Here is a 55,289-nt window from a genome sequence, read left to right as displayed (position 1 = left end):
CAAACGATTAATAATGTTACTCCACGGACATCGTGTTCGCGCGCGGTCGACCATCGGCTCCGGGTCCCCGCTGCTAAGCCGTCTCCCGGACTGCAACTCTTAACACGCCGACAGGGGAACCGATGGGTATGCAGACACACATCGTCCCGGTCGGGTTCGATTACGACCGGCTGATCGCCCCGCTCATCCGGGACCAGCGGGACGTCGACCGGGTGATCCTGCTGGAGGGGGCGGTCGGCAGCGAGTCGAACGTGGAGTACTCCCGGAACCTCTCGGGGAAGCTGGAACAGGACTTCCGGAACCTGCTGGGTGCCGACACCGAGCGCGTCGTCGTCGCCGACGTCTACGACTACGACGCCGCCTTCGAGCAGGCCTACGAGCTGATCAACGCCGAACTCGACGCCGCCGCCGACTCCGAGGTGTGGGTGAACGTCTCCGCGATGCCCCGACCGGTCTCGTTTGCCTTCGCGACCGCAGCCCACTCGATCATGGTCGAACGCCAGGAGGACAGGGATCGGATCCACACCTACTACACCGCCCCCGAGAAGTACCTCGAAACCGAACTCGCCGAGGAGGTCCGAGCCGCGAAGGAGCTCCTGGCGGACCTGCAATCGAACACGGACGTCGACGACGAGCGGATCCGCGAGCGTCACGACGCCGCAGCGGATCTGATCGCGGAGTTCGACGAGCGCGGCACCACCATCGGCGCAAAGGAGATCGGCGGCAGCCACATCGTCGAGCTCCCGGTGGCGTCGTTCCGGAACGTGAAGCCCTTCGAGGAGGTGATCCTCTTCGAGCTCGGGGAGTACGGCGAGTTCGACTCAGTCTCGGAGCTCGCGGAGACGCTCGCCCGCGACCTGGGCGAGGAGTACACCGACTCCTTCCGGTCGAAGGTCATCTACAACGTCGACCGGCTCGGCCCCGGCGGGAAGGGGTACATCGAACGGGAGGAACACGGGAAGTCCTACCGGACGCGGCTCTCCCGGATCGGACAGTTGTGGGTGCGCGCCCACGCCGAGGACGACTCGCTGGAAGAGCGGGCCTGACCCTTACTCCTCGACGACGTCGAGGTCGAATTGGGCGTTTTCGACGACCGAGTTGAGCACGACGCTGGTGTTCGACTCCCGGATGTCGGCGTCGGTCAGCAGCTTCTTGATCTGGGCGTTCATCCCGTCGGTGTCCCGGAACTTCCCGATCGCGATGACGTCGTAGTCGCCGGTGACCTCGTAGACCGTCGTCATCTGCTTTTGATCGCGGAGCCGTTCGGTGATGTCGGGCAGGGCGCTGCCCTCGACCTTGAGTTGGATGATCGCGGTGACGTCGTACCCGAGCGCGTCGTAGTTCACACGCGGGGTGTACCCCTCGATCACGCCCTCGTCTTCGAGGTCCCGCAGGTGGTTCGAGACGGTTGTGACCGAGACGTCAAGATCCTCCGCGAGGCTGCGGAGGCTCGCGCGACCGTCGCCCAGTAGTGCGTTGATCAGTTTTGCGTCGAGGTTTTCGTACGTCATTACACCGACGAAGGCACTAATAACATTAGAATTTTACGAATATCCAATTAGGTACGGAGCTACGGGCATTTGCACTAAGCGATAAGGTCTTTATACTGGGAGTGTTCGACTTCGACTGTCCAGGATATGACGGACGAAAATACACCCGGGACCCCCGTCACCGACGGCGGTCTCTCAGCCGAAGCACAGGACGTCATCGACGAGATCGACGAGAAGGGCGTCGAGTTCCTCCGCCTCCAGTTCACCGACATCCTCGGAACCGTCAAGAACGTCGCCGTACCCGCGACGCAGGCCGAGAAAGCCTTCACCGACGGCATCTACTTCGACGGATCGAGCATCGAGGGGTTCGTACGGATCCAGGAGTCGGATATGCGTCTCAAGCCCGACCCCGAGACGTTCGCCGTCCTGCCGTGGCGGGACGGCACCTCCGCGCGGCTCATCTGCGACGTCATCAACACGTCGACGGGCGAGCCCTTCGAGGGTGACCCGCGCCGCGTCCTGAAGAACGTTCTCGACCGCGCCGAGGAGATGGGCTACGAGGTCAACGTCGCCCCCGAACCCGAGTTCTTCCTGTTCGAGGAGGACGAGGAGGGACGGGCGACGACGAAGACAAGCGACGCCGGCGGCTACTTCGACCTGGCGCCGAAGGACCTCGCGAGCGACGTCCGCCGGGACATCATCTACGGCCTGGAGGACATGGGCTTCGAGATCGAGGCCAGCCACCACGAGGTAGCCCAGGGCCAACACGAGATCAACTTCGAGTACGACGACGCGCTGACGACAGCCGACAACGTCGCCACTTTCCGGACGGTCGTCCGCGCCATCGCGGCCCAGCACGACCTCCACGCGACCTTTATGCCCAAGCCGATCCCGCGGATCAACGGCTCGGGGATGCACACCCACATCTCGCTGTTCGAGGGCGGCGAGAACGCGTTCCACGACGAGAGCGACCAGTTCGACCTCAGCGACACGGCCCACTCGTTCCTCGCGGGCATCCTCGATCACGCGCCCGCGATCACGGCCGTCACCGACCCGACCGTCAACAGCTACAAGCGGCTGGTGCCCGGGTACGAGGCGCCGGTCTACGTCGCGTGGTCCGACCGCAACCGCTCGGCGCTGATCCGGAAGCCGGCGGCCCGCGTCCCCGCCGCGAGCCGGATCGAGGCTCGCTTCCCCGACCCGTCGTGTAACCCCTATCTCGCCTTCGCCGCCCTGATCTCCGCGGGGCTCGACGGGATCGAACGCGACCTCGACGCCCCGGACCCGATCCGGGAGAACATCTACGAGTTCGACGAACAGAAGCGCCAGGAGTACGGCATCGACACGCTGCCGGCGAACCTGGGCGAGGCCGTCGACGCCCTGGAGGACAACGAGGTCATCGCCGACGCGCTCGGCGACCACGTCTACGACAAGTTCGTCGAGGCCAAATCGCAGGAGTACGACGAGTTCCGCGTCGACGTCTCCCAGTGGGAACTCGACCGGTACCTCGAGACGTACTGAGCGGCATCCCGACTCGGATTTTTTCCCGCCGCGTCACATCGCCCGGGAGCCGAGCGTCCAGCCCCGCCGAATCCCCGGCCCGCACTCCTGGTAGCCTGGAATAGAACCATCGTTACAGCCATTAGAACTAAAACATACTAATCCTACACGATTTGTCAGGGCAGGGAGCCTGGGTCACAAATGACGTGTCCGTTTCACGACAGCGGGAGCACCGACACCGGGGAGCACAACGATACGACTGACGAGCGGGCGACCGAGGAGCCGGAACCCGGCGGGGGGAGCCGCAGTACACCCGACCGCGACCGGGGGGTCGAACGCCGCTCGTTCCTGAAGTCCGCGCTCGCGATCGGGGGCGCGAGCGCGCTTTCGTCGGCGTTGGGAGTCGCCGGCGTACCGTCAGTTGCGGCCGCTGAAGGCGATCACGAGGCCATCGGCGTCGCCGCTCGGGACAACCGCCAGCACGCGTGGGACGGGTACGAGAAGTACTTCCCGGAGCGCGAGCAGACCCTCCCGCCGGAGCACCACCTCGTGCTCCACGTCGACTACACCGGGGACGGCGAGCCGACCCCCGAGGACCGCGCGGAAGCCGCCGGGGCGTTCCGGGAGATCGAGCGAAGCTTCGAGTGGAGCCACGAGGGCGTGTTGTTCACCGTCGGGTACTCCGCGAGCTACTTCGATCGGTTCGGCGAACCGCTACCGAAGGGGATCGATCCAAAGGGTGGGTTCGCGAAGCCGGCGCTTCTGACCCCCGAGCAGTTGATCGAATCGCCGGGGGTGACGTTGGAAAACGAGCGCCCGGTTGCGGGTGACACCTACGACGCCGTCATCCACCTCGCAAGCGACGACATTCGGAAGCTACTGTTGGTCGAGCAACTGCTTTGGGACGGCTACGATCCCGCGGAAGTGTGGGACGAGGACCCGGCCGAGGCGACGATCGGCTTCGACCACACGCTCGACGGCATTTTCACCAAACCGGAGTCGTATCCGGCGCGACGTGTCGGGTTTGCGGGCCACGAGAACGTCGAGGAACGGCTGGCCGAGGACACCGACTTCGACGCCGACCGCGTACCCAACGAGAACGAACTCGAAGACGAGGTCGGCAACGAACACCCCGCGGCGGAACTCTCGATGGGGTTCAACGACCAGTACAAGAACAGTCTCCCGCGGGAGACGAACGTCACGCTCTTGGAGGACCAGCGGCTCGTGGAGCCGAAGTCGCCGGGCGTGTTCGCACAGGGAACGATCCAGCACGTCTCGAAGCTCAACATCGACCTCGATGGGTTCTACGACGACCACGACTTAGAGGGCCGGCGTGACCGGATGTTCTCGCCGGACCACGACGACGACAACACCGGCGCGGTCGGCGAGAACCTCGGGAACTCCAATGCCCCCGGCGACACGCCGATGCGGGACGTGACACAGGCCCCCGACGACCCGACTGGGGGAGACAAGGCTCGCGAGACACAGCCGGACTGGGAGGACGGGGTTGCCGGGCACGCACAGAAGGTCGCCCGTGCGCGGTTCGATATGGAGACCCGGATCACCGAGGAGGGGCAGAAGCGACTCTCGGGCGGCGACCGCGAGGAACTCCTCCCCGCGGAGGAGCGCCCCGACGACCTGCCAGGTCACGACGACGCCCAGGAGACCGAGGGCGTGTTGCTCCGCCGTGACTTCGTCGGAACCGCACCCCTCGCGCCCGGTGAGGACCGCACCCCGGGCAATCATTTCATCGCGCTGATGCGGTTCAACCCGTATATGGCGTATATGCGGCAGGCGATGAACGGCGTCCCCTTCGACTCGGCGGCGTTCGGCCTCGTCGGCGACGGGCGGATCGAACACGACAACACCGGAGCGATACTCAACGACGACGGCACCCTGGTCGACGTCGACGAGGACAGCGGCATTGCGAGCTACCTCGAAACACAGCGCCGCGGCAACTACCTCGTGCCGCCGCTGACACAGCGCGCGCTGCCGCATCCGCAGGGCGAGGAGGTCGACATCACCGTCAAGCGAGCCGGTGAGAACTACAAGGTGACCGTCGACGGCGTTACTGCCGGTGATCTCGAGGACGGGACCGTCCAGTTCGGCTGGTTCTACGACGTGAACCGGGCGCGCGGCGCCGAACCGCGGCAGGTCACCCAGCGCGGCAACCGGACGACCTTCGTGTTCCCCGCCGGCGGGACCGGGATCGACACGGCGCCCGGCGGTCCCGACGGCGACGTTCGCGTTCGGCTGTTGGCCAAACGGAACGACACCGGCCGGCCGGTCAGAGGGACCGCCGAGGTCGATGCGAGTTCCGAGGGCGGAAACAAAGGCGGACGGAAGGACAAGGGCAACGCCGAGACCGCCCGCGCTGACGACTGAAGCGTCGGAGTTTCCGGTCGGATTCAGTCCCCTTCGCGACTCGCAGCCAGCGGCAGCCACAGCAGGACAACCACGCCGAGAGCGCCGGCGCCGACGGTCGGCACCGCAGTCCCGAGGAGTTCCGCCGTCCCACCCATCGCCGCCAGCGCGGCCGCCAGCCCGCCGCCGCCGACCGCGAGCGACCGCGTCGAGACCGCGACCGTTGCCGCGACGGCCCGGTGGCCGAACCGCCACCAGCCCGCGAGCGCCCCCGCGGCGGTCCCGACGCCGAGGAGGAGTTCGCTCTCGCCGGGCGCGACCGCGAGCCCCGCAATCCCCACCGCCAGCGCCAGCGCGAACAGCGCGGCCACGTGGCCGTGGGCGGGGCGGGCGAGCGGCCCGACCGCGTCCTCGACGTCGAAGCCCGGGCCGAGTCCGACAGTGACCGCGAGCAGCGCGACCCCGAGCCCGACGCCCGCAACGACGTCGACGAGGTAGTGGACCCCGATGAGGACCCGCGAGGCCGCGACGACGACGATCACGGCGGCCGCGGCAGCGAGTCGGCGCCGCCACCGACCGCGCTCGGCGAGGATCGCGAAGCCGCCCCAGAACGCCGTCGACCCGAGCGCGTGGCCGCTGGGGAACCCCAGCCCGGCGCGGGACGAGATCGGCGGGCGGGGCAGCCCGAAGAACTGTTTCAGCCCGATCACGAGCCCGATCGCACAGAGCCCGAGCCCCAAGGCGAACGCCGCGCCCGACCGGGGAATCCCCACGCGGTCGCCGAACAGGTACGCGACCGCGACACACGCCAGGAGGAGGTAGGGGTTGCCGAGATGCGTGAGCAGTCCGAAGAGCGCGACCACGGCCTCCGGAAGCGACGCCGCGAACGCGACCTCGCCGACGCCGCGGGTGGCGAGGGGGGTTGCGGGGAGCGTCATCGCCCCGACCGTCGCCGTCGGAGGGACAAATATCGTAGGGTTTGCAACTGGTTGCACATCCGATCGCACGCTGTCGTGCGATCGAGTGAGCGAAGACTTGCAGACGTTACGATAGCTGCGGGGGTCGGTCGGCGGGATCAGGACCGCCGGTCGCGGATCCAGTCGACGAACCGGCCGGGGACCCCGAGGGCGTTGAGTCCCACCCCGAAGACCACGAACAGGGTGTAGAGCCCGAGCGTCGAGAGGTAGATGATCACCATCGCGACCACCGCGAGCAGGTCGTCCTCGAGGAAGTAGAACGCCGAGATCGTCGCCGCGGTGCCGTAGAGGAGAACGAGATACGGTCCCCAGCCGCGGGCCTTCCCGCGGCGGAGTCGGCCGCGGACGTACCGCTCGAGGTCGGCTTTGAGCGTCGGCCGGTCGACCGTCCGGGACTCGACGTCCTCCTCGAACGCCGCGAGGTCCGACCGGAGCTCCTCGACCCGGCGGTCGAGCTGTTCGATGTCGGGCGCGCCGCGGGGGTCGACGTCGGTCGCTCCGTCGTCGGGCGCGTCCGCGGCGGGGTCGCCGGCGTCGTCGTCGGATGCGTCCTCCGCGCTCATCGTCCGGTCGGCACCTCGAACCCGCGGCTGTTGTACCTGCCGGTCTCGATCCCCGTCGGCGGCCGGCGCGAAGCGACGCGTCCCGTGATCCTCCCTGTGGAGCGGCACCCCGACGCGGTCGGCGAGCACCGCGTTGGCCGCGGCGCCAGTCAGCACGAGGATGCCCGACGCGTAGAACCACGTGACGAGGAGGAGCACCCCGCCGAGCGCGCCGGCAACGCCGGTCGAGACCCTGGCGTAGATGCTGAACGCCGCACTCAGCCCGGTCCAGCCGACGGCCGAAAGCAGCGCTCCGGGGAGCGCGCTCCGCAGCGGGACCGGAACGTCCGGGATCACGGCGTACAGCGGCAGGAACGCAACGACCAGGAACGAAAGCAGGACGAGCGGCCCCACGACCCCCACGAACGGGAGGTCGGCCACGGCGATGACCGCCGTCGTGACCGCGACCCCGACTGCCGCGGCGCCCAGCGTCGCCAACACCACGACCCCGTCGGAGAGCTGCTGGAGGATCGGGCTCGTCGGATAGCCGTAGATCCGCGCGAACGCGACGTCGACGCCGCGGAACAGTTTCAGCGCGCCCCACGTGGTCACGGTCAGGCTGACGACCGACAGCGCCCCCTGTCCGGAGCGGTCCGCCAGCGCGCCCGCGACCAGATCCGACCCCGTCGGCAGGAGATACGCGCCGGCGACAGCCTGCACCCGGGTTGCGAGGTCGGCGCCGCCGACGACCGTCGCCACCACGACCCCGAAGGTCAAAAGCGGCACGAGCGACACCAGCACGTAGTAGGAGATCCCGGCGGCCAGGAAGGTCACCTCGCGGTCGCGGACTGTCTCGACGACGGAACGGACGACGGCCAGGCGGGGAGCAGTCGGGGCGCTCACAGAACCGGTTCGTCGGACCGCCACAAGAGTATGCGTGGTCTCCGACGCCCCCGTCACCCGCCCGCGGCGTCGACTCGTCACTCCCCGGTCGCGTCGCGGATCTCCGTCACCGTGGCGTCGGTCTTGAAGGCGGTCCCCGAGTAGTGGGCGCGGGTCGCCGAGAAGCCCGCATCGCGGAGCGAGTCGACGAACTCGTCCATCCCGACGGCCGGCCGGCTCCACTGCTTGCAGAGCCGGTGTTGGTCGTAGTGCGTCGGCGTGTCGAGTTCCGCGGCGACGGTGTCGAGCAGACGGCGGGCACGGGCGGCCTCGCCCATCCCGTCGGTGACGTACTCGCGGACCGACCGCGCGAACGCCGGATCGGCGATCGGGCCGAGGTAGATCGGGCCGGCGGTCAGGAGTCGGTCGCCGCCGCAGGCGTCGCACGCGTCGGGCGGGTGGGCGATCAGGTCGCGCTCGTGGGTCCGGCGGAGACAGTCCTCGCAGTGGTGGACGTAGCCCAAGTCCGCCAGGAGGTCGTCGGCGCTGGTCGCCCGCGCGTCGAGTTGGAGGTACGTCCGGGCGTAGTGGCGGGTGACGTGCGAGAGGATCGGGACCGCGGCGGTGTCGTACCGGGCGGCGGTGCGGATCAGCGCCGACAGCAGGACCCGCAGCCCCATCTCGGGGTGGTACTCGGTGTTCTGCGGGAGCGTGGTGTAGGTCCGGATGCCTGAGCGCTGATGGGCGCCACACAGCGGCGCGGTGTCGGTGGCGGTCACGCACACCAGGCTGCGGGCGTTGGCGAACGCGGCGTCGGCGAACGGGATCGGCGTCCCGAAGGGATCCAGATCGACCACGTCGAAGACGGTCTCCGAGTCGTGGAGGAAAGCGTTGGCGTCGCGTTCGACCGCCGCGCCGTCGAGGCCGTTGCGTTCCAGGTTCTCGCGGGCGAGCGCGACCGCCTCGGGGTCGACGTCGGCACAGGTCACGTCGAACCCCGCGGCCGCCGCCCGGACGCCGCGGATCCCGCTTGCCGCCATCGCGTCGAGGTAGGTGCTCGCCCGCGGCTCCCGCTCGGCGTAGGCGTCCAGCGCCGCCACGGTGACGTCGCGGTTGAGTTCCTGGGTCGGGTTGTAGAAGACGTCGTCGCCGGCGCCCTCGGCGGCGCCGTCGCGGGCGCCGGGGACCGAGATCTCGACGTCGCCCTCGCAAACGTCCATACGCCCGCCGGACGCTCCGCGGCGAAAAGCGATGCGGTGCGGGGGCGGGGCACCGGTGGCGTTTTGTCCGCCCCGGAGCAACCGACGGGCGTGAGTCACGGCGACGGCGACCCCGACGGGGACGGGTCGGGGGAGGGGTCCGAACGGGGGGGCGACGGCAAGCGGGGGTCGCCACCCGCCCCCGACAGCGACGTCGCCGACGGTTCAGACGAACCAGCGGAGGGCGGGGGCGACCCGGACGCAGTGGACGAATTCGACCCGAAACCGACGGACGGACCCGCCCCCGAACCGACGGAGTATGCGGTCCCGACCGAGACCGGAAGCGACGCCGAGACCGCGTGGCGGCGCGACCTCGCGGAAGCCGGCGAGTTGACGCCGACGGCGGTGGAGGCGATGCTCTCGCTGCACGGCGACCGCGGCGGGCGGGCGATCGAGGCCGTCTCCGAGGGGCGCGTGAAGCAGTACCGCGATTTCACGGTCGTGGTCGGCCACGAGGACGAGTACGTCGTCGAAGACGGCGGCTGCACCTGCAAGGACACCGCCTACAACCTCGATCCCGGGGACCCCGAGGACCGGTGCTGGCACGTGCTCGCGGTCGCGATCGCCGAGCGGATCGGCGAGGTCGACCACCACGCGATGTGGTACTCCGAGGTCCGGGAGTTCCTGTGAGGGCGTACGGTTTTTACCCCGCCTCGACGAACGCCGCGTATGCCCACGATCGACGAGAAACGGGTCTACACCGACGAGTCGGGGACCGAGACGGTCTACCTCGCAAGCGGGCTCGGGGTCGTCGCGGTGTCGGTCTCCGACGACCTGATCGGCGAGTTCGGGGTCGCCCACCGGTGTCGCGCCCGTGACGTTGCGACGGCCGGCCCGTACGTGGCGGCGGCGACCGACGAGGACGTGTTCGTCTGTGATCGGCGGGCGGCCGCCGACGGCGGTCCGGATACCGGATCCGCGTTTTCGGCCACCGGGTTCGGCCCCGCGACGGCGGTGGGGTTCCGGGACGGCGCGCTGCTCGCGGGCGACGACGACGGCCGCGTCGGTCGCGCGGAGGTCGACCCCGAGGCGGTCGGCGACGGCACGCCGGCGGACGCCGCGTGGACGGCGCTCGGGACGGTCGGCGCGGTCCGGGCGATCGACGGCGACTTCGTCGCCGCCGCGGACGGGGCCCACCAGGTCGGGGACTCGGGACTGCGGCCCGTCGGACTCGACGACGCCCGCGACGTCGACGGCGAGCCGCTCGTCGCGGCCGCGTCCGGGCTCTACAAGCTCGGCAACGGGTGGATGGACGTCGCTCCCGGACCCGCGGCCGCCGTCGACGCCGCCGACGGTCGGGGGTTGGCGGTCTGCGACGGCGACCTCTACGCTCGGGAGCCGGACGCGGGCGAGTGGGTCGCTGCCGCCCCGCCGTTCGACGCCGACGCGACCGTCGTAGCCGTGACCCACGGCGCTGAGGCCGCCTACGCAGTCACCGCCGCCGGGCGGCTCGCGGTCCGGGTGCCGGGTGCGGGGTGGCGCGACCGCGACCTGGGCGTCCGGGAGGTCGCGGCGGCCGCGGTCTGACGAGCGGACGGACGCGACCGCACCACAGACGGAAAGGGGTATTACGACGCGTCGTGAGGGTCCGGTATGATCGTACCCGGGTCGGCCTCGCAAGCCCTCGCGGCGAGGCTCGCGACGGAGTTGGGCGAACCGCTTGCGGCCGTGGAGTACGACCGCTTCCCCGACGGCGAGACGCTCGCGACGGTCACCGACTTCGACGCCGACCGGGCGGTCGTGGTCGCGACGACCGACACCAACGACGCGTGGGTCGAACTCCTCCAGCTACAGGACGCCGTCCGGGGGGCCGGCGCCGCGGAGGTCGTGACCGTCGTCCCGTATATGGGCTACGCGCGACAGGACCAGTCCTTTGCCGACGGCCAGCCGGTGTCGGCCCGCGCGATGGCGCAGGCGATCTCCACCGGAACCGACCGGGTCGTCCTGGTGAACCCCCACGAAAATGCCGTCGCCGACTTCTTCGACTGTCACGTCACCGTCTGCGACGCCGCCGGCCGCCTCGCGGATCCCCTGCCCGACGGCCTCGCCGACCCGTTGTTCCTGTCGCCCGATTCGGGCGCCGTCGAGCTTGCGGCGGCCGTCCGCGACGCCTACGGCCGGGGCGAGGTGGACTTCTTCGAGAAGACCCGCCACTCCGGGACCGAGGTGGAGATCTCCCCGAGCGACGCCGACGCCGCCGGTCGCGACGTCACCATCGTCGACGACATCATCGCCACGGGGTCGACGATGAGCGAGGCGGTCGCCCACCTGTCCGCCGGCGGGGCCGACCGGGTGTTCGCGGCGTGTATCCACCCGCTGCTCGCCGGAAACGCCCGGCTCAAGCTCGAACGCGCGAACATCGAGCGGATCGTGGGGACCGACACCGTCGAGCGCGACGTGAGCAGGGTGTCCGTCGCGCCGATCGTCGCCGCCGCGGTCAACGCCGTCGAGGCCGAGTAACCCGTCCGTGGAGCCACATCCCGAATGAGCGACCCGCCGTTTCCCGACCGCAGCCACGTGCTCGAACCCGGGTGCTCGCGGTGTCCAGACCTCGTCGCCTGTCGCGAGCGGATCTCGTGGGGCACCGGCGACCGCGACGCTGACGTGCTGGCGGTCGGTGAAGCCCCGGGGGCGGGGAACCCCGACGCCGACCGGTGGCGCGGCGGCAACTGGACCGGGAAGGCCTACACCGCGCGCCACTCCGGCCGGCGGATCCGCGACCTGCTCGCGGCGGCGGGCCACCCCGACGCGTACGTCACGAACGCGGTGAAGTGTTTCCCCTGCGACGGCGAGGGATCGAACCGCGAGCCCACGCCCGGGGAGCGAGCGAACTGCCGGACGCACCTCCGGACCGAACTGGAGACCGTCGAACCCGCGGCGGTCGTCGCGACCGGGCGACACGCCACGGTCTCGCTGCTCGCGCTCGACGGCCGGGACCTCGAGGGGTTCCTCGATCGGGTGCTGGAACCGATCGGGATGGACGTTGTCGACGCCACGCTCCTGCCAGTGCTTCACCCCTCGTATCAGGACGTGTGGCGGTCACGCCTCGGGTACACCGCCGCCGAGTACCGCGGGGCCGTATGCGACGCGATCGAAGCGGCTGTCGACGAGCAATCGGTATGAGGAGCGACCCGAACTTACTTGCGCGATTCGTCCCTTCCTTCGCGTATGAGCGAGGACCCGACCATCTTCGAGCAGATCATCGCCGGCGACATCCCGGCCCGCATCGTCCACGAGACCGAGACGGTCGCGGCGTTCCTCGACGCCAACCCGCTCGCGCCCGGCCACACCCTCGTCGTCCCGAAGGAACCCCACGAGCGGTTGGGCGACATCCCCGCCGACGAGGCCGCAGACGTGTGGGCTGCGGTCCAGGAGCTCGTCCCGCGGATCGAAGCGGCGGTCGACGCCGACGCGACCACGGTCGGCGTCAACGACGGGTCGGCGGCCGGCCAGGAGGTGCCGCACGCCCACGTCCACATCGTCCCGCGGTTCGAGGGCGACGGCGGCGGCCCGATCCACGCCGTCGCCGGCAGTCGGCCGGACCTCTCCGAGGACGAACTCGACGACATCGCGGCCGCGATCGGCGGGGAGTGACGGCCCGACGACGACCCTGCCGCGATCGCGCTTTTTAAATCCGAGGACGCGGCCACCTCGCGTATGTCGGAGACGCCGAACCAGTCGGGAACGGGGCGATCGACCGTCGCGGCGTTCGTGGGCGCGACCGGCGGCGCGGGGACGACGCGAACGGTCGTGGAAACGGCGGCGGCGCTCGCGGCCGACGGGCGATCGGTCGCCGTTCTCGACGCCGCGTTCGCGACGCAAGGGCTCGCGGACTACGTTGCGGGCCGGATCGATCCGGACGTCACCCAACTCCTCGTCGACACCGGAGGCAGCAACGGCGGACGCGCCGCCGACCTCGCCGCGGCGCTCTACGAGTTCGACGCCGGCGACGTCGCCGGCGAGGTCGCCGTCTGTCCGGCCCACGCGCCCTTTACGCGGCTGGCACGGGCGAAGTCACCCGCCGCCGCCGAGCGCTTCGAGTCGCTCGTCGGAACCGCAGCCGGGCGGTTCGACCACGTGCTCGTGGACGTGCCGCCGATCGCCGCGAACCAGGCGGTCGCGGCGGTGAACGCCGCCGACACCGTGGCCGTGGTCGCGCCCGCGACCCCCAGGGGTACAGAGGGCGTCCAGCAGTGCCACGAGCGTCTCGCCGACGTGGGGAGCGGGGCGTCGCTCGTGGTGTCGACACGGGGGGAGTTGGAGACCGCCGACATCGCGGTCCCCGCGACCGACGCCGACGACGTGGCGTCGGCGCCGGCGTGTCTCGGCGGCGGTTCGTTCGGGGCCGCCATCGAGCGGGTCGCCGCCGCAGTGACGGGGCAGGAACTCCGGAAACCGGACGACGACGGGGGACTGCTCGGGGCGGTCGGGGAGTACGTGGGCCGGTAAAACAAGGGACGCGGGGGGATCGAGCGGCTACAGGTCTCCGATCCCGTTCATCGTCTCGGCGAGGGCGTCTCGCTTCGAGACGGCCGCGTCGCCGGCGATGGGTTCGGTGGCCTCGCGGCGGACCGCCGCCTCGAGTTCGGGGATCGGATCGTGGGTTTCGACGTACGCCGCCAGTGCGAACTCCGCGTCGGTGGCACCCGTCAGCTCCAGGGCCTCGGTTCGGGCGATCCGGCCGTCGAGCCAGTCGCGGAGCACGCGCCGCGCGGTCGGCGACAGCGGCGTGAGCCCCTCGAATCCACATCGATGCAGGAGCTTCGCGGCCGTCACCGGCGCGAGCGCCGCGGATTCGCCGGCCGCTCCCGCGTCGGCCCCCGACCGGAACTCCTCGATCACCGTCGACGCCGCGGCGGCCGTACACGGGAGGTCCGCCTCGTGCTCCCGGAGGCGGCGATCGAGGTCGACCCCGGTGTCGTCGACGGTAGCGACCCCCCGCTCGACCTGTTCTGTCGTCGACTCGACGCCCGCAGCGATCTCCGATAACCCCATCGGGCGAGTATGACCGGGCGACGGTACATCAATTTTCGGTTCTGATACTGGGAAGTGCAGCAACCTACCGGTTACCGGTAGGTTTTACTCGGTTGGAGAGCGGATCTGACGCCGTTTTCTCCCGTCTTTAAATATTCCATCGCGACCAATTCTCGAATGTGATGAGCGAAGCACCCACTGCCGAGGCGCACACCGCGACGAACGCCTGCCCCGAGTGCGGGGGCCGCCCCGAAAGCGGGAGCGGCGAAACCGTCTGCGGCGACTGCGGGCTGGTCATCTCTTCGGACCACATCGACCACGGCCCGGAGTGGCGCTCCTTTGCGGACGACGACACGGACCCGAAACGCACGGGCGCGCCGCTGACGCGCTCCCGACACGACAAGGGACTCTCCACGGAGATCGGCCGTTCGACGCGAGTGAAAGGGCGAAAGCGGAAGCGACTCGCCCGGATGCGCCGCCAGCATAATCGTGCGCGGATCGCCACCAAACGCGACCGCAACCAGGTGTACGCGTTCACCGAGATCCGGCGACTCACGGGTGCGCTGTCGCTGCCGGACCGGATTCGCGACCACGCGTGTTCGCTGTTCGACTCCGCGCAGTCGGAGGACCTGCTCCGCGGCCGTTCGCTCGAAGGCTTCGCTGCGGCCTGCGTGTACGCGGCTTGCCGGGTCGCGGGCGTCTCCCGGACGGTCGGCGAGGTCGCCGACGCCGCGAAGGCGACCCGCGACGAACAGACCGCCGCCTACGACGCGATCAACCGCGACCTCGGGCTGCCGGTCGGCCCGATCGATCCCGCGGAGTACCTGCCCCGGTTCGCCTCCCGGCTCGGTCTCACTGAGGAGGTCGAACGCCGGGCCCGCGAGTACGTCGCGGAGGCCGCCGACCGCGGGATTTCGGCGGGCCGGAACCCCAGCGGCGTCGCCGCGGCGTGTCTGTACACCGCCGGCCGCGACGTCGACTGCGGGGTGACCCAGCGCGAGGCCGCCGACGTCGCGGACGTGACGCCGGTGACGTTGCGGTCGACGTACCAGGCGCTCCGCGACGGGGAGTGACGGAACCGAGAGCGGATGCAGCCGGGTCGCCGTCGCTAACGTGACGGCCCCGTGTCGGTAGCGTTTTGCCCCGCCTCCGGTAAGGAAACGGTATGAGTATGCAGTCGTACCCGCCGATCGGGGAGCAGCTCGACGACGCCGCGGCCGCCCGGGAGGAGGGCCGCCGCAAGATGGACTGGGCGCTGCAGCACATGCCGATCCTCCGGGAGCTCCGCGAACAGTTCGCCGAGACGGAACCACTCGCCGGCCAGACGATCGGGATGGCGATGCACGTCGAGGCCAAGACCGCGAACCTGGTCGAACTGCTCGCGCTCGGCGGCGCGGAGGTCGCGATCACCGGCTGTAACCCGCTTTCGACCCACGACGACGTGAGCGCCGCCTTAGACGCCCACGAGTCGATCACCTCCTACGCGAAGCGCGGGGTCGGCGAGGACGACTACTACGCCGCGATCGAGGCGGTCGTGAGCCACGAGCCGACGATCACCGTCGACGACGGGATGGACATGGTGTACGCGATCCACGAGGACCACCCCGACCTGATCGACACCATCGTCGGCGGCGCCGAGGAGACGACCACCGGGGTCCACCGCCTGCGGGCGATGGACGACGACGGCGAGCTGAACTATCCCGTCTTTGCGGTCAACGACACCCCGATGAAGCGGCTGTTCGACAACGTCCACGGCACCGGCGAGTCCGCCCTGGCCACGATCGCGATGACGACGAACCTCTCGTATGCCGGCAAGAACGTCGTCGTCGCGGGCTACGGCAACTGCGGGAAGGGCGTCGCGAAGAAGGCCGCCGGTCAGAACGCGAACGTGATCGTCACCGAGGTCGAACCCCGCCGCGCCCTGGAGGCGCACATGGAGGGCTACGACGTGCTGCCGATGGCGGAGGCCGCCGAGGTCGGCGACGTGTTCGTCACGACGACGGGCAACCGCGACGTCATCACCCGCGAGGACTTCGAGGCGATGCAGGACGGGGTCCTACTCGCGAACGCGGGGCACTTCGACGTCGAGATCGACCTCGACGCGCTCTCGGAGCTCGCAGTCGACGAGTACGAGGCCCGCGACGGCGTCCGCGCCTACGAGATGGCGGACGGCCGCCGGCTGAACGTCCTCGCGGAAGGTCGGCTCGTCAACCTCGCGTCGCCGATCGCGCTGGGTCACCCCGCGGAGGTGATGGACCAGTCGTTCGGGATCCAGGCGGTCTGCGTCCGCGAACTCGTCAAGCGCGGCGAGGAGTACGAGGCCGGCGTCCACGACGTCCCCGACGACCTCGACCGCGAGGTCGCCGAGATCAAACTCGACGCCGAGGGCGTCGAGATCGACGCCCTGACCGACGAACAGGCGGAGTACCTGGACAGTTGGAGCCACGGAACGTAAGCCGAATCAGGTCGGATCGTGCGCTGGCGTTCCGGCCCCGGACGTAAGCGACAACCGAGTTTCGGCGAGCGAGTGCTGACCGAAGAACCGTCGGCGGGTGGGACTGGAAGGGGCCGCGCTCTCGACGAACCCGGACGACGCAAGCACTGAGGAGCGAACGTAGTGAGCGACGAAGCGCGCAGCGAGTCCCGGAAGTCGAGAGCGCGGGGGCTTCCGGGATCGTCTCTGCCTCACTCCCGCTTGTCGTGCCTATACGCAAGTAACACTCGTCTTACTGTCCCCACGTCCACTTCGCGTCGAGCACGTACCGGTAGATCCCGCTCACTACGATCGCAACGGCGTTCGCCAGCAACGGCTCGATCGGGCCGACGCTCGCCACCAACGGCTTGATCACCCCGAACGCCGACAGCTCGACCGCCTCGGCGCCCGCCGCCAGCGGGTCGAACGCCCCGGACTCCACGAGGGCGTAGAGGATCCCGAGTTGGATCGGGATCGCGGTCCCGCGGACCACGTTCGTCTTGAGGAGCCCCACGAGGTACTCGACGGTGCCGGTGTTCCGCGTCACCTGAAACGTCCAGGCGTTGTTGAGGACGTACGACAGGATGATCGTGATCTCGATCGCGAAAAGCGCCGCGAGGAGGTAAAACAGCCCCAGGATGTTGATGAAGACCCACAGCAGCACCTGCTGGATCCCCGCGGTGAACGCGCCGACGATGACGAACCGGCGAAGCTGGAGCGCCAGCGGCCCGGAGTGGAGGTTACGCAGGAAGCGCCGCAGCATCTACCGGTAGCCGAGCGCCTCGAGGCGAGCGCCGAGGTCGTCGTCGACCTCGGGAGAGGGGTCCGCCGCCGAAGCGCCCGCCTGAAGCAGCTCCGCGTGGGCGTCGACGATCGGGCGGTACCGGTCGACGACGCCGTCGGCCGCCGCGTCGGGCTCGACCGACCGGTCCGTCGTCTGCCCCGGGTCGGTGGGGCGGTGGTACAGCTCCTGGGTCCCCGTCTCGGTGTTCCGGATGTAGGTCCACTCGCGGTCGCGGACGCTCACGAGCAGGTCGCCGTCGTCGAGCGAGCGGGGGATCGGCTGTGTCGTGACCTCCTCGCCGCGGACCGTCACCGAGACGACCGGGTCGCCGGCGGGCGCCGTGCCGTCGACCGCAGCGGGGACGAGCGACGACCCCTGCCACGCCTCGGGGGCGTCGACGTCCAGGAGATCGGTCACCGTCGGGGGGATCGCGTCCAGGCTGACCTGGCCGTCTACCCGGCCGCCGTCGACGCCCGGGACGTCGACGATCAGCGGAACCCGGATCAGCTCGTCGTAGAGCTTCGGGTAGTGGGCGAGGTGGCCGTGATCCTGGAACTCCTCGCCGTGGTCGCCCGCGAGGATGACCGCGGTCTCGTCGTCGTGGCCGTTCGCAGCGAGGGACTCGAGCACCCGACCGATGCTGTCGTCGACCTGGCGGGTCGCGGCCTGGTAGAGCGTCCGGAGCTCCCGGAGGGTGCGGTCGTCGACCTCCCACCCCAGCCCGGTCCGGGTGTGGGCGTGGAGCATCCGGTGGGTGCCGAGAAACCCGTCCGAAACCTCCCGGATGTACCGCGGGGCCGGAACGTACGGCGTGTGGGTGTCCATATAGTGGAGCCACAGGAAAAACGGCTCCTCGGCGTCGGCGAGGAAGTCGGTGGCGGCGTTCTCGACGTCGAACATTCGGGAGGTATCCAGGAAGGGCCGGTCGTCGGCGTTGCCCGCGAGCCGCGAGCGGATCCGGCGGATCGGCGACGCGGCGAGTTGGAGCCACGCCTCGACGGTCGGGTGGGTGGCGAGGTATCGGCTGTAGATGCTGGATCCCACGCTGGCGACGAACGGCTCGAACTCGTCGAACCCCTCGTCGTAGCCCCAATGCGAGGTCAGAAATCCGTTTGCGGCGTTGAAGCCGGCCGTCGAGACGCCGTCGTCGGAGAGCGTCCCGGCGAGCGTGGGAACGTCCCCAACGCCGATCTCCCCGGTGTCGGCGAACACCGGCCGCGAGGCGAGGATCGACGGAAACGAGAAGGGGGTCCAGTTGCCGGTGGCGAAGGCCTGCTCGAAGACGGTGCCCTCGGCCGCGAGGTCGTCCATCACCGGGGTGTGTCGGTCCCCGTCGTACACGCCGATCGCGTCGGCCCTGAGCGAGTCGACCGTCACGAGGACGACGTTCGAGACCGGTGAGTTCGTGTGCATGGGTGGGGTCCGGCTGCCAGCCCGGCGTCGCCGGGCCGTCATACCGCGTTACCCTTTGTGTGACCCCCGACGGTATATATTTCCTGGATTGCCGGTACGGCCGGGAATCGCCGCTTGAACCCACTCGCTCGCCGGATCAGCTCACCCGGCGCCGGCCGAGCGCGAACAGCCCACCGAGCGTCGCCCCCCACAGGGCGTGGCCGGCAAGTCCGGCCGCGGTGAGGTTCGGCACCGGCGTGGGGACCCCGAGGGCACGCAGCCACACCGGCATCACGATCCCCGCGGCGACGACCCAGACGGCGACGCCGTACCCCACACCCAACCCTGCCGTCGCGAGCGACCGCGACCGGTACCGGATCAACCGCGACCCCGAGAGCAGCGCCACGAACCCCAGCCCGAACACCAGGCTGTGGAACAGGTGGACCGTCCACCCGACGACCGGCGACGGCGACCCGTAGAGCACGCCGATGACCGGGATCGACCCCTGGAGCGTCGTCAGCGGGATCCCCATCACGACCGCCGCGACCGCCGCCGCGGCCGCTCCGATCTTGATCGGACCGGTCGGGACGCCGGTGTCGAGCGATCCCGCCCGGATCCCGTCGGGCGCCCGGTGGCGCCGGAACGTGAGTTCGATCCCGACGCCGTCGCCGTCGACGCCGGCCGTGACGTCGAGGTCGGCGTTCGATTCCCGCGCCAGCAGGCGGACGATGGTCAGCCCGAAGCCGGAACCGGGGTCGTCGTACTCCGGAAGCGTGCCGTCAAGGAGGATTTGGCGCTGCCGGTCGGGCAGCCCCCCGCCGTCGTCGGCGACGGTCACCGAAACCTCGTCCCAGTCGCAGTCGACAGTGACCTCGACCCGCGGCGTCGCCGCGTCGTTGTGTTCGACGGCGTTCGCGAGAAGGTGTTCGACGAGGTGTTCGACCCGGCGGGTTGCGACCACCTCGGGGCCGCCGGTGTCGTCGACGAGCCGGATCTCCGCGTCCGGATACCGCGCTCTCGCGTCGGCCACGCACGCTTCGAGGACCGCAGCGATGTCGACGGGTTCCGTGCCACTCGGCCGCGACAGCCGGGTCAGTTCGTCGGCCGCGTCGTTGATCCGGTCGGCGCTGCGTTCGATCGCCCGGGCGGCGTCGGCGGTGGCCGTGGCCCCGCCGTCGGCCGCCGGGCCGTCGTCGGACCCCGTTTCGTCCGGCCGGCCGACGAACTCGGCGTAGCCGCGGACGACGTTGAGGCCGTTGAGCACCTCGTGTCGGAGGATCCGGTTCAGGAGCGTGAGCCGGTTGTTCCGCTCCGCGAGTTCCTGACCGCTTGCGCGGCGACGGGAGGCCTGCACCCCGGTGATGGTGCCGCCGACCGCTCCGGTGAGGACGAGATCCAGCGCGAGTCCGAGGGTCGTTCCACCGGCGAGCATCATCGGGACGCCGGCGCCCGCGAGCGAGACGGCCACCGCGGCGCCCGTGGCGGCCGTGCCGAACAGACACCACCGTGCGACCGTGGTGCCGTGGTCCCGTCCCCACTCGCTCACCGCGATCCCGACGCCGAACGCCGACAGGGAGAGCCCGACGATCAGGAACGGGAAGTCGCCGAGGAGGAACGTCGCCGACGCCGCCGTGGTCGAGGCGGCCGTCGCCGAGCGGGTCAGCAGGAACCCGACGGTGGCGACCGCGAGGCCGCTGGCGACGGCCCGTGTCCGCCCGGTAACTCGTGTCACGGTTTCGACAACGTCGCGTACCCGTGTTAACCTTATTCGTCCTGGCGTTCGCTCCACATAGCCGCAGTGCCGCTCCGACCGGTTTATGTTCGGCCGGCGAGTGGCTCCCGGTATGTCCTCGAACCGGAAGGGCGACCGTCGGGAGCGGGAGCTCGTCAACCGGCTCGACGAGGCGGGCTTCGCGGTGATGCGTGCCCCCGCGTCGGGGTCGGCGACCGACCGCGAACTCCCGGACGTGCTCGCGGGCGACGGTGGGACGTTCTACGCCATCGAGGCGAAATCCAGCTCCGGCCGCCCGATCTACCTCTCCGGGGAGGAGATCGAGGCGCTGATCTACTTCGCGCGGAACTTCGGCGCGAAGGCCCGGGTCGGCGTCCGCTTCGACCGCGAGGACTGGTTCTTCTTCCATCCGGGGGACCTCCACACCACCGACGGCGGCAACTACCGGGTGAAAAAGGAGACCGCCCTCGCGGAGGGCGAGGACTTCGAGTCGTTCGTCGGTGGGCCCGCCCAGGCGCGGCTGACCGAGGTCGACGGGACGGGCGTCGACGGCGACGCGGACGAATAATCAGGAACAGATCGGCCACTGTGTGCGGCCGAACTGCGTGTAGCGAGGAACGGATCGACCGCTTCCGGGGCCGTTGCAGCCGGCGTTATCCCGCCCGTGCCGCCGACGTACACCGTTCCCGACCGGGGTCCGTCGACCGGTCGGTCGCCGCCGAGTCGACCTCGACCGGGCGGAGCCGCGACGCCGGAAACAGGTACGTGCGGCCGGGGGCGGCAGCGCGGCGGCCCGGGAGCGCGTCGACGTACCGCGCGGCGAACACCGGTTCGTGGCGGCCGTACGCCGCGTTGGTGTCGTAGTCGGCGACGAGCCGGTTCTCGTCGGTGCGGACGTCGTCGGCGCGGCGCCCGGTGGCCGACGCGACCACCAGCAGGTTCCCCGTCTCCCGGTCGGCTACGAGGTCGCCGGGCGCGTGGTCGTGGCGGGCACACAGCGCCGGCCCGTCGGCGTCGGCGGCGACGAACGCCGGCCCGCCACAGACCGCACAGGGCCGCTCGCGCTCGTCGGGGGCGGGGACGGTCCCCGCGTCGATCTCGATCGCCACCCGGCGGACGTGTTTGCAACGGGCGCCGCGGATGGTGCTATCGGGGCAGGTACACGTCGCCCGCTCGGCGTCGACGACGTAGGTACGACCCTCCCGGGCGACGAGGTAGCGGCCGTCCCGCAGCGGCCACACCGTCATCGGTTCCGCGCGGGCGCGATACGCTCGGCCCTCGTACCCCTCGGCGGGAAACGTCCGGGGGCCGGGGCCGTCGGGGTCGAACCGCCGCCGTCGCGATCCGTCGAGGCGGCCGGCATCCGAGTCGGGGCGGTCGGTCGTGTCCGGACAGTCGGTCTCCGGGTCGGAGCGATCGGGGGCCGCCGTGCGGTCCGGATCGGTCGACGCGGATTGGTGTGCTGGGTGCGTCATCTCCGGGAATCCTCCTCATATGGGATACGGGCTGGAGACGGCTAAGCCTTCCCGTCGTGGGGCTTCGCCGGCGGGACCGCATCCGAAGCCCTTTTGAGACGGCCAAGGGAACGCGGTGGTATGGATATCGACGCGGAGATGCGCCGCAAGATCGCCGTCTCCATCGTCTCCGTCGGTGCGTTCTTCGCGCTCTTCATCGGCATCGGCGCCACCTACGGGCCCGACCTCGGCGAGACCGGCGGGCTCGTCCTCGTCGGGGCGATCGTGCTGTTTATCGTCGTAATGGCTGCGGTCGGTGTGTTTTTAGACGAGTGAGCGGCCGGCCCCCGTCCCCGCTTTACCCTTCACCCGCCGCTTCGCGCCAGTCGCGGACGTCGCCGGCGTCCCGCACCGCGTCGGTGTAGTACGACAGCGGGTGTGAGATGGTCTCACACCGCTCGTCGGGGTCGACGCAATCGCCGTAGGCTTTCATTGTCGTACACGACGGCGGGGGGTACTGGGTGCCGTCGCGCTCCGCGAGGTACTCGACGCGGGTTGCGATCCGGTCGGCGTCCTCGCCGTCGGCGTCGAGCAGGGTGGCCACCTCGTCGCCGTCCATTCCCAAGGCGACCAGAAACGAGGTGAGCGAGAACTCCGCGGTCGTCGGGAGGTCGCCGTCGTCGCGGGCCCGCTGGACGAGGGTGCGCATACACGGCGGGAACAGCGCGGGGACGACCGTCTCCACCGACGTCCGGCCCGCGGCGTCGTGGTCGTTCAGAAGCGCCCGGAGGTCCGACACCGCCCCCGAAAGCGCCGCCGCGATGGCGTCGCCGCCCTCGCTACCGCGGACCTCGAAGGGCAGTCCCGAGGCGACGCGGCGCTCGACGGCGGCCTCGAGCAGCCGCGAGAGGTCGTCGGCGGTCACCCGGACTTCGCCGCCAGCCACCTCGCGGTTGACCAGCCGCCACCGCTGGCCCCATCCGGCCTCCGCGAGCTCCAGATACGCCCCGAGGCCGACGCGGTAGTGGGTCGGCCGGCGGCGGCCGCCGGATCGGCGGCCCGACCCCGACGGGGCCTCGCGTTCGGGGCGGACCGCGTCGGACAGGTCGAACTCCCGGAGAACGTCGTCGAGCGACGCCCGCTCGCGGCCGGGGTCGTCGGCGGCCGCGAAGTCGGCGTCGAACCGCTCGCGGGCGGTCGCCGCCTCCGCGACGGCGTACTTCTCGACGGCGGCGGGCGTGTCGATCAGCGACACCAGGATCCGGGCGATGGGGTACGACACCACCTCGGTGTCAACGTCCCACCGGCGGGGCGCCTCGCTCGCGACCGTTCCCTCCATCAGCGCGCGTTCGACCCGCTCGCGACCCCGTTCGACCGCGGGGGCGTCCGCCCGGACCAAGACGGCCGGCGAGAGGTCCGCCTCCCGGACGGCCTCGCGGGCCGCCTCGAAGAACGGGTAGCGGGCGTGAAGCGGGTCCATCGGTCCGTGATTGCGAGCGGCGGCGAATAAACACGGCGGTCGGGGCGCCCGCCCCGTCGGGGCGAGCCGGGGAGTCGGGGACCGCAGGCCCCCCCGCTTCCCCGGACGGAAACTTCTTCGCGTCCGATGACATATCCACGGTATGGAGTACTTCGTAACCGGCGCGACCGGTCTCATCGGAACGCACACGGTGAGACAGCTGGTGGACGAAGGCCACGACGTCACCGCCCTGACGCGCTCGCGGCCGAACGCGAGCCACCTGCCGGACGAGGTGCGGGTGGTCGAGGGGGACATCACGGACAAGGAGAGCATGCGCGAACCGATGGACGGGGCCGACGGCGTGTTCCACATAGCGGCCTGGTTCTACGTCGGTCCCGGCCCGCGCGAGGAGGAGACAGCCGAGCGTATCAACGTCGAGGGGACGCGCAACGTGCTGGAGCTGATGGACGAACTCGACGTCCCGAAGGGGGTGTACACCAGCACCGTCGGCGTCTACCCGGCAACCGGTGACCGGACGGTGGACGAGTCCGTCGACCCCGACTGTCCGACGTTCGGCGTCTACTTCCGGACCAAGTGGGAGGCGCATTTCGACGTCGCAAAGCCGATGATGGCGGACGGCCTCCCGCTGGTGATCGTGCAACCGGGGACGGTCTACGGGCCGCACGACAAACTAACCGGGTCAGCACGGAGTGCGTTCCGGGACTACCTGCAGGGGGAGTTGCCGATGGTTCCGCGGAAGATGCGGATATCGTACGACTACGCGCCGGACGCGGCACGAGCGCACGTTTCAGCGATGGAGAACGGTCGCCCGGGCGAGGAGTACATCGTCGCGAGCGAGCCGAGAACGATGGGCGAACTGTTCGGGTGCGCCGAGGAGATCACGGGCATCTCCGCGCCGCCGACCGCTCCCGACTGGCTGTTCAGCGGGTTAGCGACGGTGATGCGGGGCGTCGAGCGGATCACGACGCCGCCCGAGGGGCTCGAAGCGGAACTGCTGGAGTTCTTCGCGGGGCGGCAGTACCTCGTGGATAACTCGAAGGCGAAACGCGAACTCGGGATCGAACACCGCCCGCTGAAGGAGGGACTCCGGGAGTACCTCGCGTGGGAGATCGACCAACTCGGGATGGAGACGGAGGTGGAGCGGCCGGAAGCGCACCGACCGGATGCCGACGGGATGAAACCGCAGTCGAGCGGGTAACGACCCGGCGTGGGACGGCAGCCGTCCGTATCGAGCGATTCGGGAGGATGCGCCGGGGACGGAGCCCGTTACCCGACTCCCCCGGCGCTCGGTCGGGGGAACGTGGCGGTCGACCCCGACGACCCGCCACCGCATCACCTAAGCCGCGGCGCGTCCTGACTCAGTCTGTGCCGCAGTTCGACTACCCGTGTCCCGACTGTCGGGCCACGAGCAGCCTCCACGACGCCGACTGCGAGTTCGAGGGGCGGGCGTGGCCGGAGATCGAGCGGGCCTACACCGACATCGTCGCGGAGTTGACCGCCGGGGCGACCGAGGAGCGGGCGCTCTACGACGCGGTCGACGGCGAGTGGGGGCCGCTCCACCGCGCGGCCTTGGAGCGGCTGCAACGCGACGAGCGGGTCACCGAGCGCAACGACGTGCTCCGGATCCGCACCCCAGCGGAGTTCCGCGAGCAGGTGTCGGAGCCGACCCGCGAGCCGATGCGGACCATCTACCGGCGGGGGAGCGTCCCCGGGTGTCACGACAACGCCGTCTTCGCGATGATCGCGTGGTACGAGATGGTCGGCCTCTCCTGGGAGGAGACCCGCGAGAACGTGATCGAGTGGCTCCACGACAGCGGCGCGTGGGCCCGCGGCGGGTTCGAGGAGTCGACGCCGGGGGAGCTGGTCGACGCCAAGCGCCACGTCTACGAGTCCGGATACGGGTGGAAGGAGAAGGCCGAGGCCGCAAAGCGTGTGATCGAGCGCCACCACGGGTGAGAGATCGTGTTCGGATAAGCGGGTGAAACTGAGATCACCTCGAAAGGGGCGACTCGTCATCGGGCGGCGGAGCCGCCCGATTGCCCGAGGGAGCTTCGCTCCCTCGCTGCTGGAGGAAGGCGGCCGATGTAAGCACGCGAGCAGCGCGGGACCTTCGGTCCCGCGGGCAGCCGGCGCGAAGCGCCGGCAACGAAGCGAGCGCGCGCAACGAGGGTCGCGCACGGCAAGCCGTGCGCGTCTCCGAGGCGACGGAGTCGCCTCGCCACCCCCGACTCCAGCGAGTCGGGGCTTTCGAGGTATCGCCATTCAGATTGGTCTTATCTGAACAGTAATGGGTAAGACGGCGGTCAATTTAATTGAGACCAGAATCATATACACGGCCGATGCGCCCTCCACCCCCCGACTCGTCGTCGACAGGGAGGCTCGCGCGGTACACGCCCGACAGCCGACGGTGGCGCTACACCTTCGCCGGCGTCAGCGCCGTCGCCGCCCCGATCCTGTTCTACTACACGGTGCGGCTCATCTCGAGCACGTGGAGCGGAACGCTCCCGAGCCTGCTGGTGCTCGTCGGCTCGGTGCTGACGCTCGTGGCTGCGGCGCTGCCGCCGACGCTGCTGCTCGCTGCCGACGGCGGCTCCGTGTCGGCGGACTCCGGCGGCGAGGACGACGCGATCGCCGAACTCAAACGCCGGTACGCGTCCGGGGACGTCTCCGAGGCGGAGTTCGAGCGCCGGCTGGAGACGCTGATCGAGACGCCCTTCGAGGACCGACGGCAGCCATCCGAGCCCGGCAGCCGAGAAACCGGCCGGGCGGCGACCGGGGTCGAATCCGAACTGAACTGACGGGCGATCGGGGTCGAGACGGTGCGGGCGAAACGCGACCGGGGCGAGTCAGTCGCTCTGGATCCGCGGGGCGAGCATATACGTCACGTTGCCCTGTCCCTCGGCGACCGCGTAGTGGATCTTCACCGGGAACTCCTCGCCGAGTTCGATCGTGACCTCGGCGTCCTTCGGGATCGCCTTGTTCATATCCTTCAGGTAATCCAAGGAGAACAGCGAGTCGGCCGCGCCGGGGGTGAGCGCGATCAGGTCGTCGGCGTCGAGGTGGAAGTCCACGTCGTCGGTGTCGCCTTCGGCCTCGATGTGGAACGCCTCGGCGTCGGCGTCGACCCGGAGCCGGACGTGGTCCGAAACCATGTCCGCGGCCTTGATCCCGCGGTCGAGCTGGGCGCCTTCGAGGACGATCTCCGCCGACAGGTCGAGGTCGGGGATGTCGGGTTCCTGGCGGATGGAGTCGGGGTCGATGAGCGCGAGCGTCGAGGAGAGGCCGTCCATCCGGATGTTGAGCTTCCGGGTCTCCTCGTCGAGTTCGAGCTCGACGAGCTGGTCGCCGCTGGCCATCCCGACGAAGTCCTCGAGCTTCGCGAGGTTGACGCCGATGACGCCCCCGTCGGCCTCGTAGGACTCGAAGGCGGCGGCGTCGAGCGTGAGATCAACCATCCCGACGTTCGCGGGGTCGACGGCGCGGATCGAGAGGTCCTCCTCGTTGAGCCGGATCTTGCACTCGTCCACCAGCACGCTCACCGAGTCAAGCGCGTCCTGCAGCGTCGACGCGCCCACGATGGCCTTGAACATACGGAGAATGGTACGGTATCGGCATTAAAAATACCCCTGATATCCACGGCCGAGCATACGCACGGACGGCACCGACCGCACCACGGCGGCGGCTGGCCTGCGGGTGAGTCGGCGACCCCACAGCGACGTCGCCGGCGACGGTCCCTGGTTCCGACGGGGCGGAGGTGACGGGACCGGCCGGACAGTTGGCCCCGTTGGAACGCGAACAGCGAAACCGCGCCGACACCGCTCGATGGACCGGCGTTCCGTTCCGGATCGGCGGCGCTCCAGCCGGTGTGAACGCGGATTCGCCGGTGGAGCCACGCGAAATCGACCCGACGGGTGCGGAGTCACCCGCTCCGGATCACTCTACCAGCGTTTGGCCCGCTCGTGATCGGTCGACCGGCGAGGTATCCGTGTAACGGGATGCTATGCGTCGGGTGTGATCGACGACGCTCCGGTTTCGGAAGCGTACCTCGGGAGCACGATACCCGAGTATCTGCCGTGTTTTGTGTTGCGTCCCGGCGCTCTCCTCGGGCGGTCGCTGATACTGTCGGCTATAACTACGTGAAGATTTTCCACACCCCGGGGTGTCGAAATCCGTCACGCGACTATAGCCGACAGTATGAGTTTCTTCTATCAGCGACGGGGCGGCAGCGGGTCGAGACCACCGAGACTGATGATCAGTACTCTCACTATTTACCGCCGAGCGCGGTCAACGTGGGTGGCGCTCGGCGGTAAGAGACGAGAGTAATCATTATGAGAACAACGACAGGGTGGCATACGCCGAAGACGTCGGGGGAGATTCGTGACGGCGGAGTCCCCCCAGGACCGCGGGAGGCCGTCGGTCTGCCGGTGGATCCGGGAGGCCCGCCGCTGCTCCGGGGCGTCGGCCGTCCGAGGACAGTCGGTTCGTGTTGCGTTCTCTCCGGCGACGGAAACACGGACGGCGGCGAACGACGGGTGGAAGTGCGCGTGGGGGATAGCGACTGGACGGGGAGTCGCTACGCGCGACCGTTCAGCGGGCAGACGAAGTAGTTTGGCGGGCCGAAGCCGGGGCGGCCGAGAGTGATCTCGATGTAGTCCTTGTTTAGCACATCGCCGTCGTTGGTCAGCGGTGCGTCGTCGTTGAACGTCTCGATGTCGGTCACCTCTGCGGAGAAGTGCGTCCATTGACCGCCGTTCCAGTCCCGGTCGCCGGGTGCCGACTCGGAGACGAACGGCGAGCGCTGGTCGCCGTTGGCCACGATCGACTCGCTTCCATCGTGCAGGAAGTAGATCCTGTCCTCGGGGTCGGGACGTTCGTCGAGTACTTTCACGACGTTCGTCCGCCACAGCACGTCGTTCGCGTACACGCGTCCGAACTCCGTGCCCTCACCCTTCTCGTCCCCGTTACCGGGGTTCGCTGCAACGGTTCCGGTTACGGACAGCCCGGCACCTACAACGCCGAGGGCTGCTCCTGTCGCGAGGACGTGTCGTCGTGTCGGGTTTTCGCGCTCGGTCATTGGTTCTCGGAGGCGTTGATCGCCTCCGGATTTCACGAGAGAGAGGGATCATAAGACGATTTTTCGAGGGTCGCCCGAACTCGTTGCAAACTGTCTTCGGACTCCATACGGTGTTTGCGATGGCTACGCACGAGGCCGCCGAATGGACGCTCCGAGTCGGTGACGCTGTTACTGACACGGTCCAGGTGAGCGCCGGAGGGAGCGACGGTCCGACACAGGGGGTGACGTCCGCTGCAAAACGGTTGTACGGGCGCCTTTCTCGTGTTCAATGAGCCGACGGAAATCGGAGGAGATCCGGCTGTGACGTATGAACGATGAACCGGAGTTCGATGAGGTGAGCGAGGGGTTTCTCGGACGGGAAGACGGCTTGTTCGTCGTCGGTCCCGTCTTTCGACGGGGGTCGTCGTTGGAGTGTCGCGTATCTCGCTCGCCGCGGCTCCGGGACCCCCGATTCCGAGCAACGGCGCATAGCCGAACTCGAACGACGCGTCGCAGAACTGGAGCGGAAACTCGGCAGTGGGGACGATTCGGGCGATTGGCGTCCTCTGCCGGATCGGGCCGGAGGAATCCCGGGCGTTGGAACGGCAGGGTTCGCAGTCTCCCGTTTTCGGGGTTTCAATGACCCACTCTCGCGGTGGAACAGGAGGACCCCGGGCCGTGCCGCACAGCCGTTACTCGTAGCCCCCGGTGGCGGATTCCGAGTCGTCCTTCGGCGGACGTTCACTACCCGCTTCATCGTCGTTCGGCACCGGCAGAGGTATCAAACGGTCGTGGACGTCACTGACACGGGTTACTCCGGAGCGTAGTCGTCGTGAATCCGATCCATACGCGCCGCCATCACGAAGTCGGTCTTGTGCAGTCCGTCGATCTTGTGCGTCCACATTTCGACTCGAACCTCGCCCCACTGAAGCTGGATGTCCGGGTGGTGCCACTCCTCTTCGGCAAGTTCCCCGATCTCGTAGGTGAATTCGAGTGCATCGCGGAAGTCCTCGAACGGATACACCCCTTCGAGGTGATGATCGTTGACGACGTCCCAGACGTCACCGTCGATTTCGGCCAGGTACTCGGCGTACTCCGTTCCGGTGAGCGGTTCGTCGTCTGACGTACAGGCCTCGCACGCTTCGTCGGCAAGTGATGGTGCCATACCCGTACGGTCGACGGTCTCGATACTTGTGTGTTTGTTCGGATCAGCACTCGCCCCAGCGAAGTTCGTCTACGGCATCGAATGCGGGGACCGACGTCGGGGTGTGCCCCGCTGCCGAGCTGTAGTAGCGGTTGCAACTGGATGCACGTCCGATCGCACGACGGCATTCGATCGAGCATCCCACGTCTTGGATGAATCTGCTCTACCCCTCCGTTTCCCGTGGAACTGTAGGTTCCCGCCTGTGACGACCGGTGAGAGCCGTGACATTGGTATGGCTCCTACCGGGATGGGTAGAACGCCGTCACGATCGAAGAGGCGTCGAGCGCATCCCCGGCACCGGCAAACACGTAGGTGTTTTGTGATTAGAGACAGGCCCCGCTAGTATGCCGGATACCCCGGTATCGTCTTCTACACGGGCAGAGGGTGAGGAGGAGCAAGCCGTAACCGAAGATCTCAACCCCGAGATCGGGCTGCTCGGCGCACTCGCCATCGGCGTCGGGACGATGATCGCGGCCGGCATCTTCGTTCTGTCCGGGCTCGCTGTCGAGAAAGTCGGCGCAGTCGCAATCCTCTCGTTCGTCATCGCAGCCTTCGTCGCTGCCTTTACCGCCGCGGCGTACGCCGAATTCTCATCGATCTATCAGGAGAGCGGCGGCGGGTACATGTACACCGCCAACACCTTCGACAGCAATCTCACCTACATTATGGGCTGGACGATGATTCTCGGCTACCCCGCGAGCGCTGCGTTCTACCTCGCCGCCTTCTCCGATTGGTTCTTTCGATTCATCTACCCGCCGTTGAGCATCCCCAAGGCCCTCCCGTTCTGGATTCCGGGCCTCGCCATTCTCGCCTTGCTCGTGTTCGTCAATATGCGTGGTACCGAGGAGTCGAATCAGTTCCAGATCGTCGTCACCGGGCTGAAGGTCGCCCTGTTGCTGCTTTTCCTCTACGGTGGCCTCCAGGCACTCGACGTCTCGGTCGTCCAACAGTCGATCGCCGAGAACATCGGTGACGTCGCCAACATCGGGCTGACGAGTGCGCTGGTGTTCATCACCTTTTTCGGGTTCTCCGCGATCGCGACCAACGCCGAGGAGATCAAGGACCCCGGAGACACGATCCCGAAGGCGATCTATCTCAGTATGGGGATCGTATCGGTCATTTACGCGCTGGTCGTGCTGGTCATCGTCATCGCGGTCAACAGCGATGCCTTCGTCCAGTTCCTGGCCGCGAACGTCGACCTCGGTGGGGTCGATGCGGCCGAGTACATCGCCACCCACGGCGAGGTGTCGATGGGATACGCCGCCCGGTACTTCCTCGGCCTTCCCTACAACGCCGGGTTCTACGTCATCATCGTCGGGGCGCTGTTTTCGATGCTGTCGGCGGCTAACGCGACGATTATGGCCGGATCGCGGGTGAAGCTCGCGATGGCGCGCCGTGATCATCTGCCGCGGAACTTCGAGCAGATCCACCCGAGCTGGAACACGCCCTACAAGACGGTGCTCCTGACCGGAGGACTCATTTCCCTCTACATCTTCGTGTTCGCGGTGCTGTTCGGCGAGACCGGCGGGTCGGAGCCGCTTTTCGGCGTCCACCTCGGAATCGAGGGACTCGCACAGTTCGCCAACTTCCTGTTGATCACGGGCCTCTCCGTGGTCAACGTCGCTTTGGTGGTCAACCGGCGCAAATACCCCGACATCGACCGCGGGTTCCGGGTGCCCCTCGTCCCGATCGTTCCGGCGCTTGCCGTCCTCGCAAACGTTGCGCTCATCGGGACGATCGTCACCGATACGATCGGGCAGTACGCGGTCGCACTCGGAATCCTGGCGGAGGTGATCGGTGTGGGCGTCTGGTTCGCCTGGAAGAGTCGCACGCCGCCCGTCGAGCAGCTCGAAGAGGAGACCCCGACAGCGGTCGCCGAGTACACGAGTCCCGGCGGCAGCGGGTATCAGATCGTCGTCCCGATCGCCAATCCGCGGAACGCACCACAGTTGATGCGGACGGCCACGACGCTCGCAGCCGAGAACGACGGTGAAGTCCTCGTAATGAGTGCGGTCACCGTACCCGAGCAGACGCCGCTGTCGCGGGGCCGCGATCGAACCGAGGAAAAGCGGGACGTCCTCAACCAGGCGATGTCGATCGCCGAGGACGCGGACGTCCCTGTCAGCGGGACGATCCGGATCGGTCACCACGCCGCCAACGCCATCATCAACACGGTCGCACAACACGACAGCGACGCCGTCATCGTGGGCTGGGGCGGCGATCGATCGAAGGACAGCGAAGCCGTCCTCGGCTCCGTCGTCGATCGCGTCGTCACGAAGGCCGACTGTGACGTCTACGTCGAGCGGATCGGGATGGACGCCGACGGCACCCTCGATTCGATCCTGCTGCCGACGGCGGGGGGCCCACACGCCGAACTGGCGGCTGAAAGCGCCGCGGCGCTCGCTCGTGGCACCGGCGCGACAGTCACGGCCGCGTACGTCATCAACCCGGACGCGTCCGAGGGAGCGTACGACCAGGCACGGTCGTTACTGGCGACCGCGGGCGAGACCTTCGAGGGCGGCGGCGCGTTCGAGACGAAACTGCTCGAAAGCGACGACATCGTGGCGGCACTCGTCGAGGAGAGTGCGAATCACGACCTCACGGTCGTGGGGGCGACGCGGGAGGGCGTGTTCCAGCGGTTCCTGTTCGGGACGATCCCGGAGATGGTCGCCACGCGGGCGGCGAACACGGTCATAATGACCAAGCGCAACCTGGACGTGCGATCGCGGCTCCAGCAGTCCGTCGACAAGTTCCGCGAACGGGCGACGGGCCGTTCGAGGACGATGGAACGAGCCGAGAAGGAACGGGAAGCCTGATACTGTTGGCTGTAACTACGTGAAGATTTTCGACACCCGGGGTGTCGAAACCCGTCACGGGACTATAGCCGACAGTATGACCTAAACGAGAGGAACTGTGCGAGCAGTCGTATACGGGAAACGGTAGCGCGGAGTTTACCCGTCGTCGTGAACTAGCACCCGTGTCCATTCGTGGACTGTTTGAGCCGTGAATCAACAGCTCAGTGAAGCGGGAACCGCCGACGATGAATCAGTAGCCGAGAGGGGTGACGAATCCGAACATACCCCCGTATCGCAGGAAAACGCGTTGCGGGCTCAGCTGGAGATCGGTCAAGAAGAGCTTTCACGGCCGGCGCGGGGACTTACCCTCTCCGGTCTCTCGGCCGGGCTCGATATCGGGTTTGGCCCCCTGTTCGCGACAGCACTCATAACTGCTGCCGCCGGAGTCTGGAGCGAGCCGTCCTTGCGGGTAGCTACTGGACTCGTCTATTCCCTCGGGTTCGTATTCGTCGTTCTCAGTGGCGCGGAACTGTTCACCGAACACACTACCCTCGCCGTCCTGCCGGTGTTGAACGGAGATGCGGCGGTCTCCGACCTCGCTCGACTGTGGGGCGTGGTCTACTGTACCAACCTCCTCGGCGGAGCCGTTTTCGCTGCCGGAATGGTCTCATTCGGCACGGAATACGGACTAGTGGCTCCGACAGCGGTCGTTCGTCTGGCCGAGTCGCTCCTCTCGCACTCTGCCCCATCGACACTCTTTGCTGCGGTCTTGGCCGGGTGGCTGATGGGATTGCTCTCGTGGATGGTCACGTCGGTGAAAGGCTCGACTGCCCGAATCATACTGGTCGTCGCCATTACGACTATCATTGGCTTTGGACACCTACCTCACTCGATCGCCGGTAACGTCGAAGTCGTCGCCGGCTTACTGGTGTCGCCCTCTATCACGCTCTCTGAGTACGCTCGTTTTCTACTGATCGCGACGGGCGGGAACGTTATCGGCGGCACCATCTTCGTTTCGTTGCTGAAATACGGCTACGTTACCGGTGGCATCGAGCAGTGATACGGATTATTGTAACGAATTACCGGTCATCGCCGGAGACGGTGTCGGGATGACCGGTAATTGACTACAATAATCCGTATGAGGGCAGCAAGTAGTGGTGCGAAAGGAGGCGGGTGATCGGCGAGTGATATGCGCTATCCATTCACCAAACCGTTATCACGGGACGGCTGACCCGCAGACAGGAGTATCTCGGGGACTATCCGATGTGCCTTTCGGGGTCGGCCGCGTCCCGTTCGGTATGAGAGTGCATTCGTCGGCGAATACCGGCCCGAAGGTGTCAGAGGATCTGGTGAGGTACGTATGACAGGTCGAGACGAGTACTACAACTACTCGGCCCGATCTGTTGTGACTACTAATTTCTAACAGCAGCAGTGTCGGTGACCACTATTGAGGAGGCAGGGATGATTGATCAGATGGAACTATCGGTTTTCCGGAGCCCCGGGCAGTATTTTATGCTCGCTGAGAGAAGAGTTAGCATATGTCTTCAAATGAGCAGCTCCTCCGAGTCCTCCTCATCATCGTCGCTGTCGTTCTCCTCGTGCCGTTCCTCTTGATGGCCATCATGATGCCCGCTATGGGGATGTGGGGATGGGGACACATGGGTGACGTGGGAATGTGGGGCGGGGCCGGATGGATGTGGCTCCTGATGTGGCTGATCGTCTTGGCCGTCGTTCTCGGACTCGGATACCTCCTGTACCGAGGGATTCGCCGAACGGACGGTCGAAGTGAGGATGTTGCGCTCGAAGAACTGCGGGTCGCCTACGCCCGAGGCGAACTTTCTGACGAGGAGTTCGAAACGCGGCGCGAGCGACTACAACGGGAGGACTGACCGATATGTCCGACCATCACGGTCACCACGACGAACACGCGCCCCATCAGAAGCCGACCGACCGCGAGTGCCCGTGTTGTCGCGTCTGCGAGTGTTATCGAGATGAATCCGACGAGGAGGCGTCGTCTCACGAAGGCCACCACGGGGGCGGTGGGCACGACCACGGCGGGATAGTCGACCACTCCGGCCACGAGCAGATGTTCAAGCGGCGGTTCGTCGTCTGCTTCCTGCTCGCGTTGCCCGTCCTCTATTACAGTTCGATGCTGCAGGAGTGGTTCGGCTACACCGCCGTCCAGTTCGCCGGCAGCGCGTTCGTCGGCCCCGTGCTCGGCGTGATCATCTTCGCGTACGGCGGCGTCCCATTCCTCCGGATGGGTGCGGTCGAAGCCAGAAACCGCGAGCCCGGAATGATGCTGCTAATCTCGCTGGCGATCACCGTCGCCTTCGTCTACAGTCTCGCCGCAGTCGCCTTCGAGATCGGCGAACCGTTCTTCTGGGAGCTGGTCACGCTGGTCGTCATTTTCCTGCTGGGTCACTGGATCGAGATGCGGAGCGTCCGCCGGGCCTCGGGGGCGCTAGACGAACTCGCCGACCTGATGCCCGCCACTGCAGAGCGGATCGACGAATCCGGGGATACCGAGGAAGTCTCCGTCGACGATCTCTCCGAGGGCGATCTAGTACTCGTCCGACCCGGGGCAAACGTCCCGGCCGACGGCGTCGTCGAGGAGGGCGAATCGAACGTCAACGAGGCGATGGTCACCGGCGAATCGAAACCTGTCGAGAAGACGCCCGGTGACGAGGTGATCGGTGGCACGACCAATCAGAGTGGCAGCCTCCGCGTGCGCGTCACCGCGACCGGCGAGGAGACGACACTGTCGGGGATTATGCGGTTAGTCGACGAAGCCCAACAGAGCAAGTCGCGAACGCAGGTACTCGCCGACCGTGCCGCGGGCTGGCTCTTCTACGCGGCGCTCGGCGCCGCAGTGGTGACCGCGATCGCGTGGGGCCTCGCCGAGGGGTTCGGCCTGTCTGTGGTCGAACGGGTCGTCACCGTGCTGGTGATCGCGTGCCCGCATGCGCTCGGACTCGCAGTCCCGCTGGTCGTCGCGATCAACACCTCGCTGGCCGCCCGCAACGGGATGCTCGTCCGCGACCGGATCGCGATGGAGGAGGCCCGCAACCTCGACACCATCGTCTTCGACAAAACGGGAACCCTCACAAAAGGTGAACAGGGCATCGTCGACATCGCGACGACGGACGGCTGGAACGAGGACGACGTGCTCACGCTCATGGCCGCCGCGGAGGGCGATTCAGAACACATGATCGCCACGGCGATTCGAGAGGAGGCACACGCCCGTGGCTTGTCCGTCCCATCCACGCGAGAGTTCGAGGCCCTCGAGGGACGGGGTGTCCGTGCCACTGTCGAAACCGACATCTCAGTGGGTACTGGCGAGTCCAGCGCCGTCCAGCAGGGAACGACGGTCTACGTCGGCGGGCCGAATCTCTTGCGGCATCTCGATATCGATCCCGGCGACAGTCTGACCGCCTTCGCAGACGAGGCCGGTTCCCGGGGGCAGGGAGTCGTCTACCTGCTGCGTGACGACGAGGCTGTCGGTGCAGTCGCACTCGCGGACGTGATCCGCGACGAAAGCCGCGAGGCAATCGACGCCCTCCACGAGATGGGGATCGAAGTGGCGATGTTGACCGGCGACTCCGAAGATGTCGCTCGTGCCGTGTCCGAGGAACTCGGCATCGACACCTACTTCGCCGAAGTTCTCCCGGAGGACAAAGACGAGAAAATCGTCGAGTTACAGGAGCAGGAGCAACTGGTTGCGATGGTCGGTGACGGCGTGAACGACGCCCCCGCGCTGACGCGTGCGGATGTCGGCATCGCAATCGGGTCGGGAACCGACGTGGCTGTCGAGTCAGCGGACGTCGTCCTCGTCGAGAACGACCCCCGGGATGTCGTGAGTCTCGTCCGCCTCAGCCGGAAGAGCTACCGGAAGATGCAGGAGAATCTCGTGTGGGCCGCCGGCTACAACGTCTTCGCCCTCCCGCTCGCTGCTGGTATCCTCGCCCCGATCGGCATCTTGCTCTCGCCCGCAGTGGGGGCCGTCCTTATGTCGGCGAGTACGGTCATCGTCGCGGTCAACGCACAACTCCTGCGTCGGGCCGATATCACGGCGTAGGTCGTGTTGCCCCTTCGAGAGCCCACATTAGTGGGAATGGACGGCTATTCGCTGTTATGCTCGCCAAGCCGATCACGAACCGCCGATTCGAGATCACGCTCAGCTTCGATTGCCGCGAGGAGCGCCCGGAGGAGCCGATTGTACGCAGCCGGCCGTTCGATCATCGCGACGTGACCGGTGCGCTCCATCCGGCAGAACACGCTCTCGGGGAGCCGACGCGCAGTCCCGCGTGCCGCATCGACCGGGACGATCCCATCGGCAGGGCCGTGGATGACGAGCGCGGGCACGTCGACCCGCTCGGTATCGGAGCGTCCATCGTAGCCCCAGAACGCCTCGGTCACGGTCGTCCACGCCGAGCGGCGGCGCGGCAAGGGATTTGATTGCAGGAAATCCTCGACGACGGCCTCGGCCGTCTCCTCATGAAAGCCGACGCTGTAGGCCAGTTGACGGATGAGCGCGTCGTTCGCAGGCAGGTGATACAGTCGAAGCGCGAGGAACAGCCGTAACAGCGGTTTCTCCCACGCCGGTGTGAGGTCGTGATCACCCCCTGCGTGGAGCACGAGGCCAGCCGTCGGATGGCGTTTGGCGTATTCGAGCGCGATGGCGGTGCCGTAACTGTGGCCGTGGACGATCGGTCGGTCGACATCAAGTGCGTCGAGCAGATTCCGGAGGTCGGTGACGTGCCCGGTGAGTGACTGCTCGGTACGCGTCGTGGAGTTGCCGTTTCCGGCCAGCGAATACGTCACCAGCTCTCGCTCGCCCTCGAACGCGTCCAGTTGCGGATACGGGTTCCACAGCGAGCCGAGGCCACCGTGGACGAACACGATTGCTGGATCCGACCCGTCCATATGTATCGTCTCTAATGCGACTGATTTGGAGACCTGCACTCGGCGTGGCTCCGGCATCGAGCTGTGGACATCATCGAACCGGACGTACCCGGGAGGGAACGGTGACGTGGACATGGTCGATCAGAAGGGGAACTTGTCACGTGCCGATTGGAGGGCGAGACGAGAGAGCAGGCGGGCGGGCCCACGCTTTGGGAGGTCTCGAATCGTCTCGACCGACCCCGGCGGTTCACCGCCTCCAATGTCCAGTTCCCACCCCGTCTCGTCGGCAAAGCGCTCGACTGCCTCCTCCACGCGTTGCTGTACTGTGTCGGAATCCATCGTCTTCGGTGCCCCACCTTGCATCACGATGTCTCCGTCGACGATAACCGTCTCCACGTCCGCCGGCGCGGCGTTGTTCACGACGTGGGCAGGTACGTTGGTCAGCGGCGTGAACTTCGGCTTGTCCACGTTGAGGAGGATGATGTCCGCCCGCTTACCCGGTTCGATGCTCCCGATCTCGTCGCCGATACCCAGCGCCCGAGCACCGTCGATCGTCAGCATCCGCACCAGCTCCATCGAGGAGAACTGGCCGGTCGTCCGCTTGACGTTGGCCGCGAGGCGAGCCTGCCGGGCCTCACCGAACATACTGTAGGAGTCGTGCCAATAGTGGTCGTCGATGCCCAGTCCGACGTCGACATTCGCCTCTCGCAGTTCCGGAACGGGCGTCCACTGCATCTCGGCGTCCGGGTTCCAGTAGCAGAACACCGACGGACAGTGTGCCACAGACGCATCTGCCTCGGCAGTCCGCTCGATGTCCGCCTCATCGGCGACGCGGAAGTGCGCCGCAACCAGTCGGTCGTCGAGCAATCCGACGTCAGCGAGCAGATCGAGCGAATCCTCGCCGCCATTTGCTCGCGCCATCGTGTTGCTCTCTTCGAGTTCCAGTAAGTGGGTGTGGACGAGCAGGTCGGGATACTCGGCCGCGAGATCGGCCGTGCGCTCCCAGAGGTCGCGCGTACACGACCAGTCATCGTGCGGGCAGATCGTCGCCCGGATCCGGCCGTCGTAGGTATCGTGGTACTCGTCGATGAACGTTCGAGCGCGGTCAAACTGCTCGTCGACGGGGACGTCCCAGAACAGATCCGTGATTGTCGGGCCGAAGAAGCCGCGGAGGCCCGCTTCGCCGAACGTCTCCGCGCCCGAACTCGGCCGGACATCCATCGAGTTGATCGTCGTGACGCCCCCGAGGAGGAAATTCAGAGCGGCAAGTTCGTACCCTGCCTCGACCAGATAGTCGAAGTCGCCCTCGCCAAGACGGCCGTAGATGGCCGTCATACTGCCCATCATCTCCAGCAGGTCGAGATCGCTGAACGCACCGATTAGCGGCGTCAGTTCGAGGTGGGTGTGGGCGTTGACCAATCCGGGCATCACCAATTTTCCGTCGCCATCGATCGTGTGCGTTGCTTCGATCTCCCCATCGCCGTCCTCGGACTTGCGCACCTCCGTGATTCGACCGTCGTCGACGAGCACCGTCCCACGTTCGTACAGACGGTTGCGCTCGTCGACGGTGAGAACAAGCGCATCAGAGATAGCGATGTCAACAGGCATATGTCCTCCCTGAAGCGGCAGCCGCGTCAAAGTTGTCGGTACTATCCCGAAAAGACAGTGCCTGAATCGGTAGCGAGCAGACTCCCTCCATTCAGGATTCGCCGATGGATTCATTAGCTATCATCTCGTTCGAGATAACTAGATAGACGATGACGACGACCGAATTCATGAATCCCACCGCTGCGAAGATCGTCTTGGCGGCACAGCGTGGGGATTCAATCAACCGAATCTCGAATAAGATCGGTACGTCGTATTCGTGGGTCTACGACTGGATCGGTCGCTTAGACGACGCAGAAATCATCTCAAATACAGATAGCGGAATTCGAGTTCGGGACTACGAGATGCGACGGCGCTACGAGGAGATGATGGGGACGTTGTACAGCCGCGATGATGTTTCACAGGAGGACGCGTACGTGATCCCCCACTTCACCGGGATGGAGTTCGCCTATACGGAGATCGATGCCGCCTACGTCTGGACGCACGGCGGATTCCAGATCGCCAGAGGCCACGACGACTACCCCGTGTTTATCGAGGTTCACGAGCGCGACGTCGATCGGTGGATCGAGTTCTTCGAGCGGTTCGGGATCGACACGACCGTGGGTGAGCGCCCGGACGCGGCCGATGTTGACGGGAGCGTCCACTACGTCTTGTTCCCGCAAGCAGAGGGCATCGACGTTGAGTGGGTCGACGGCAATCCCGTGATTCCGATGGACGATGCGGTCAGTCAGATGATGGAGGCCCGGCCGGCGTACGAACCGGCATTGGAGATGATCGCCGACGAGCACGACGTGGAGATCGACGTGAGTCACCACGACCAGATGACTGCTGACTGAACGAGCCACCAATGAGCCTCCAAGAGCGTCAGGCCGAACTCATCGACACACACCGCGCCGTACAGGACGAAGAACTACCGTACGTCCTCGTCGGAGGATGGGCAATCTCGGCGTTTCAGACCCGATTCACTACTGATGTCGATATGGTGATCCCTGAAACAGAACTCGATGCGTACGACGCCCTCCTCGACGAGTTGGGGTACAGCAAAGCGTTCGATAACGACGTGGCAAACGTGTACGAGGGACGAATCGTCCGGTACGAAAAACCAGTTGGCGACAACGCGGTCGAATTTGACGCACTCGTCGGCGCACTTCGCTGTCGCCAGACCGATGCGGAATGGTCGTACCGCTATCTCCACGAACACAGCATCGTTGAGTCACTCGAAGTAGCGGAGGGTCTGACAGCTCGGATTCCCGAGCCGGCACTGCTGTTCGCGCTCAAGCTCCACAGCGGTCGGCTCGCGGATGCACGGGATCTGGTGATCGTCGGTGCCGAGGCAGATCTCGACAGCATCGAACAACACATCCATCGCGGGAATCCGAACCAGTTGGCCGAGCAAACCGAACGCGTGCTGGCGGAACTCGAAAGTGACGAGTTCGCGGACTCGTTTAAGGGTGTGTTCCAACAGAAGGAACTCCCAGAAGACGACATCAACGAACTAATCCAGTTCTTGCGAACCCAACTCGACAGACTCTGATAGAAAGAAGGAACGCATTTCGCCCGGATACCTGTAGATACCTCGCTGGTGCGGGGATCACGGATCTGCTCGGTGGAGCTGTTCATCTTCGATGGCGCCGCTGGCCGTACCCACGTCCTATGTCTGTACTGCTGGCTCTTCACTCGACAGCCGGTCGCGGTCGTGCGGCGCGTCGAAGTCGATATCCGGGCCGATGGGCGTGATCTCCCCCTGATAGTAGCCCTGATCCTTGATGTGCTCCATTCGCACCGTCTCTGCGACACCCGGCGTCTGGTAGAGGTCGCGCAGGTATGGCCAGAGGTGCTCGTACTGGTGGAGGTACTGCCGATCACAGTTGAAGGCCGTATGGTAGCAGTGGTCGAAGCGGACGAGCGTCGGGAACATCCGCACGTCTGCGAGAGTCAGCCGGTCGCCCGCAAGGTACCGCTGGTCGGCCAGCACCTCGTCCCAGTAATCGAGCGCATCGAACACGTCGGTGACAGCCTCGTCGTAGGCTTCCTGCGACTCCGCGAAGCCGGCACGGTAGACACCGTTGTTGATGGAGTCGTAGATGGCGTCGATGATGCGGTCAATCTCCTCGCGGTAGCCCTCGGGATACAGGTCGAGACCCTCGTCACCGACACCGTCGAACGCGGTGGCGAACATCCGCATGATCTCGATCGACTCGTTGTTGACGATGGTGTCTTCCTGCGTGTCCCACAGCACGGGCACGGTCACGCGTCCCGTGTACTCGGGATCGGCCGCGACGTACACCTCGCGCAGATAGTCGGCGCCGTTGACGGTGTCGGGCGTGCAGCCCTCCTTTTCGGGCGTGAACTCCCAGCCCTCATCCTCGCGGACGGGATCGACGATGTCCATCGTGATGGCGTCGGTGAGTCCGGCCAGCTGGCGCGTGAGCGCAGCCCCGTGTGCCCACGGACAGTTCCGCGCGACGTAGAGGTGGTAGCGGCCGGCCTCGGGTTCCGGCCCGTCTGTGACGATGTCGTCCGCGCTTCGGTACGTACCGCGAATCCAGTCGCGGAACGAGGTTTCGACCCGGTCGAACGCACCATCCTCGTCGGTGTACGGTTCGAGGTCTGTCTTCCACTCGCCGTCGACGAGCATATTCCGTCCCATACACTCCGGTTCGTGCTCAAGACCTACAATTGTGCGGACGAGATGGGTTCCGCCACGGCGACACGAGAACCAACGCGATATGACTCATCGAGTCGCCTGTCTCGACGACGAGGCGACAGTCGGCGAAACGATCCGGCTCTTCGGTGGGGATACTCCAACCGAGCAAGCCATTTACCCCGGTGACTGACTGACTCTCCCGCCGCTCTCGCTCAAACCAGTTGGTATGTGATCGGTTCTTCTTCGTGCTTGCTCAGGAAACAGCTGACGTCAAACAACCGTCCGCCGTCACTTTCTGGAAGGAACGAGTGTTGGCCGCCTGAGTCGCGGAATCAGAACGCGGTGACGACATCCGCGACCGAGAACAGGCGGAGGTCGTCACGTTCCTCTTCGGCCTCAATCAGGCTCCGGTTGAAGCCACTCCGGGAGAACAAGCAGAACTCGTGAGTGACGTCTCCCCCGCCCTGCGGCGTCCAACGGATGTCCTCCACGTCGCTTTCGAGGTCGTGCAGTACGTCGTACCCCACCGGCTGGCTGGTGAACTTACACTCGCCGGCGACCATCGTCTCGCCGGTTGTCAGTCCGACCACGTCGACCTCCTGCTCTTGATACCACCAGCGGCCGACGCGATCGAAGGTGTACCCGTCGTAGAGGTCATACGCGGCGTTCCGACACAGTTCTTCGAACTTCGGACTGACCGCGTCCGCGAGGTGTGGTTCGATCAACTCCTCGTAGGCATCGGTGCCTGCCCGGTCGTACTTGTCACCCTGCCCGTAGACGAATCGGAACCAGAATCGGAACAGTGCATCCTTCAACACGTACTGCCCGCGTCGCGATTGCGCGGGGTTTTCGGTCACCGGCACCTCCCGGTCGACGATCTCCAAGTCCTGCAGGTTCTTCAGGTAGTGGCTGATCTGGTCAGAATCGATGCCAGCTGCTTGTGCGATCTCGTTCGGGGTCTCGTTCCCGGCGGCGATCGTCTTCAGGATCGAGAAGTAACGGTTCGGGTTCTCCAGCTCGGTGCGCAGCACGTACTCGGGTTCGTCGTGGAGGAATCCACGCTTCGAGAGCACGGCATCCCGGATGTTCTCCCGCAGTGGTCGGTCGTCGTCAACGGCCTGCAGGTAGTGCGGCGTCCCGCCGAAGACGCCCCACGCCAGCACTGTCTCCTCGGGGTCGTAGTCGGGGAAGAACTCCGTGGCAGCGTCGAACGACAGTTCCTCCAGCTGGAGACGCATGTCGAACCGGCCGTGAAGCGGGCTTCCGCCGCTCATCACCTTCTCCTTCATCATGCTGATCGACGAGCCGACGAGCACCAGCGTGGCACTCGTGCCCTCGACCTCGTGATCCCACAGCCGCTGGATGACCGAGGGAAGGCTCTCGTCGCTCTCGATCAGGAACGGAAACTCGTCGAGGACGATCAGCGCGTCTTGCTCGATCAGGTAGCCGAGGACATCCTCCCACTCGCGGCGGATGCGCTCGATACCCGGAAAGGTTCGTGTGGCCTCTGCCACGAAATCGTCGAGTTGCACCTGCTTCGTCGTCTCCGTGGCTTGGTAGTAGACGACATCGTCCCTGTCGCGGATGGAGTGTTCGACCAGCTCCGTCTTCCCGACACGCCGGCGGCCCCAGACGGTGATCAGCGAGGGCTCGTCGGTGTCGTACCGCTCTTGGAGGGCCGCAATGTCCGCATCGCGGTCGACGAACGCGTCCATATGCTCACAGTCTGGGGCCATCGCAATAACAGCGTCGAATAAGGTAGATTGAAATAGGGTATTTCAGAATACCTAATTCTGAATTACCTTATGTGGGCTCCCAGTGACCGGGCCGGCATTTATCCGAAGTCAGTGACGTCGGCGCCATATGCGAGGGCCCAAGTTCGACTCCAGCGAGGACGGCAAAGACGCGCTGGCCACAGTTCATGGAATCAGTCGTGCGCTGATCGACAAACTGTTCGACAAAACCGACGAGGTCGCTCCCAAGCTCGTCCAAGAGTACGGTGTTGAAGGCGAGGTCGACATCGATGTTGTGAGGGAGTACCTGAAGATTGCGTTCTGTGAGGACATCGCGTGGATGGCGGATCAGGGAGTGTGGGATGGAGACGAGGACGTGGAGCGGATCGTCACCGAGATGGACGAGTACGCAGAGGCGAACACGAAAATGATGGTGGGTCGGGTCGCCTCCCGTCACCGAGATATGATGCGACTCAGCGGTGCCATCATACAGGAGACGTTCAGCAGCAAGTAGGTCACGGTCACTCGAGCATATTTCCCGACTTGTCGGTCGACTGGGTGACAGCGCATTCCCGGCCAGACTACCAGATCTGGCCCCGATCGTCCAGCTTCTCGGTCAGCTCCTCGACCTCCTCGAAGTAGACGTGATACCGGTTCCGCCTGACTCCCTCGCCGGAGACCTCAACTTCACCCTCTGAGAGGTGCTCTCGGACAACGCTTTGCGCCTGCTCAATGTCGGTGTCGGCGGCAGCGGCGATCCACTCCATCCCTCGCCACCGCGGGTACTCGTTCGTGAGGACGTGATCGACTCGCTCTTCTGGAGTCATATCGGCGGGATAGTCTGGCTCCAGCTCGTCGGGATCGGAAGGTGGCTCGAATGCCTCTTTTGCATCGTTGAGCGCGTCTCGGACGGAGTCAGGGAGATCATCGGTCATGAATCCGAATCCGCCGTGCGATAACTTAGTTGCCGGCGTCGGGATCAGAAGATCGCTCAGTGCCACGCCTGATGTTCTCGCGATGATGCTCTGCCTCACCCATCCTGCCGTTGATGGCTTTCTGGAGATCATCCAGCGTGTCGAATTCTCCCTCGGGCAATTCCTCTGGAGACACTACCCACTCTGAGTCGTATCGTTGGCGATGCCACTCTCCGATGGCCTCGAGCGCCTCGTAATAGTCTACACCGGCCTCCTCGGCAACTTGCCGAATCGTCAGCTCGCCCTCGGCCTGTCGTTCGACCAGCTCGCGTAGCGATGAATCGCCGTCACTCATGGTTTGATTGTCCCCACACCGCCTGCGTGGGGCGGGAACATCCCCGACCCTGCCTCGCTGGCAGGGGCTTGGCATTACCCAGCAATTACGGGGATTCTCCCGACCACTCAGCTGTTCTGATTCGATCTGGATAAATCACCGGGAGCCCCCCTCACAACGAATCATAGCTCTTCAGTCGGGGTTGACGCTACCGAGGGTAAACACCGAATCACTCCTACCTCGAAATCCGCTTCAACTATTCGGCCCGGGCTGTCGTGATTACAACTTGACGCCGCCGATACGGTGAGGAGCGGCGTCTGGTGAACCGACTGCGCGAAGTACCAGTTTTCGCTTCCACTACGAGTTGTTCTTAGTGAAGATGGAAAATTAGGCCGACGGGATGGTGTGCCCAACATCCGAGACAAGTATATTGCTCCCAAGACTAATATACTCACGTCTGCAAGACTACGTATGACCGACGACCGCCCCGTCGACGTGAACGAACGCGTCACTGAGGAGTGGAAAGCGGATACCACGCCCGGCGAACGCGTCCGCACGGTGATGAAGCGGACATATGACTCCCAGCCAGTCGCCACGATCGCCGAGCGGGCGCTGACCTCAGAAACGACCGCACGCAAGCACCTCGATATTCTCGCCGCTGACGGGTTCGTCGAGTCCGTCTCCCGGCCGGACGAGCGGGGGACGTGGTACAGGCGAGCACCCCGCTCGGTCGTTCTCGAACGCGCCCAGCAATTGCTCGACTCGGTCGATGTCGAAACGTTGTCGACGCGTATCGCGGAGCTTCGCGAGACCGTCCGCGAGTTCGAGGAGCAGACGGGGGCCGAGTCCCCCCGTGCCGCGGCAGTCGACGACATCGGACTGGAACCGGCGGCGATGACGGAGTGGCAGACTGCCCAACGAAATCTGAAACTCGCACGGGCCGCCCTCGCGCTTGCGGATGCGACGGATGCCGTCGAGGATGGCACCGGATCGGGCGAGCAGGGCGAACCAGCAGGCATCAGTAGTTGACACGATGGAGGACTCCGAGTCGCACTCGTTGCGAGGGCCCGTCGACGCAGGCGCACTCTATGATTTTCGTTCCGAATTTGAACGCCTCGAACCCCTTGCGAGTGGGTCACTGGATGTCCCGGTGAATCCCGACGAACTGCGTCTCCAGCTCGATGACGGCATCGGCGAGGCGACATCTGCGAACCTCACCGTTCGGTGGTCGGTACAAAACGACTACAATGTTCACTACAGCGACGATACGGGTCGAAACCTTCGATGGGACGTGCATCCCCACGAGTACACCGAACCTGATGGCGACGGGCATTACCACCCACCGCCGAACGCATCGAGCGATGACGATGACGTTTCGGAGTCCTGTATCCGAGTCACGGAGATAGTGCTCGTCGCGCGTGCCGTCCACCAGCTGTGGCGGGCTGGGTACGAGAGTGGGACTGCCGAACCGCTCAACGATGCGACCAACCCACCCTAGCGCACTACATACGTCGGCAATACAACGACTTAGTCACTTTATGCGGATCTGACCATCGCAACGGGCTTCATAGTGTTCCGCGGCCGGAACACTCTCGGCGACATAGCACCAAATATTATCCCAACTGTATTACAACCAGTCCACAAAGCGAGGGACAGCCATTATGGGATTCAACTCGGAATCGGCATTGAAGGAAACAGCAACGCCGGTACTGAAATGTAAACTAGCGAGAAACGAAGCCGAGGTCGTGGAAGAGTTCTCCTATAGCGCCGGACGGACAGACCTCGTGTTCACCTACAAATCCGATGCGTATCTCCGTCGGCGGGTTGAAGAGCTAGGCGTGGGGATACCGATCACAGACAAATCGCATTTGAAGGCCTTCCTCCGCCTGCATAAGCGTGGTGAGATCACCGAGGAGTACTTCTGCCAACTCGGAGCGAACAGCCGCCGGGAGAGCGAAAAGGCGCTTGAATGGCTCCTCGACAACGGCTTCGCAGAACGGACACCAGACGGCAAGGTTCGTACCGTCCCTTACCTCCGGCGGCACATCACAACCGCAATCGCTGTCGAATTAAAACTGGAAAAGTGGAGAGATGCATTCAGACAAGCTCTCCGAGGAAGGTCGTTCTCTGAGTACCAGTACGTCGTACTCGATGCTGATCACGTCTCGCCTGCCCTCAAAAACATAGATATGTTCGAGAATCAGGGAATTGGGTTGGCCTCGGTCGACACCGAGGGCACGTTCGTCGAGCATCACGCTCCAGACAAGCAGCGACCATTCTCGGAGTTGAATACGTGGAGACTGAACGAGAAGACCCTCCGACAGTCAAGCGAAGCCTAAGTGTAGTCTCACGTTCACCACAGAGTCTTTACGGGACGCCTGCGCAATCGCCAATATGGGCGGTTCGATTACGCTTAGTCAAGTTCAGGACAAATATCCCCGACACAACCTCAAAACAAAACTCGACAGCGGTGGGCAGAAAGAGGTTTTCAAGGGAGAGTTCGACGGTGAGGACATCGTTCTGAAGACAATCATCGCAGAGGACTGGGAGGCCACCAAGCGGGCCGAGTTGGAGATTCGGGCTATGAAGGAGATCGACTCCGATATTATGGTCGGTCTCCGGCAGGATTTCCAAGATGTCATCGACGACCACGAGGTGTTCGTGATGGTTGAGGAGTTCGTTCCGGGAGGAACTCTACAAGACCAGCTACAGGAGGAGGGGCCGAGTGTCGAGCTGGCGGCTCGGGTCGGACGCGATGTCCTGACCGTACTGCAGGAGTTCAACGAACAGGATTTCGTCCATCGAGACATCAAGCCGAAGAACATTATGATCCAGCCTGATGGTCAGGTCAGACTCCTTGACGTCGGAATCGTCCGCTCTATCGGGGAGGCAGACACTGACTTGACGCCGACCGACCGGCCAGCGGCCCCCGGTACCCCCGGATTCCGAGCCCCAGAACAGATGATGAACGACAAGGAGCGTCAGGACACGCGGACGGACATCTTCTCGCTTGGCATCACGATGTTTGCCACGATGACTGGGGTTCACCCGTTCGATGTCGACGGGATGGATTTACAGGAGGCCATTCAGGCAGGCACCCACCGAAATCTCAGCGATCACTTCCCCAATCCAGACGCAGACGGCTTGCAGGAGCTGGAGTGGTATGTCCACAAGATGATCGAGACCAAGATGCACCGCCGGTTCCTGACACCGGAGATGGCACTCGACGAGCTAGAGAGAGTTATGGAGGAGATAGCATGATGTTCGACGAGCCCACCTTCCTGATCCAGTTCGGATACAACGGACAAACGCTCGTGGAGCGAGCCTTTGAGGGTGACCACGCTGATGGAGTGATTCTGAGCCCGACCGACTACGAGTACGACAAGAACCAGAATCTCGCTCGTAAAGTAAACCGGTGGGGAGGAACCGTCCTTTTCGATCCACAGTTCTACATCCCACGAACCCAACGACCCGCCGCTGAGACCTATCCTTACTTCGAAGAGAAAGGCGGCGACAACTTCGAAACGGTTGTCGTGTCCGAAAAGAAGAGCAGGCAGGAACTGTGCCGGCAGATCATCAACGTGCAGGACACGATAGACGTTGATGCGTACATCACCCCGGCACGGTACTTGGACACCTTCTCCGACCGGAAAATCGAGGGATGGGTGCGTCTGACCAAGACGTTCCTCGAGGTCGCCGAAGAGGAAGGCAGGGATATCCCAGTATTTGCATCTCTTCCGATCTCGGGCGCCAGCCTGAACGAGCAGGATCCACGGGACAAGCTTCTCGACCGCATTACGTCAGTCACGCCCGATGGTTTCTACGTGTCAGTCGAGTATGACAGATACCGTCAGCATCCCCTGTTCGGCGCCTCGGAGGTCTACTCCTATCTCGACCTCCTGAAGAATCTCCGATACAACCACTTCGACATCGTCCTCGGCCACACTCATCAGATCGCACACTTGGCCCTCGGGCTTGGGATCAACGCCTTTGCGTCGGGTCACTACAAGAATACGAGGGCATTTGACACCGACCGCTGGATTCCTGAGGACAGCGGGTTCGGAGGCGGCAGCGTATTCTACTACTACACGGATGAACTTCTCGCCGATCTCCGCGTCGAGCAAGATCTTCAGGTGCTGTATGCATCCCCCGGATTCGACATTGACCGCATCCGTATGTATTCCCCGTACGAGAACGATCTGTTCGGCTCAACCTCTCCCGAAGAGGCCGAATGGAAGGCGGCCGGGGCCGAGTGGGATCACTGGATTTGGTCGTGCTACCAGATGTCTCGTAAGTACAGGGATAAGTCTCTCCGCGAGCGAATCGAAACAACGGAGTCGGTTCTGGAGAACGCTAGCAACTTGTATGACGAGATCAAGACGGATGTCTCCCCGCTCGATTCCGTTGAAGAAGACATCTACGCGGACTGGGAGACGGCATTCGATAGTGTACGCTCAGAAGCAGACATCAGAGAGATCGAGAGAGTGCTAGCGAGGATATGAAGATTGGCGTCCTTTCGGACATCCACTCGAATGCAGTGGCGCTAGAAGCGGTTCTGTCACGGTTAGAAGATGCCAATGTTGAGGAGTACATTTGCGCAGGCGATGTCGTTGGATACTACTCACGTCCGAACGAAACTATCTCGCTTCTTAAGGAGGTCAACCCCCTGATTGTACGGGGGAACCATGATGAGGGAGTGACGACTGAGACACCCACCTCGTTCAATTATTACGCTAAGAGATCGCTGGACTGGAATCGACGGGAGTTAACCGAAGAGGGTATGCGGTTTCTTCGACGACTTCCACCGACGATTCGAACAGAGATAGGTGGTCGGGAGGTATTTATCGCCCACGGATCGCCGAGGAATCCGATCAGCGAGTACATTCACGAGGAGGACATTTCAGAAGAATTTCTAGATTACAGCTTCGAGAATCCACCCGAAGTGGTCGTTTTAGGACACACCCATAAGCCGTACGTAAAGAAGGTCGGAGATACTCTTGTTCTCAATCCGGGAAGCGTCGGTCAGCCTCGTGACCGTGATCCTCGGGCATCATTTGCTGTCCTTGAAACAGAAAAACCGTCCGCTGAAATCAGGAAGGCATGGTACAACGTCGATGAGATCGCTGAGCACACCAAAGAGTACCTGCCTCGGAAGCTCGCTGACCGTCTCTACGAAGGCAAATGATCGGTGAAGACCTCGACACTCCTACGTTTTGACTTTCGGGGTCTCACGTCCGATACGCAATAATGCAGCAGATAGCTGTATGAACTACCAACTGACTCCACCTTAGAGGGCCGTCTTTCGCTGATCCACAACCCTCCTCGGTTCTAATATATAGAATGCAATTGGGCAAACATTCCTCTCTCAATGCGCCTATCGCAGTTCCTCGTCCAAGACCGGCGTCAACTGTTCGTGGAATTCCGCCAACCTATCGACGGCCCACTCCTTGAGTTCCTCGTCCTCTAGCGCGTCGTCCAGTCGGCCAACCTCGCGTCTGACATAGAGCCGCGTGTACCCGCTGCTCCCGTACTCTTCGGAGTGGATCTCCTCGGGGATATCCAGCGATCGGTCTTCGATCGCCGCCAGCATCGTCTCAAGCATTTCCTCGTTCCGTGCGGACTCGTCGAACTGGAAGTTCATCACGACGTGGAACTCCTTGTCGCCGGGGTCGCCTTTGAAGTGCCACACGAATTCGACATCCGAGTGGCCAGCCGGGATCGTGAGCCAGCTGTCGCTGCTGGCACTTCTGCTCGTGACGCCGGGAAGTTCCTCTTTGAAGCGTTCGAGTACATCACCGAAGAACCGACGGTACTTCTTCTGCTTCGGCGACGCCTCCCGTTCCTTGATCTCCTGCGTCTCGTCGGCGCCGATGATTGTTGGGACGAACATCTCGGCGTCGTTCCGCTCGTAGTAATCGAACTCGACGCAGTTGATCTTCAAGTCGTGGGCGTCCCGCAGCCAGCGCGTCATCCGCCGGACGTCGTCGGTGATGGTGTACGCGACCAGCATCAGCTGGGGCGACTCCAGTCCCTCGGCGAACTCCCGCTCGAAGTCGTCGATGTCGAACTCCGTATCCTCCTCGTGGTCAAAGGCCTCGTAGAGTTCCTCCAGCGACTCGTAGGTGGTGAGGTCGAAGAACTCGTCCTGATCCAGCCGGGCCAGCGATGACGCGTAGTCGAAGAGTTGCGTCACGGCCGAGCGCGGCGAGCGGTCGCGCTTGAACTCGATCGTCGTGAGCGTCCCTCGCTTGTCGCACACGAGCAAATCGGGCTCTTTGCCGGTCGGCAACTGAATTTTACTCCCGAGAACGACGTTCTCGCGGGTCGTCAGCGTCCCCATCACCAACCGCGGGTCGCTGTGGATCACCTCGTGGAGGTCGTCCTCCAGATGCTCCTCGCTGTACTCCACCTCCTCAAGATATTCAATTTCGCCGTCCTCACGACGAAAGCCGATCAGTGACATTATCGATAACTGTGAGCGGCCGCTCAAAGACTCTTCCCTGACGATTAGACGAGTTAGAACGGAGAATACCGAGTGAAGTTTGATCGGTAAGGAGAAATCATCGATAGAGGGTCGAATGCCCTTATGCGCATACAATCCGTTGTCACGACAATATTGGCATCGACTAAGGTGATTCAAAATACGGTATTTCAAAATACCCTATTTCGAATTACCTTATCTTGCTGAGGCATTCCACAGAGGGATCAGCTCACAGAGCGATTCGACGGCAAACGACACACCTGAAGGGGCTCGATTTGCGATGGGGATTCTCCGTCAGTCAGATGATGCCTGCACTGACGAGACCGAATATGGGTGCAAGAAGTAGCGACACCAGTACACCGGCGACCAACGGCGGATTTTCGCGTGCCTTCTCGTGAAGCGGCATTTCCTCATACTCGGCACGGAATGTCTCCAAATTCCCCTCGTCGTAGAAGTACTTCGTCTTGAACGCGAATCGCTCGGTGACGGCACAGCCCGTGCAGACGGGCGCCTGTTCCAGCCGCTCCGTCTTGGTGTGGTCTGGACAGTTGATGCTCCCGCAGTTGGTACAGAACGTGTAGTCGGTATCCTGTCCGGCCGTCTCGCAGTGGACGCACCGATGGATGCCATCTTCAACCGTCACGCGTGACGGCCCAGCGGCGTAGTACTCGTAGGGGTACTCGTACTGCTGGAGACGTGTTGTCTGGCGGATCTCCGGGAGATAGATCGGTGTGATCGACTGCACTGAGATGTCCGACTGATTCGGCTCGCAGGTCTTGGTGTAGGTGACGTTGTTGTCTCCGGTGTAGGAGACCGTCGTGGTGTGACGCTCCCGCAGTCGGTCGACAGCCCAGTCTTTGTACTCGGTCTCCGTCTGGCCGAACCGGTGAACGTCGATGGTATCGAACACATCGGCGAATTCCTCTTCGTCCAGCTCGGTCGTCTGGCGTCTGTTCTCCTGAATGAGCCTACGAACCGCCCCTTCCATTATGTCGGGTCGTCCCCGCCGAGCGTGGACGACGAACCGATCGGTCTCGTCGATGCGGTGGATAACGCCGACCGACGTTTCGAACACAGCACCGACATCTGCCGTGATCAGGACGACCGGCTGGAATTCCGCCCGTGCTTGGGGCGTCGATATCCCACCCGCGTCGATGTTGTCGATGTCTCGGAAGGCCTCGCGTATGGGAGCATCGACACCGCTGGTGGGATCGAACGGGCGCAGGGTCTCGTCACAGATGATCTCGATGCGGCCGTTGTAGAGATCAAGCCCGATCTCGTCGGCGATCTCTCGCAGGTCGGTGCCGTCGATGAGTTCGATGGGATGGGGATCGCCAGCCTCGCGGAGGTTGGTCGCGTACTCCCGCGCCGGAGCAGTGAATCGCCCCGTCGTCACGACCATGCCGCGCTTGGGGCCGTCGAAGTCGAACGTCGACACCGCCGAGTGGAGTTTCTGAACCACGGGTCGGCCAACCGAACCGGTGTGCTTGCACTCGACGACGATCGCCCGACGCGTTCCGTCGACGACCTCTTCCATAAGGATATCCCGTCCCTTGTCGGCTGTACGCTCGGCCTGTCGAACGTTCTCGTAGCCGAGATTGCGGAAAACATCCTCCATCAGATCCTCAAACTCGAAGCCGGAGAGGTCGTCTAATAGTTCCGCGTCGCTCATCATTTGCAATCGTAGTACGTATTAGGTATATGGATTTGCTTATAGCAGGGAGTCACATAGAGCGTTCCCACACCCAAGCAGGATTCTTCAATACAAGGGATGCAGTCATCGACGATGGACTTCCAGCAGATTCAGTCGTCTGTATACTTGTCTAACGTTTCCTGTATTGACTCCTCATCAACTTCTACTTGTTCTCCCCCAATTTCGAGAAATTCTACATCTCTATCCTTGAGACGGTCATAAATCCAGTTTCCTATGACACTGGCAGATACGCCAGCCCCAACCTGCAGAACCCACTCAGAAATTTCTGGCCCGCCAACTCCCTTCCGGATTTTCGTCCCCTCATAAACGATTCTCGTATCATCTTCGATTGTATTCGACATCCCCTGAGCCACCCGCTTATCATCCGGTTCCAGAAGATCGTAGTTTACCATCCTGTCACGGTATGATATCCTAAGTTTCGTAGAGCCGACCATACTGAGTGTTCCCCTCTATGATAGTTAACCGTTTGGAGAGTATCCAAAATACATCTACGTGGGCGTTTGCTTCGACTACGATGCTCCTCAATAAGCAAGAGTTCTATAACACTCTCGATAGCCAAATATACTAATTGTACTGCAAATACCGATGCGCGATCACTCACTCTGATGATAGCAATCAAATACTGTGCTGGGGAATCTTAGTCAATGTGCTCCCTGACGACCTTCCTGTTGACCCCGATCAGTTGCTGACGTGGCACACGGAGTGTTGGCAGTGTGGCGAGGACACTCCTGTCGTTTGGCCGCGGCACGATCATCTCGATACACCAATCGGCGATGTCCTTGCGAATTACGATACCCCCGTCGAGCGTGTCTACAGCAACACTCTCGAAAAAGAGGTGTGGGGAAACGTCTGCCAGCACTGCGATTCCTATCAAGGCAACCACTACATTCGCAGAGAAGCGATCGAGATCGATCCACCCGTGGTCGAGTGTCCCAACTGTGGCGAGAAACACGAGTGGCGACCTGACGAGGGGCTCGGCGGTGCCTTTGGACAGGGCTGGGTCTCCTGTCCGGAATACGGTGATGTTCCAGTTGGCGACCCGCGCGAGGACTAACTATCGAAGTCACCCACACGCGCCACGTCTTGAATGTAAGCTCGGGAGTACAGATCATCGACACCCCAGTTGAATTGAGCACCCACACACCCCACGTCTTGAATGAAAACTCAAGAATACAGTTCACCAGTCCCGGAGTCCAGTTGGGTACCCACACACCCCACGTCTTGAATGAAACCGCGGTAATTCTCACTCACCGCTTACCCTGTGCGCGGTACCCACACACCCCACGTCTTGAATGAAATCTACTCCAACCCCCTCTGTTTCTCTTGGAACTGTAAAATCTCGCTTGTGACGTACTGACTAAACCCGTGGAGTTGGTATGGTACCTACGGGGATAATCTAGAACGCCATCACAGTCAAAGAGACGTCAGAGCAGCTGCAGGCCGGCATTCATTAGGGTCGAGTCATCGGATCCGGATATGCCCGATGACCTTGGCACGACATTGGAGATCCTGAGGAGGAACTACGAGGATCTGGACAGCAGCAAGTCAGATGAGCAGCTACGACACAATATGCAGAACTTTCTGGCAAGCGTGAACTCGCTCGTCGCCCATTCCTATCGAATCGCTGGAGAACACGAGGAGACGGAGGAGTGGGAAGTTGAGCAGAAAATGCGGGAGCTACAGGAGCTATTGGACGGTATCTGAGCCACTGTTACTGGTCTCCTCACGGATCCGCTGCCACTCCTGTTCTCGGTACTCACGCAGTATCTCGAATTCTCTCTCGTATTCGTCGTGGAACTCGAGAGCCTGCCCGACAGCTTCCCGCATTTCTTTCTCCACCTCTGGGGAACAGAGATTGGGCGCGAACATATCCACATAGGCGTCGACATCTCCGTCATACACTTCCCGAACGAAATCGACGGCGTGCGTCACCCAAATCCGATGGACATACCCACCATAGACGAGGTTCGGTTTCACGCCACAACACCCGATCCGGTTCTCGATGCGGTCGAACCGTTCTGGCGGCTCAAGGATTGGATCCGGGAAGTCATCCAATTCATAGTGTGAAGGAAGGTCGTCACTCATACTCCACCCAGTCCGATGTCGCAACAAACCGTTCGATCAGTTCATCTTCGTCGTACTCGTCCCGAGCTGCTCGTCGTATCGCTTCCTCTATCTCGCGGTCAACACGAATCCACTCAGCTGCCTCAAGTGCCTCCTCCTCGTCGACCGGCGCTTCTACAGCCACGGAGACCAAACCAAACCAAACCAAACCATCGGATCATCTGATTCTGGAAGTTCCGAGAAATCGCCCTCCGCCCTCTCAAAGTCGGGAAACCCCACGATGGGCGTAGCAGCAGCCGCTACGAAGGAATCGCGGCGTTCCATACTCGGGACAATGCACTGTATGATAGAATATGTTGCCTTTCCGATAACAGAAAGTATCGAGTGAGGACTCCTCTCTCGTGGATCGTGATTGGTCGCGTTAAATTTGGCGTGAATTGTGCCGGACAGCGAGAGCTTGGAGCCACGATTCTGCTGTCGGTGGGTCGATATGACTGAAACTCGTTGCAAACGAAGACGTTCGTCGTTCTATTTCCC

Annotated in this window: 55 protein-coding genes and 1 pseudogene; 31 read left to right on the top strand and 25 right to left on the bottom strand. The window is 64.6% G+C overall.

Going from position 1 to position 55,289, the window contains the following annotated elements:
* Window positions 1-128 precede the first annotated feature (128 nt).
* Window positions 129-1,046, top strand: coding sequence for an HFX_2341 family transcriptional regulator (locus H5V44_RS11795; RefSeq protein ID WP_185193336.1), 918 nt, complete (start codon window positions 129-131; stop codon window positions 1,044-1,046).
* Between the two features lie 3 nt (window positions 1,047-1,049).
* On the opposite strand, the gene lrp is transcribed toward H5V44_RS11795, so the two are convergent.
* A complete protein-coding gene (lrp, locus tag H5V44_RS11790; RefSeq protein ID WP_185193335.1) occupies window positions 1,050-1,511 on the bottom strand; it encodes an HTH-type transcriptional regulator Lrp in 462 nt (153 codons plus the stop codon).
* A gap of 126 nt (window positions 1,512-1,637) precedes the next feature.
* Between lrp and glnA the strand changes: the two genes are divergently transcribed.
* On the top strand, window positions 1,638-3,011 hold the full coding sequence (gene glnA, locus H5V44_RS11785) for a type I glutamate--ammonia ligase (RefSeq protein WP_185193334.1): 1,374 nt from the start codon (window positions 1,638-1,640) through the stop codon (window positions 3,009-3,011).
* 180 nt (window positions 3,012-3,191) lie between these two features.
* Window positions 3,192-5,375 carry a DUF7405 family protein gene (locus tag H5V44_RS11780; RefSeq protein ID WP_185193333.1) on the top strand — a complete coding sequence of 728 codons (2,184 nt, stop codon included), beginning with the start codon at window positions 3,192-3,194 and terminating at the stop codon, window positions 5,373-5,375.
* Between the two features lie 23 nt (window positions 5,376-5,398).
* On the opposite strand, the gene H5V44_RS11775 is transcribed toward H5V44_RS11780, so the two are convergent.
* From H5V44_RS11775 to H5V44_RS11765, 3 genes are all read right to left on the bottom strand, one after another.
* Complete coding sequence (locus H5V44_RS11775) at window positions 5,399-6,292, bottom strand: phosphatase PAP2 family protein (protein WP_185193332.1); 894 nt, start codon at window positions 6,290-6,292, stop codon at window positions 5,399-5,401.
* Window positions 6,293-6,429: 137 nt separating this feature from the next.
* Complete coding sequence (locus H5V44_RS11770) at window positions 6,430-7,776, bottom strand: YhjD/YihY/BrkB family envelope integrity protein (protein WP_185193331.1); 1,347 nt, start codon at window positions 7,774-7,776, stop codon at window positions 6,430-6,432.
* A 77-nt stretch (window positions 7,777-7,853) separates the two neighbouring features.
* Complete coding sequence (locus tag H5V44_RS11765; RefSeq protein WP_185193330.1) at window positions 7,854-8,975, bottom strand: tRNA (guanine(26)-N(2))-dimethyltransferase; 1,122 nt, start codon at window positions 8,973-8,975, stop codon at window positions 7,854-7,856.
* Between the two features lie 369 nt (window positions 8,976-9,344).
* Here H5V44_RS11765 and H5V44_RS18195 point away from each other — a divergent pair, with 369 nt between their 5' ends.
* From H5V44_RS18195 to H5V44_RS11735, 6 genes are all read left to right on the top strand, one after another.
* The gene (locus tag H5V44_RS18195; protein ID WP_185193594.1) at window positions 9,345-9,644 is read left to right on the top strand and encodes a hypothetical protein; all 300 of its coding nucleotides are present in this window, start codon (window positions 9,345-9,347) and stop codon (window positions 9,642-9,644) included.
* 39 nt (window positions 9,645-9,683) lie between these two features.
* Window positions 9,684-10,541 carry an HVO_0234 family beta-propeller protein gene (locus H5V44_RS11755; RefSeq protein ID WP_185193329.1) on the top strand — a complete coding sequence of 286 codons (858 nt, stop codon included), beginning with the start codon at window positions 9,684-9,686 and terminating at the stop codon, window positions 10,539-10,541.
* A gap of 66 nt (window positions 10,542-10,607) precedes the next feature.
* Window positions 10,608-11,474, top strand: a complete 867-nt coding sequence (locus H5V44_RS11750) for a ribose-phosphate diphosphokinase (RefSeq protein WP_185193328.1) — start codon at window positions 10,608-10,610, stop codon at window positions 11,472-11,474.
* Window positions 11,475-11,498: 24 nt separating this feature from the next.
* Entirely contained in the window at window positions 11,499-12,137 is a 639-nt protein-coding gene (locus H5V44_RS11745; protein WP_185193327.1) for a uracil-DNA glycosylase, read from the top strand.
* Window positions 12,138-12,182: 45 nt separating this feature from the next.
* Complete coding sequence (locus tag H5V44_RS11740; RefSeq protein ID WP_185193326.1) at window positions 12,183-12,608, top strand: HIT family protein; 426 nt, start codon at window positions 12,183-12,185, stop codon at window positions 12,606-12,608.
* Window positions 12,609-12,671: 63 nt separating this feature from the next.
* On the top strand, window positions 12,672-13,463 hold the full coding sequence (locus tag H5V44_RS11735) for an AAA family ATPase (protein WP_185193325.1): 792 nt from the start codon (window positions 12,672-12,674) through the stop codon (window positions 13,461-13,463).
* A gap of 27 nt (window positions 13,464-13,490) precedes the next feature.
* Here the strand turns inward: H5V44_RS11735 and H5V44_RS11730 are convergent, their stop codons facing one another.
* On the bottom strand, window positions 13,491-14,009 hold the full coding sequence (locus H5V44_RS11730; RefSeq protein WP_185193324.1) for a DUF7858 family protein: 519 nt from the start codon (window positions 14,007-14,009) through the stop codon (window positions 13,491-13,493).
* A gap of 161 nt (window positions 14,010-14,170) precedes the next feature.
* On the opposite strand from H5V44_RS11730, the gene H5V44_RS11725 reads away from it, so the two are divergent.
* Together H5V44_RS11725 and H5V44_RS11720 are read left to right on the top strand one after the other, a co-directional pair.
* Window positions 14,171-15,061 (top strand): transcription initiation factor IIB, encoded by an 891-nt coding sequence (locus tag H5V44_RS11725; RefSeq protein WP_185193323.1) that lies wholly within the window; start codon window positions 14,171-14,173, stop codon window positions 15,059-15,061.
* Between the two features lie 98 nt (window positions 15,062-15,159).
* Window positions 15,160-16,443 carry an adenosylhomocysteinase gene (locus H5V44_RS11720; RefSeq protein WP_185193593.1) on the top strand — a complete coding sequence of 428 codons (1,284 nt, stop codon included), beginning with the start codon at window positions 15,160-15,162 and terminating at the stop codon, window positions 16,441-16,443.
* A gap of 271 nt (window positions 16,444-16,714) precedes the next feature.
* Here H5V44_RS11720 and H5V44_RS11715 read toward each other — a convergent pair whose 3' ends face one another.
* From H5V44_RS11715 to H5V44_RS11705, 3 genes are all read right to left on the bottom strand, one after another.
* Complete coding sequence (locus H5V44_RS11715) at window positions 16,715-17,224, bottom strand: GtrA family protein (protein WP_185193322.1); 510 nt, start codon at window positions 17,222-17,224, stop codon at window positions 16,715-16,717.
* A complete protein-coding gene (locus H5V44_RS11710; protein WP_185193321.1) occupies window positions 17,225-18,658 on the bottom strand; it encodes a sulfatase in 1,434 nt (477 codons plus the stop codon).
* A 136-nt stretch (window positions 18,659-18,794) separates the two neighbouring features.
* Window positions 18,795-20,369 carry an ATP-binding protein gene (locus H5V44_RS11705; protein WP_185193320.1) on the bottom strand — a complete coding sequence of 525 codons (1,575 nt, stop codon included), beginning with the start codon at window positions 20,367-20,369 and terminating at the stop codon, window positions 18,795-18,797.
* 112 nt (window positions 20,370-20,481) lie between these two features.
* Between H5V44_RS11705 and hjc the strand changes: the two genes are divergently transcribed.
* On the top strand, window positions 20,482-20,937 hold the full coding sequence (gene hjc, locus H5V44_RS11700; protein WP_185193319.1) for a Holliday junction resolvase Hjc: 456 nt from the start codon (window positions 20,482-20,484) through the stop codon (window positions 20,935-20,937).
* 85 nt (window positions 20,938-21,022) lie between these two features.
* Here the strand turns inward: hjc and H5V44_RS11695 are convergent, their stop codons facing one another.
* Complete coding sequence (locus H5V44_RS11695; RefSeq protein WP_246403978.1) at window positions 21,023-21,616, bottom strand: SWIM zinc finger family protein; 594 nt, start codon at window positions 21,614-21,616, stop codon at window positions 21,023-21,025.
* A gap of 348 nt (window positions 21,617-21,964) precedes the next feature.
* On the opposite strand from H5V44_RS11695, the gene H5V44_RS11690 reads away from it, so the two are divergent.
* Complete coding sequence (locus H5V44_RS11690; RefSeq protein WP_185193317.1) at window positions 21,965-22,159, top strand: DUF7472 family protein; 195 nt, start codon at window positions 21,965-21,967, stop codon at window positions 22,157-22,159.
* Between the two features lie 22 nt (window positions 22,160-22,181).
* On the opposite strand, the gene H5V44_RS11685 is transcribed toward H5V44_RS11690, so the two are convergent.
* A complete protein-coding gene (locus H5V44_RS11685; protein WP_185193316.1) occupies window positions 22,182-23,303 on the bottom strand; it encodes a DNA primase large subunit PriL in 1,122 nt (373 codons plus the stop codon).
* Window positions 23,304-23,445: 142 nt separating this feature from the next.
* Between H5V44_RS11685 and H5V44_RS11680 the strand changes: the two genes are divergently transcribed.
* From H5V44_RS11680 to H5V44_RS11670, 3 genes are all read left to right on the top strand, one after another.
* Window positions 23,446-24,501, top strand: a complete 1,056-nt coding sequence (locus H5V44_RS11680; protein ID WP_185193315.1) for an NAD-dependent epimerase/dehydratase family protein — start codon at window positions 23,446-23,448, stop codon at window positions 24,499-24,501.
* A gap of 167 nt (window positions 24,502-24,668) precedes the next feature.
* Window positions 24,669-25,259 carry a DUF7474 family protein gene (locus tag H5V44_RS11675; RefSeq protein ID WP_185193314.1) on the top strand — a complete coding sequence of 197 codons (591 nt, stop codon included), beginning with the start codon at window positions 24,669-24,671 and terminating at the stop codon, window positions 25,257-25,259.
* Between the two features lie 383 nt (window positions 25,260-25,642).
* Window positions 25,643-26,101 (top strand): SHOCT domain-containing protein, encoded by a 459-nt coding sequence (locus H5V44_RS11670; protein WP_185193313.1) that lies wholly within the window; start codon window positions 25,643-25,645, stop codon window positions 26,099-26,101.
* Between the two features lie 48 nt (window positions 26,102-26,149).
* Here H5V44_RS11670 and H5V44_RS11665 read toward each other — a convergent pair whose 3' ends face one another.
* The 3 genes from H5V44_RS11665 to H5V44_RS11655 form a co-directional block, all read right to left on the bottom strand.
* Complete coding sequence (locus H5V44_RS11665; protein ID WP_185193312.1) at window positions 26,150-26,893, bottom strand: DNA polymerase sliding clamp; 744 nt, start codon at window positions 26,891-26,893, stop codon at window positions 26,150-26,152.
* A 983-nt stretch (window positions 26,894-27,876) separates the two neighbouring features.
* Window positions 27,877-28,377: a hypothetical protein gene (locus H5V44_RS11660; RefSeq protein WP_185193311.1), complete on the bottom strand. Its 501-nt coding sequence runs from the start codon at window positions 28,375-28,377 to the stop codon at window positions 27,877-27,879.
* Window positions 28,378-29,167: 790 nt separating this feature from the next.
* On the bottom strand, window positions 29,168-29,521 hold the full coding sequence (locus tag H5V44_RS11655) for a 4a-hydroxytetrahydrobiopterin dehydratase (protein WP_185193310.1): 354 nt from the start codon (window positions 29,519-29,521) through the stop codon (window positions 29,168-29,170).
* Between the two features lie 383 nt (window positions 29,522-29,904).
* On the opposite strand from H5V44_RS11655, the gene H5V44_RS11650 reads away from it, so the two are divergent.
* The 4 genes from H5V44_RS11650 to H5V44_RS11635 all read left to right on the top strand — a co-directional run bounded on the left by H5V44_RS11650 (window position 29,905) and on the right by H5V44_RS11635 (window position 36,433).
* The gene (locus tag H5V44_RS11650) at window positions 29,905-32,376 is read left to right on the top strand and encodes an amino acid permease (protein WP_185193309.1); all 2,472 of its coding nucleotides are present in this window, start codon (window positions 29,905-29,907) and stop codon (window positions 32,374-32,376) included.
* Between the two features lie 187 nt (window positions 32,377-32,563).
* Window positions 32,564-33,415, top strand: a complete 852-nt coding sequence (locus H5V44_RS11645; protein ID WP_185193308.1) for a formate/nitrite transporter family protein — start codon at window positions 32,564-32,566, stop codon at window positions 33,413-33,415.
* Window positions 33,416-33,893: 478 nt separating this feature from the next.
* Window positions 33,894-34,244, top strand: coding sequence for an SHOCT domain-containing protein (locus H5V44_RS11640; RefSeq protein WP_185193307.1), 351 nt, complete (start codon window positions 33,894-33,896; stop codon window positions 34,242-34,244).
* Window positions 34,245-34,249: 5 nt separating this feature from the next.
* Entirely contained in the window at window positions 34,250-36,433 is a 2,184-nt protein-coding gene (locus H5V44_RS11635; RefSeq protein WP_185193306.1) for a heavy metal translocating P-type ATPase, read from the top strand.
* A gap of 44 nt (window positions 36,434-36,477) precedes the next feature.
* On the opposite strand, the gene H5V44_RS11630 is transcribed toward H5V44_RS11635, so the two are convergent.
* On the bottom strand, window positions 36,478-37,281 hold the full coding sequence (locus H5V44_RS11630; RefSeq protein ID WP_185193305.1) for an alpha/beta fold hydrolase: 804 nt from the start codon (window positions 37,279-37,281) through the stop codon (window positions 36,478-36,480).
* Between the two features lie 120 nt (window positions 37,282-37,401).
* Window positions 37,402-38,868: an amidohydrolase family protein gene (locus H5V44_RS11625; protein WP_185193304.1), complete on the bottom strand. Its 1,467-nt coding sequence runs from the start codon at window positions 38,866-38,868 to the stop codon at window positions 37,402-37,404.
* A 167-nt stretch (window positions 38,869-39,035) separates the two neighbouring features.
* On the opposite strand from H5V44_RS11625, the gene H5V44_RS11620 reads away from it, so the two are divergent.
* Both H5V44_RS11620 and H5V44_RS11615 read left to right on the top strand, forming a co-directional pair.
* A complete protein-coding gene (locus tag H5V44_RS11620; protein WP_185193592.1) occupies window positions 39,036-39,701 on the top strand; it encodes a helix-turn-helix domain-containing protein in 666 nt (221 codons plus the stop codon).
* 11 nt (window positions 39,702-39,712) lie between these two features.
* On the top strand, window positions 39,713-40,399 hold the full coding sequence (locus tag H5V44_RS11615; RefSeq protein WP_185193303.1) for a hypothetical protein: 687 nt from the start codon (window positions 39,713-39,715) through the stop codon (window positions 40,397-40,399).
* Window positions 40,400-40,516: 117 nt separating this feature from the next.
* Here H5V44_RS11615 and H5V44_RS11610 read toward each other — a convergent pair whose 3' ends face one another.
* Both H5V44_RS11610 and H5V44_RS11605 read right to left on the bottom strand, forming a co-directional pair.
* On the bottom strand, window positions 40,517-41,515 hold the full coding sequence (locus H5V44_RS11610; protein WP_185193302.1) for a glutathione S-transferase family protein: 999 nt from the start codon (window positions 41,513-41,515) through the stop codon (window positions 40,517-40,519).
* 329 nt (window positions 41,516-41,844) lie between these two features.
* A complete protein-coding gene (locus H5V44_RS11605) occupies window positions 41,845-43,227 on the bottom strand; it encodes an ATP-binding protein (protein ID WP_185193591.1) in 1,383 nt (460 codons plus the stop codon).
* 148 nt (window positions 43,228-43,375) lie between these two features.
* Here H5V44_RS11605 and H5V44_RS11600 point away from each other — a divergent pair, with 148 nt between their 5' ends.
* Complete coding sequence (locus H5V44_RS11600; protein WP_185193301.1) at window positions 43,376-43,759, top strand: hypothetical protein; 384 nt, start codon at window positions 43,376-43,378, stop codon at window positions 43,757-43,759.
* Between the two features lie 67 nt (window positions 43,760-43,826).
* On the opposite strand, the gene H5V44_RS11595 is transcribed toward H5V44_RS11600, so the two are convergent.
* Together H5V44_RS11595 and H5V44_RS11590 are read right to left on the bottom strand one after the other, a co-directional pair.
* Window positions 43,827-44,180, bottom strand: a complete 354-nt coding sequence (locus tag H5V44_RS11595; protein ID WP_185193300.1) for a hypothetical protein — start codon at window positions 44,178-44,180, stop codon at window positions 43,827-43,829.
* A gap of 25 nt (window positions 44,181-44,205) precedes the next feature.
* Window positions 44,206-44,514, bottom strand: a complete 309-nt coding sequence (locus H5V44_RS11590) for a hypothetical protein (protein WP_185193299.1) — start codon at window positions 44,512-44,514, stop codon at window positions 44,206-44,208.
* 450 nt (window positions 44,515-44,964) lie between these two features.
* Here H5V44_RS11590 and H5V44_RS11585 point away from each other — a divergent pair, with 450 nt between their 5' ends.
* From H5V44_RS11585 to H5V44_RS11560, 6 genes are all read left to right on the top strand, one after another.
* Window positions 44,965-45,522 (top strand): winged helix-turn-helix domain-containing protein, encoded by a 558-nt coding sequence (locus H5V44_RS11585; RefSeq protein WP_221625711.1) that lies wholly within the window; start codon window positions 44,965-44,967, stop codon window positions 45,520-45,522.
* A gap of 4 nt (window positions 45,523-45,526) precedes the next feature.
* Window positions 45,527-45,991 (top strand): hypothetical protein, encoded by a 465-nt coding sequence (locus tag H5V44_RS11580; RefSeq protein ID WP_185193298.1) that lies wholly within the window; start codon window positions 45,527-45,529, stop codon window positions 45,989-45,991.
* Between the two features lie 163 nt (window positions 45,992-46,154).
* Window positions 46,155-46,832: a hypothetical protein gene (locus tag H5V44_RS11575; protein ID WP_185193297.1), complete on the top strand. Its 678-nt coding sequence runs from the start codon at window positions 46,155-46,157 to the stop codon at window positions 46,830-46,832.
* A 55-nt stretch (window positions 46,833-46,887) separates the two neighbouring features.
* On the top strand, window positions 46,888-47,754 hold the full coding sequence (locus H5V44_RS11570) for a serine/threonine protein kinase (protein WP_185193296.1): 867 nt from the start codon (window positions 46,888-46,890) through the stop codon (window positions 47,752-47,754).
* Window positions 47,754-48,995 carry a hypothetical protein gene (locus H5V44_RS11565; RefSeq protein WP_185193295.1) on the top strand — a complete coding sequence of 414 codons (1,242 nt, stop codon included), beginning with the start codon at window positions 47,754-47,756 and terminating at the stop codon, window positions 48,993-48,995. The genes H5V44_RS11570 and H5V44_RS11565 overlap by 1 nt, the downstream gene beginning before the upstream one ends.
* Window positions 48,992-49,678, top strand: a complete 687-nt coding sequence (locus tag H5V44_RS11560) for a metallophosphoesterase family protein (protein ID WP_185193294.1) — start codon at window positions 48,992-48,994, stop codon at window positions 49,676-49,678. The genes H5V44_RS11565 and H5V44_RS11560 overlap by 4 nt, the downstream gene beginning before the upstream one ends.
* Window positions 49,679-49,867: 189 nt before the next feature.
* Here H5V44_RS11560 and H5V44_RS11555 read toward each other — a convergent pair whose 3' ends face one another.
* The 3 genes from H5V44_RS11555 to H5V44_RS11545 form a co-directional block, all read right to left on the bottom strand.
* Window positions 49,868-50,956 carry a DUF4268 domain-containing protein gene (locus tag H5V44_RS11555; protein ID WP_185193293.1) on the bottom strand — a complete coding sequence of 363 codons (1,089 nt, stop codon included), beginning with the start codon at window positions 50,954-50,956 and terminating at the stop codon, window positions 49,868-49,870.
* Window positions 50,957-51,272: 316 nt separating this feature from the next.
* On the bottom strand, window positions 51,273-52,646 hold the full coding sequence (locus H5V44_RS11550; protein WP_185193292.1) for a restriction endonuclease: 1,374 nt from the start codon (window positions 52,644-52,646) through the stop codon (window positions 51,273-51,275).
* 131 nt (window positions 52,647-52,777) lie between these two features.
* Window positions 52,778-53,122, bottom strand: coding sequence for a hypothetical protein (locus tag H5V44_RS11545; RefSeq protein WP_185193291.1), 345 nt, complete (start codon window positions 53,120-53,122; stop codon window positions 52,778-52,780).
* Between the two features lie 212 nt (window positions 53,123-53,334).
* Between H5V44_RS11545 and H5V44_RS11540 the strand changes: the two genes are divergently transcribed.
* The gene (locus H5V44_RS11540; RefSeq protein WP_185193290.1) at window positions 53,335-53,742 is read left to right on the top strand and encodes a hypothetical protein; all 408 of its coding nucleotides are present in this window, start codon (window positions 53,335-53,337) and stop codon (window positions 53,740-53,742) included.
* A gap of 422 nt (window positions 53,743-54,164) precedes the next feature.
* Entirely contained in the window at window positions 54,165-54,392 is a 228-nt protein-coding gene (locus tag H5V44_RS11535; protein WP_185193289.1) for a hypothetical protein, read from the top strand.
* Here the strand turns inward: H5V44_RS11535 and H5V44_RS11530 are convergent.
* The 3 genes and pseudogenes from H5V44_RS11530 to H5V44_RS11520 all read right to left on the bottom strand — a co-directional run.
* Window positions 54,375-54,773: a hypothetical protein gene (locus tag H5V44_RS11530; protein ID WP_185193288.1), complete on the bottom strand. Its 399-nt coding sequence runs from the start codon at window positions 54,771-54,773 to the stop codon at window positions 54,375-54,377. The two genes, H5V44_RS11535 and H5V44_RS11530, sit on opposite strands and share 18 nt — an antisense overlap.
* Window positions 54,766-54,945, bottom strand: a complete 180-nt coding sequence (locus tag H5V44_RS11525; RefSeq protein WP_185193287.1) for a hypothetical protein — start codon at window positions 54,943-54,945, stop codon at window positions 54,766-54,768. The genes H5V44_RS11530 and H5V44_RS11525 overlap by 8 nt, the downstream gene beginning before the upstream one ends.
* A gap of 228 nt (window positions 54,946-55,173) precedes the next feature.
* Window positions 55,174-55,289: pseudogene (locus tag H5V44_RS11520) on the bottom strand (IS6 family transposase); the annotation flags it as partial.

The sequence above is a fragment of the Halobellus ruber genome, from assembly GCF_014212355.1.
Classification (GTDB): Archaea; Halobacteriota; Halobacteria; order Halobacteriales; family Haloferacaceae; genus Haloquadratum; species Haloquadratum rubrum.
This window is presented reverse-complemented; position numbering and strand designations above follow the sequence as displayed.

Excerpts from the sequence above, each read along its gene's own strand:
- H5V44_RS11580 (WP_185193298.1), top strand. The coding sequence starts at position 45,527 with ATGGAGGACTCCGAGTCGCACTCGTTGCGAGGGCCCGTCGACGCAGGC.
- H5V44_RS11695 (WP_246403978.1), bottom strand. The coding sequence starts at position 21,616 with ATGACGGTGTGGCCGCTGCGGGACGGCCGCTACCTCGTCGCCCGGGAG.
- H5V44_RS11630 (WP_185193305.1), bottom strand. The coding sequence starts at position 37,281 with ATGGACGGGTCGGATCCAGCAATCGTGTTCGTCCACGGTGGCCTCGGC.
- H5V44_RS11615 (WP_185193303.1), top strand. The coding sequence starts at position 39,713 with ATGAGCCTCCAAGAGCGTCAGGCCGAACTCATCGACACACACCGCGCC.
- H5V44_RS11660 (WP_185193311.1), bottom strand. The coding sequence starts at position 28,377 with ATGACCGAGCGCGAAAACCCGACACGACGACACGTCCTCGCGACAGGA.
- H5V44_RS11595 (WP_185193300.1), bottom strand. The coding sequence starts at position 44,180 with ATGACCGATGATCTCCCTGACTCCGTCCGAGACGCGCTCAACGATGCA.
- H5V44_RS11715 (WP_185193322.1), bottom strand. The coding sequence starts at position 17,224 with ATGCTGCGGCGCTTCCTGCGTAACCTCCACTCCGGGCCGCTGGCGCTC.
- H5V44_RS11670 (WP_185193313.1), top strand. The coding sequence starts at position 25,643 with ATGCGCCCTCCACCCCCCGACTCGTCGTCGACAGGGAGGCTCGCGCGG.
- H5V44_RS11625 (WP_185193304.1), bottom strand. The coding sequence starts at position 38,868 with ATGCCTGTTGACATCGCTATCTCTGATGCGCTTGTTCTCACCGTCGAC.
- H5V44_RS11765 (WP_185193330.1), bottom strand. The coding sequence starts at position 8,975 with ATGGACGTTTGCGAGGGCGACGTCGAGATCTCGGTCCCCGGCGCCCGC.
- H5V44_RS11755 (WP_185193329.1), top strand. The coding sequence starts at position 9,684 with ATGCCCACGATCGACGAGAAACGGGTCTACACCGACGAGTCGGGGACC.
- H5V44_RS11560 (WP_185193294.1), top strand. The coding sequence starts at position 48,992 with ATGAAGATTGGCGTCCTTTCGGACATCCACTCGAATGCAGTGGCGCTA.
- H5V44_RS11795 (WP_185193336.1), top strand. The coding sequence starts at position 129 with ATGCAGACACACATCGTCCCGGTCGGGTTCGATTACGACCGGCTGATC.
- H5V44_RS11565 (WP_185193295.1), top strand. The coding sequence starts at position 47,754 with ATGTTCGACGAGCCCACCTTCCTGATCCAGTTCGGATACAACGGACAA.
- H5V44_RS11735 (WP_185193325.1), top strand. The coding sequence starts at position 12,672 with ATGTCGGAGACGCCGAACCAGTCGGGAACGGGGCGATCGACCGTCGCG.
- H5V44_RS11555 (WP_185193293.1), bottom strand. The coding sequence starts at position 50,956 with ATGTCACTGATCGGCTTTCGTCGTGAGGACGGCGAAATTGAATATCTT.
- H5V44_RS11680 (WP_185193315.1), top strand. The coding sequence starts at position 23,446 with ATGGAGTACTTCGTAACCGGCGCGACCGGTCTCATCGGAACGCACACG.
- H5V44_RS11635 (WP_185193306.1), top strand. The coding sequence starts at position 34,250 with ATGTCCGACCATCACGGTCACCACGACGAACACGCGCCCCATCAGAAG.
- H5V44_RS11600 (WP_185193301.1), top strand. The coding sequence starts at position 43,376 with ATGCGAGGGCCCAAGTTCGACTCCAGCGAGGACGGCAAAGACGCGCTG.
- H5V44_RS11535 (WP_185193289.1), top strand. The coding sequence starts at position 54,165 with ATGCCCGATGACCTTGGCACGACATTGGAGATCCTGAGGAGGAACTAC.
- H5V44_RS11530 (WP_185193288.1), bottom strand. The coding sequence starts at position 54,773 with ATGAGTGACGACCTTCCTTCACACTATGAATTGGATGACTTCCCGGAT.
- H5V44_RS11620 (WP_185193592.1), top strand. The coding sequence starts at position 39,036 with ATGAATCCCACCGCTGCGAAGATCGTCTTGGCGGCACAGCGTGGGGAT.
- H5V44_RS11685 (WP_185193316.1), bottom strand. The coding sequence starts at position 23,303 with ATGGACCCGCTTCACGCCCGCTACCCGTTCTTCGAGGCGGCCCGCGAG.
- H5V44_RS11610 (WP_185193302.1), bottom strand. The coding sequence starts at position 41,515 with ATGGGACGGAATATGCTCGTCGACGGCGAGTGGAAGACAGACCTCGAA.
- H5V44_RS11650 (WP_185193309.1), top strand. The coding sequence starts at position 29,905 with ATGCCGGATACCCCGGTATCGTCTTCTACACGGGCAGAGGGTGAGGAG.
- H5V44_RS11665 (WP_185193312.1), bottom strand. The coding sequence starts at position 26,893 with ATGTTCAAGGCCATCGTGGGCGCGTCGACGCTGCAGGACGCGCTTGAC.
- H5V44_RS11740 (WP_185193326.1), top strand. The coding sequence starts at position 12,183 with ATGAGCGAGGACCCGACCATCTTCGAGCAGATCATCGCCGGCGACATC.
- H5V44_RS11655 (WP_185193310.1), bottom strand. The coding sequence starts at position 29,521 with ATGGCACCATCACTTGCCGACGAAGCGTGCGAGGCCTGTACGTCAGAC.
- H5V44_RS11725 (WP_185193323.1), top strand. The coding sequence starts at position 14,171 with ATGAGCGAAGCACCCACTGCCGAGGCGCACACCGCGACGAACGCCTGC.
- H5V44_RS11710 (WP_185193321.1), bottom strand. The coding sequence starts at position 18,658 with ATGCACACGAACTCACCGGTCTCGAACGTCGTCCTCGTGACGGTCGAC.
- H5V44_RS11720 (WP_185193593.1), top strand. The coding sequence starts at position 15,160 with ATGCAGTCGTACCCGCCGATCGGGGAGCAGCTCGACGACGCCGCGGCC.
- H5V44_RS11550 (WP_185193292.1), bottom strand. The coding sequence starts at position 52,646 with ATGAGCGACGCGGAACTATTAGACGACCTCTCCGGCTTCGAGTTTGAG.
- glnA (WP_185193334.1), top strand. The coding sequence starts at position 1,638 with ATGACGGACGAAAATACACCCGGGACCCCCGTCACCGACGGCGGTCTC.
- H5V44_RS11590 (WP_185193299.1), bottom strand. The coding sequence starts at position 44,514 with ATGAGTGACGGCGATTCATCGCTACGCGAGCTGGTCGAACGACAGGCC.
- lrp (WP_185193335.1), bottom strand. The coding sequence starts at position 1,511 with ATGACGTACGAAAACCTCGACGCAAAACTGATCAACGCACTACTGGGC.
- H5V44_RS11690 (WP_185193317.1), top strand. The coding sequence starts at position 21,965 with ATGGATATCGACGCGGAGATGCGCCGCAAGATCGCCGTCTCCATCGTC.
- H5V44_RS11545 (WP_185193291.1), bottom strand. The coding sequence starts at position 53,122 with ATGGTCGGCTCTACGAAACTTAGGATATCATACCGTGACAGGATGGTA.
- H5V44_RS11640 (WP_185193307.1), top strand. The coding sequence starts at position 33,894 with ATGTCTTCAAATGAGCAGCTCCTCCGAGTCCTCCTCATCATCGTCGCT.
- hjc (WP_185193319.1), top strand. The coding sequence starts at position 20,482 with ATGTCCTCGAACCGGAAGGGCGACCGTCGGGAGCGGGAGCTCGTCAAC.
- H5V44_RS11570 (WP_185193296.1), top strand. The coding sequence starts at position 46,888 with ATGGGCGGTTCGATTACGCTTAGTCAAGTTCAGGACAAATATCCCCGA.
- H5V44_RS11585 (WP_221625711.1), top strand. The coding sequence starts at position 44,965 with ATGACCGACGACCGCCCCGTCGACGTGAACGAACGCGTCACTGAGGAG.
- H5V44_RS11575 (WP_185193297.1), top strand. The coding sequence starts at position 46,155 with ATGGGATTCAACTCGGAATCGGCATTGAAGGAAACAGCAACGCCGGTA.
- H5V44_RS11745 (WP_185193327.1), top strand. The coding sequence starts at position 11,499 with ATGAGCGACCCGCCGTTTCCCGACCGCAGCCACGTGCTCGAACCCGGG.
- H5V44_RS11780 (WP_185193333.1), top strand. The coding sequence starts at position 3,192 with ATGACGTGTCCGTTTCACGACAGCGGGAGCACCGACACCGGGGAGCAC.
- H5V44_RS11750 (WP_185193328.1), top strand. The coding sequence starts at position 10,608 with ATGATCGTACCCGGGTCGGCCTCGCAAGCCCTCGCGGCGAGGCTCGCG.
- H5V44_RS11775 (WP_185193332.1), bottom strand. The coding sequence starts at position 6,292 with ATGACGCTCCCCGCAACCCCCCTCGCCACCCGCGGCGTCGGCGAGGTC.
- H5V44_RS11605 (WP_185193591.1), bottom strand. The coding sequence starts at position 43,227 with ATGGACGCGTTCGTCGACCGCGATGCGGACATTGCGGCCCTCCAAGAG.
- H5V44_RS11730 (WP_185193324.1), bottom strand. The coding sequence starts at position 14,009 with ATGGGGTTATCGGAGATCGCTGCGGGCGTCGAGTCGACGACAGAACAG.